The following is a 57671-nucleotide window of genomic DNA, read 5'->3' on the forward strand; positions in this document are numbered from 1 at the left end:
TCAAGGGCCTGACCGTGATCTCCAACAATGCCGGTGTCGATGGCTTCGGACTGGGCCAGCTGCTGGAAACCCGGCAGATCAAGAAAATGATTTCGTCCTACGTGGGCGAGAACAAGGAATTCGAACGGCAGTTTCTGGCTGGTGAGCTGGAGCTGGAGTTCAACCCGCAGGGCACACTGGCCGAGCGCCTGCGTGCCGGTGGTGCGGGTATTCCGGCATTCTTCACTGCCACCGGCTATGGCACGGTGGTTGCCGAGGGCAAGGAAACCCGCGAGTTCGACGGCAAGCACTACGTGATGGAGACGGCGCTGCGCGCCGATCTGGCACTGGTCAAGGCCTGGAAGGCCGACGAGGCCGGCAACCTGGTGTTCCGCAAGACCGCACGCAACTTCAACCCGGCCTGTGCGATGGCCGGCAAGGTCTGCATCGTGGAAGTGGAGGAGGTGGTGCCGGTCGGTGCCATCGACCCGGACCAGGTGCACCTGCCAGGCATCTATGTGCACCGCATCGTGCACAACGCGCATCCTGAGAAGCGAATCGAACAGCGCACCATCCGCGCGGAGGGCAACTGACATGGCGTGGACCCGTGACGAGATGGCGGCACGCGCCGCCCAGGAGCTGATCGATGGCGCCTACGTGAACCTGGGCATCGGCCTGCCGACGCTGGTTGCCAATCACATTCCCGAAGGCGTGGATGTGTGGCTGCAGTCGGAGAACGGCCTGCTCGGCATCGGCCCGTTCCCGACCGACGCTGAAGTCGACGCGGACCTGATCAATGCCGGCAAGCAGACGGTTACGGCGCGTGCCGGTGCCAGTTACTTCGGCAGCCACGACAGCTTCGCGATGATCCGCGGTGGCCATGTGAACCTGGCCATCCTTGGCGCCATGCAGGTCACCGACAAGGGTGACCTGGCCAACTGGATGGTGCCCGGCAAGATGGTCAAGGGCATGGGCGGGGCAATGGACCTGGTCGCCGGCGTGCAGCGCGTTGTGGTGCTGATGGAGCACACTGCCAAGAACGGCGAGCACAAGATCCTGGCCGAATGCACGCTGCCGTTGACCGGCGTGGGCGTGGTCGACCGCATCATCACCGATCTGGCGGTGTTCGACGTGACTGACAAGGGCCTGTTGCTGGTGGAGGCCGCGCCGGGTGTCAGCGATGAAGAGCTGAAGGAAAAGACCGGCGTCGCGTTCCGGCGGGGCTGAGGCTGCAAGGGCGGCCAAGCGTGCCGCCCTGCTTCTTGAGGTGCCGCCATGCTGTTCCCCCACGACCTGCCCGATGCCGATGTCCTGCACCTGCCGGGATGGCTGGCTGCGGCCGAGGCCGACCAGCTCCTGTATTCGCTGCAGGCCGAAGTGCCCTGGGAAACCCATCGCATCCGCATGTTCGGCAACTGGGTCGACTCGCCGCGGCTGAGCTGCTGGATCGGCGACCCGCAGGCCCGCTATCGCTATTCCGGTGCCGAGTTCGTGCCGCGCCCCTGGCCGCCGGTGTTGCAGGCCATGCGCGGGCGCCTGGAAGCCGAAGGCCACGGCCGCTTCAACAGCGTGCTGCTGAACCGCTACCGCGGTGGCGGTGACTACATGGGCTGGCACAGCGATGACGAGCCGGAGCTGGGTCCGGCCCCGGTGATCGCGTCGCTGAGCCTGGGCGCGGCGCGCCGATTCCTGCTGCGACGCCGCGACGACCCGGCACGCAAGGCTGAATTCGTGCTGGGCCACGGCGACCTGCTGCTGATGGCCGGACAGACCCAGCGCTTCTACCAGCACGCGCTGCCGAAGATGGCGCGGGTGCACGGCGAGCGGATCAACCTGACCTTCCGTTGGATTTCGCCGCGTTGACGAAGAAGGGGTCAGATCCCTTTCTGGCCGGAAAGGGACCTGACCCCGTAACCACATGCCCGGCGAATGCTGCGATCAGCGCGCAACGGTCGGCTGGTCGGCCTGCCCGCTCTGCAGCGTCCAGCCCACCACGTCCTGCGCCAGCTGCTGCAGGCCACGCTCGAACGCGGCGGTCACCGCCGGTACGTCGGTGCTGCCGACCGGCTGCGCCTGGCGGAAGGTGCGGTCAGCGACCACACGCTGGTCGGCGACATGGATCAGCTTGGCGTTGACCTCGATCACCACGGTGGGCGTGGCCTGGCCCTGGTAATCCGATTCGAAGCGGCGCACATCGGTGGACAGCTTGTAGTCGGCGCGGATGCCGGCGGTGCTGCGGGCCACGCCGCGGATGCGGCCGGAATCCTCGAAGCCACGCAGCAGGGTGTCCTCGATCATGTCGGTGGCCGGCTGCGCCCAGCTGGCACCCTTGTAAATCTCAAGCTGCGACGGTGTCGGCCGCACATTGATGCGCGGGCTGTCGACCATGCGCGCGGCGCTGGGCTTGGCCAGTACCAGCTGCCAGCTGGCCTGCGGCCACGCCGGGTCCGCTTTGACCTGCACGGACGGCGAGTACAGCGTCACCGCGGTTTTCTCGCTGCTGCCGAGGATGGAGCAGCCCCCCAGCAGGGTGACCATCGAAGCGGCCAGCAGCAGGCGCGGAAGAGTGGTCGGGCTCATTTGGGTTCGAACTCCTTCGGTGCGTCGCGGCCCAGCAGGTAGCGCGCGGGGTTGTTCTCGAGGCGGTCGCTGACCCGGCGCAGGTCGCGGATCAGGCCGCGCAGTTCGGTCAGCGTCGGGCCCAGCTGGCCGAGGCCATCGTTGGCGAAGCTGTTGATCGCGGCGCGGTTCTCGCCAAGGATCGAATCGGCGTTGCCGGCGGCCGAGTCGAGCTTGGCCAGGGTCGCGTCGAGCTTGTCGATGATGCCGGGCAGCTGCTGCACCAGGTTCCTGTCCAGGCGCTCGATGGTGCCGTTGGTGGTCTTCAGCGTGGTGTCCAGGCTGCGGGCGGCATCGCGCGCGCTGAGCAGCAGCGCCTGCGTGCCCTGGTCACGGTCGGCCAGGCCGCCGCTGATCGTCTCCAGGTTGGCCAGCGTCGCGTTGATCGAGGCCACGTTGCGGTCGCTGAGGATCTGGTCCATGCGCTCGACGATGCGGTTGGCGACGTCGGTGATGTTCTGCAGCGCAGAGGGCGTGGTCGGGATGATCGGTGCCGGGTCCTTGTTGACCGTGGTCAGCGCCGGCGACTGCGGCGTGCCGCCGCTGAGCTGGATGATCGACGGGCCGGTCAGGCTGGTGATCGCCAGCTTGGCGCGGGTATCGGTCTTGACCGGCGTGTTGGAGTTCAGGCGGATGCGCGCGACTACCTGGCGCGGGTCGTCCGGCACCAGGTTCAGTTCGGTGATCGAGCCCACCGCGATGCCGTTGTACTGCACCGGGCTGCCCACCGACAGGCCGGTCACCGCTTCGCGGAACACCACGCGGTACTCCTGCCAGGTACGGTCGGAGGAGTATTTGGCGGCCCACAGGCCAAAGGCCAGCAGGGCCAAGCCGGTGATCAGGGTGAACGCGCCGATCAGCACGTAGTTGGCTTTGGTTTCCATGGCTCAGGCACTCTCGATCTGTTCGCCACGCGCGGCGCGCGCGCGGGGTCCGTGGAAGTATTCCTGGATCCACGGATGATCCAGTTTCTCGATGTCAGGCAAGGGTGCGTTGGCCACCACCCTGCGGTCGGCGATCACCGCGACCCGGTCGCAGATCGCGTACAGCGTGTCCAGGTCGTGGGTGATCAGGAACACGGTCAGCCCCAGCGCTTCCTGCAGGGTCTTGATCAGGCGGTCGAAGGCGGCCGCGCCGATCGGGTCGAGGCCGGCGGTGGGTTCGTCCAGGAACAGCAGTGGCGGATCCAGCGCCAGCGCACGGGCCAGGCCGGCGCGCTTGCGCATGCCGCCGGACAGCTGCGAGGGCAGCTTGTTGATCGCATCGGCGGGCAGGCCGGCCAGCTTCACTTTCAGCAGCGCCAGTTCGTAGTGCCAGCGCTCGGGCAGCTCGCGGTGGTGTTCCTTCAGCGGCACCTGCACGTTCTCGCCCACGGTCAGCGAGGAGAACAGGGCGCCGTCCTGGAACAACACGCCGGTGTTGCGCTCGATGTGCAGCCGGCTCTCTGCATCGTCGGCACGCGCGTCGCGGCCGAGTACTTCGATCTGCCCGGCATCGGGCACGCGCAGGCCGAGGATCGAGCGCATCAGCACCGATTTGCCGGTACCGGAGCCGCCGACCACGCCCAGGATTTCGCCGCGGCGCACATCCAGGTCCAGGTCTTCGTGCACGGTCTGGCTGCCGAAGCGGTTGACCAGGCCACGCACGCGGATGGCCAGTTCGTGGCCCTGGTCGTCGCGCATGTCGATGGAGTCGGGGAGGGCGGATGTGCTCATGTCACCAGTCCATGTGCATGAACCACAACGCCGCGAAGGCGTCGATGATGATCACCAGCGAGATCGTCTGCACCACGCTGGAGGTGGTGCGCTCGCCGACCGACTGCGCGGTACCCTCGACTTTCAGTCCTTCCAGGCAGCCGATCAGGCCGATCACCAGCGCGAACACGGGTGCCTTGGACAGGCCGACCAGCAGGTGCCGCACTTCCATCGTCTCGTGCATGCGCGCGATGTACATCTGCGGCGGGATGTCGAGGTCGAACGCGCCGACGGTGATGCCGCCGGCCAGGCCCGCGATCATCGCGATGAAGGTCAGCAAGGGCAGGGTGACCAGCAGCGCCAGCAGTCGCGGCAGCACCAGCAGGTCGACCGGGTCCAGGCCCAGCGTGCGCATTGCATCGATCTCCTCGCGTGCCTTCATCGCACCAATCTGCGCGGTGAACGCACTGGCGGTGCGGCCGGCCAGCACGATCGCGGTCAGCAGTACCGCGAACTCGCGCAGGAAGGCGATGTTGACCAGCTCGACCACGTAGATCTCGGCGCCGAAGTCGCGCAGGATGGTCGAGCCGAGGAATGCGATCACCGCACCCACCAGGTAGGACAGCAGCGCCACCAGCGGTACCGCATCCAGCCCCACCTGCTCCATCTGGTGCACGGTGGCGGTCAGCCGGAAGCGGCGGGGTTCCTTGACCAGCCGGGCCGCCTTGACCAGGTTCTCGCCGAGGAAACTGCACAGCGCCTTGATGTTGTGGCCAGTGGCGTGGACGCTGACACCCAGCCGTTCCAACGCGGCCAGCACGCCGAAATCGCGCTTGGGCTTGGGGCGGTCGTCGGCCACTTCCTCGATGGTGCACACCAGCGCCTGGTGGTCCGCGCGGAACTGCAGTGCGTCTTCGTGCAGATCGGCACGGTGGGCCACGCGCAGCACCTGCAGCACGCCGGCCGAATCCAGCTGCTCGATGCCGGTGGCATCGATGCCGGTCAGCTTGTCGGGAACGCCGTGCAGGACCTCGGCCGCGGCCAGCGCGGTCTTCAAGGTCCAGGTGCCGGACAGGTGGATCAGGCCCGGGTCATGGGCATCCTGTTCGAGCTGGGGGGCGAGGTTCGGGGTGACGTGGGCCATTCGGGTCGCAGCATAACCGTTCTGTGGGCTTCGCGTCGAACTCGGATGAATTTCTCCGGTGGGCCCCAGCGTAGGTAATACTACGGCGCATGTCCGCAGACGCTCACACGATCCCCACGCCCCAGGCCACCTACGCACAGCGCGTGGCCTTTGTTTCCGAGATCGCCGGACGCCTGCACAGCTATGGCACCACGGCCCAGCGCCTGGAAACGGCGGTGGTGGCACTGGCCCGCCAGCTCGATCTGGATTGTGAACCGTGGTCGAATCCCACCGGTATCATCCTCAGCTTCAGCGATCCGGCGCAGGCGATCGGCTCCAGCGACATCACCCGCGTGATCCGCCTGGCGCCCGGTGAGAACGACCTGCACAAGCTCAGCGTCGCCGACCATATCGCCGAAGAAGTGTCCAACGGGCGGATGAGCATCGCCCAGGGCCATACCGCGCTGCGCCAGCTGGACAAGGATCCGGGCCGGCGCGGCAAGCTGCGCACCATCCTGTCATTCACCCTCGGCGCGGCCGGCGTGGCCGGCATGTGGAAGCTGCCGTGGCTGGACATCGCCACCGCCGGTGTCATCGGCCTGATGATCGGCCTGCTCGGCATGGTCACCGACCGCCGCCCGGCCACCCGCGAAGCGGCCGAGGCGCTGGCGGCGCTGCTGGCCGGCATGGTCGCCACCCTGGTGGCGTCCTTCATTGGCGCGCTCAACCTCAATACGGTGATCATCGCCTCGCTGGTGGTGCTGCTGCCCGGCATGTCGCTGACCAATGCGGTCAATGAGCTGGCCAGCCAGCACTGGGTGTCGGGCACCGCGCGCTTTGCCGGCGCGCTGACCACCATCATGAAGCTCAGCGTCGGCGCGATGATCGCGGTGACCCTGGCCGACGTGCTCGGGCTGGATCCGGTGATCCGCGCCGCGCGGCCGCAGGGGCCGTGGGTGGAGTGGGGTTCGCTGCTGACCGCGGCCTTTGCGTTCGCGATGCTGTTCAAGGCCAACCGGCGCGATTACCCGTGGGTGATCGCCGCCTCGGTGGCCGGTTATGCGATCTCCAAGTTCGGCGGCCATGCCTGGGGGGCGCCGGCCGGCATCTTCCTGTCGGCGATGCTGCTGACCGCGGGCGGCAATCTGTTCGGTCGCCTGGTCGGGCGTCCGGGCGCGATCATCCGCCTGCCCGGCATCATCATGATGGTGCCCGGCAGCACCAGCCTGCGCGGCGTGCTGACCCTGGTCCAGCAACAGGATGTCGGCGCCGGCCAGAGCGTGTTCCTCACCGTGCTCAACGTGGTGATGGCGCTGGTCGCCGGCCTGCTGTTCGGCAACCTGCTGATGCCCGCTCGCAAGACCCTGTGATGATGTCGGTGGGTGTGGACCCCGGTCCACACACCGGAGAATGAAAAACGCCGGCGTCCGCCGGCGTTTTTCATTCCAACCTGATCCCGGCCTCAGGCCTTCTTGATCAGGAAATCTTCCGGCTTCTTGTTGCCCTTGGCGGTCAGTTCAGCCATCCAGCGCGGCTGCTTGCCACGGCCGGTCCAGGTTTCCTTCGGATTGGCCGGATTGCGGTACTTCGGTGCAACCTTGCCCAGCTTGCGGCCGGCGGTCTTCGACGGGGCCTTGGCGGCCGGGGCGGCCTTGCGGGCACGCGTGGCCGGGGCGCTGCCGAACAGTTCTTCGATGGTGTAACCCTCGGTCTTGGCCAGCTTGGTCAGCTGGGCCCGGACCTTGGTGATCGGCCGGCGCTTGGCGACGATGGTCTGCTGCTTCTTGGCGGTACGGATCAGGGCGCCCAGCTCGCGTGCTGACAGGCCGGTCAGGTCAATGCTCATTTACGGTTACTCCGGAAACTAATGTGTGGACGGGACAAGCCAGTCCATGGCGTCGGCGGACAGAATAGAGATGAATTAATCACAGCACAAATGCAGGCGGGTCATGGCGTGGCGGCATGCAGACGCCGTCGCGGTGATTTTGACCGGATTATGTCCGCTGCAATATCGGGGAAGGGCGCGGGCAAAAAAAAAGACCGGGGCAGGCCCCGGTCTTTTCCTGATCAGCCCTGCAGACGCTGCAGCAGGGAGGCCTTGTCCAGGTTCTCCGCGTCGCTGGCGCGGCGCGAGCGGTACTCGTAGGTGCCAGCGGCCAGGCCGCGTTCGCTGACCACCACGCGATGCGGAATACCGATCAGCTCCATGTCGGCGAACATCGCGCCCGGGCGCAGGCCGCGGTCGTCGAGTGCAGCGTCCAGGCCCGCGTCGCGCAGCTCCTGCAGCAGGTTGGCAGCGGCGTCGGCCACGGCCGCATCGCCCTTCGGGTTGATCACGCACACCACCACCTGCCACGGCGCCATCGCGTCCGGCCAGATGATGCCGGCATCGTCATGGTTCTGTTCGATCGCGGCAGCCACCACGCGCGAGATGCCGATGCCGTAGCACCCCATCGCCATCACCGCGGCCTTGCCGTTCTCGTCCAGCACGGTGGCATCCAGCGCTTCGGCGTACTTGCGGCCGAGCTGGAACACATGGCCGACTTCGATGCCACGTGCGATCTTCAGTTCACCGCCGTCCACGGCACGGTCGCCGGCCCGCACGTTGCGGATGTCGGCCACTTCCGGTTCCGGCAGGTCGCGGCCCCAGTTGACGCCGGCCAGGTGGAAACCGGCTTCGTTGGCGCCGACGACGAAGTCGGCCATCGCCGCCACTTCGCGATCGGCGACCACGCGGATGGCCTTGGCCGGGGCGACCGGGCCAAGGAAGCCCGGCACGCTGCCCAGGTGCTCGGCGATTTCCGCCTCGCTGGCGAAGCGCTGCTCGTCCAGGCCGGCGACCTTGGCCAGCTTGATCTCGTTGACCTCATGGTCGCCACGCACCAGCGCCAGCACGAACTGCTGTGCCTTGCCTTCGCCGGCGATCAGCGCCACCGACTTCACCGTGCGCTGCAGGTCGATGCCGAGCAGCGCCGCGACGTCCTCGCAGGTCTTCTGGGTGGGGGTATCCACCTTGCGCATCGTTTCGGTGGCGGCCGCACGCGGCGCCGGGTCGGCGGCAATCGCCGCTTCCATGTTGGCTGCGTAGTCCGAGCCGGTGGAGAACACCAGCGCGTCCTCGCCGGAATCGGCGATGACGTGGAATTCCTGCGACGCATCACCGCCGATGGCACCGGAGTCCGCCTGCACCATGCGGAAATCCAGGCCGAGGCGGGTGAAGATGCGGCTGTAGGCCGACTTCATGTTCTCGTATTCGCGCACCAGGCACTCATCGTGCAGGTGGAACGAATAGGCGTCCTTCATCAGGAACTCGCGCGAGCGCATCACGCCGAAGCGCGGGCGGATCTCGTCGCGGAACTTGGTCTGCACCTGGTAGAAGTTCACCGGCAGCTGCTTGTAGCTGGACAGCTCGCTGCGCGCGAAGTCGCAGGCGGCTTCTTCGGCGGTCGGGCTGTAGCAGAACACCTGGTCCTTGCGGTCCTTGATCTTCAGCAGCTGCGGGCCGAACTTCTGCCAGCGGCCGGTCTGCTCCCACAGTTCCTTCGGCTGGATGGTCGGGATCTGGAATTCCACGGCACCGGCCCGGTCCATTTCCTCGCGCACGATGCGCTCGACCTTGCGCAGCACGCGCAGGCCCAGCGGCGACCAGGTGTACAGGCCCGATGCCAGCTTGCGGATCATGCCCGCGCGCAGCATCAGCCGATGGCTGGTCAGCTCGGCGTCGCTGGGGGTTTCCTTGGTGGTGTGCAGGTGGAACTGGGAGAGGCGCATCGTCGGCTTCGGATAACGGCAGAGACCTCTATTCTGCCAGCCCGGCCGGGGGGAGGGGTATCGGCAGGGCTGCGCCCTGCACCTGCGGGTAGTGCCGGCCGCTGGCCGGCAACAGCAACAGCAAAAACGGGTTTCCTGGGAGATGGCGGGGTGGGTCCGGCGGCAGGGGACGCCGTAAACCCATCCCTGGGGGCTTGGTCGCGGCTTGCTCGTGTGCGCTGTCCTGCGCACACGGCAAGACCGGTGTTGAGCGTCCTGCCCAACCCGCCCGAGGCATGCCTCGGGCCCATGGCGCTCACACCCCTGCCGCCGGACCCACCCCGCCTTCGACAGTTTCCTGCGAGCTGTCGGAATGGCTCCTGGGGTCAGATCCGTTTTCCGCAGGAAAACGGATCTGACCCCGAATTCAATTCGAGATCTGACAGATTTCATCCACGCATGGCGTGGATCTACCACCGACACCGCCCCGCCCAACCCACAGATAGCCCAGAGCCGGCTGTTGCCCTTGCTGTTGCCTCTGCAGGTGCAGGGCGCAGCCCTGCCGATACCCTTAACCGGCCGGTGGGCAGTACGCCTTGATGGCGGCCTCCGCCAATCCCCTCTGCGCGGTGTGCTGCTCCGGCGTCAACGGGGTATCGGCCTTGCCATCACCATCGGTGTCCTGCATCACCTGGCCACCACCGTCCAGCAGGGCCAGGTTGGCCCGGGCCGTGCTGCACTGCCCGGGGACCGGCGCGGCCGGGGTCTCGGTGCTGGCTGCGGCCTGCGGGGTGCGGGCCTGCTCGCGGGTCTCGAACTTCTTGCCCGCCGGCGGGGTCTCCGAATACTGGGTTACGCCATGGGCGTCCTTCCATTTGTAGACGGGGCCGGCCACGGCGTTGGCACTGGCCAACAGCAGCAGGCATCCAAGGCAGGACAGGGCACGCATGGCAGACTCCACGGAATGGGCGCAGAACGCCGATTGCAGCATTGGCGCCGACCGCTGGCAAGTCGATTAAACTGGATTCCATGGACCCGATCACACCGCCGCCGCGCTCGCGCACGATTTACCTGCTGCCCAACCTGTTCACCACCGCCGGCCTGTTCGCCGGTTTCTACGCGATCATCGCCGCGGCCAACGGGGATTTCGTCAATGCCAGCATCGCCGTGTTCGTGGCGGCGGTGATGGATGGCCTGGACGGGCGCGTGGCGCGCCTGACCGGTACCAGCAGCGAATTCGGCGTGCAGTACGACTCGCTGGCCGACCTGGTCAGCTTCGGCATGGCCCCGGCGCTGGTGATGTACCATTGGTCGCTGTCGTGGCTGAAGTTCGACGATCCGCTGCTCGGCCGCGTCGGCTGGGCCGTGGCCTTCCTGTATGCGGCCTGCGCGGCGCTGCGCCTGGCCCGCTTCAATACCCAGGTGGCGGTGGTCGACAAGCGCTGGTTCGTCGGCCTGGCCAGCCCGGCCGCAGCGGGCCTGATGATGTCCTTCGTCTGGGCGTTCGCCGATGGCAACCTGGGCTGGGACGGCAACCAGCTGCGGTACGTGGCGCTGGCGGTGACGATCATCGCTGCGCTGCTGATGGTCAGCCGCATCCGCTTCTGGAGCTTCAAGGGTGGCGCTGCCAAGGGCACCCGTTCGGACCGCGTGCCGTTCCTGGTGCTGGCACTGGTGCCGGTGGCGATCGCCATTGCGGTCATCGACCTGCCGCGCGTGCTGTTCGCGGTCGGCATCCTGTACGCCCTGTCCGGCCCGGTGATGTGGGCCCTGCAGCGCCTGCGCAAGAAGCCCGAGGCCGCGTGAGCGAGGACCTGCCCGTGCTGTGGTCACCGGCCCAGCAGGCCTGGCTGCAGGCCATGGGCTACACCGTCTATCACGATGGCCAGCTGGCTGCCGAGCTGGATGCCGCGCTGCAGTTGAGCGTGGCCGAAGCCGAGGCCAGCGTCGCCCCGCCGGAACCGGTGCGGGCCCCCGTGCCGTCGCGCGAACAGCATGCCGGGGTGGCGCCCGCAGCCCGCCCGGAACGCCCGGCACCGCCGCGCCGCGAAACGCCGGTCAGTGCCCCGGATACCGTGCCGGCGGCTGAGCGCCCGATGCCCAGCGGCAACGCGCGCCAGCCGGTGGTCCGCCTGCCGGATCGCCTGCAGATCGCGCTGCTGCGTGCGTCCGGCTGCAACCCGAACGACCCGGCTACGCAGCGGTTGATGGACAGCTGGCCGCTGGATCAGCTGCGCCACGACCCGGCCGCCAAGCGTGCGCTGTGGCCGCAGCTGCGTGCCCTGCGCAAGCGGGGCACGCCATGAGCGCGGTCACCCGGCCCGGCCCGGTCAGCCTGCGTGCGCTGCGCGAGAGCGACCTCAATGCGGTGATGGCGATCGAACTGCGCGGCTATCCTTTTCCCTGGACCCGCGGCATCTTCATCGACTGCCTGCGTGCCGGCTATCCCGGCCTGGCGATGGAGCGCGATGGCCTGCTGGTCGGCTATGGCGTGCTCAGCATCGCCGCCGATGAAGCGCACGTGCTGAACATCTGCATCGATCCGCTGGCACAGTCGCGCGGGCTGGGCCGCCAGCTGCTGCGCGCGCTGGTGCAGCTGGCCGCCGACCGTGGCGCACAGCGCGTCTTCCTGGAAGTGCGTCCGTCCAATACGCCGGCGCTGGCGCTGTATCACAGCGAAGGATTCAACGAGATCGGCCGCCGCCCGCGCTACTACCCGGCTGCACAGGGCCGCGAGGATGCGGTCGTGATGGCGATCGAGCTGGTCGACGGCGATCTGCAGGAAATGCCGCCGCTGTAACGCAGACGGGTTGCCGGCCAGCGGCCGGCACTACCGATGCGTCGCTCACGCCAGCCGCAACGCCAGCACGCCGCCCACGATGAGCGACGCTGCCAGCCAGCGCGTGCGCGGCACCCGCTCGCGCAGCAGGAACACCGAGATCAGCAGCGCGAACAGGATCGAGGATTCGCGCAGCGCCGAGATCATTGCCACCGGCGCCTGGGTCATGGCCCACAACGCCATCGCATAGGAGGCGGTGGTGCCGACGCCACCGGCCAGTCCCAGCGGCCAATGCTGCCGCGCATAGTCCAGTACCGCGCCGCCGCGCGTATACAACGCCCACAGCGGCAGCGGGATGCCCGACAGCAGGAACAACCACAACGTGTAGCTGAGCGCGCTGCCGGACTGGCGCGCACCCTGCGCATCGACCAGCGTGTAGGTGGCGATCATCGCTGCGGTCAGCAGCGGCAGGCGCAGTTGGCCGCCACGCGCATCCAGTGCCATGCACAGGATGCCGGTGCTCACCAGCACCACGCCCAGCCACGCTGCGGCGGGCAATGGCTCACCGAGCAGGGTGCCGGCCAGTGCGACCAGGATCGGCGCGCTGCCACGCATCAGCGGGTAGGCCAGGCTCATGTCGACCTGCTGGTAACAACGCGCGACCAGCCCGTAGTAGGTCACCTGCAGCAGCACCGACGCAGCCAGCCAGGGCCAGCTGTGCGCGGCCGGGAAGGGCAGGAAGGGCAGGGCGGCGGCCGACAGCAACGCGGCACTGCCGGTCACCAGCACGGTACCGAGGAACTTGTCCGGGCCGCGCTTGACGATCGCATTCCAGCTGGCATGCAGCGCCGCGGCAGCGAGGACGAGCAGGAAGATGGAAAGCGGCATCCGCCGATGATGCCATGCGGGGCAAATGGAAACGCCGGGCATCGCCCGGCGTTTCCGATTCCGCTTCGGTGGGTGCCAACCTCTCCCGCCGTGGCAGGTGCCAACCTCCCCTGCCGTGGCAGGGGCCAACCTTGGTTGGCACGCACCAGAGCGCGGCGTTACAGCTTCGCGCGCTGCTCGCGCAGGCCGGCCAGCTGGGTGTTCCAGTCGACCAGGCGCACGCGCTCCTGATCGACCACCGCCGGTGGCACCTTGTCGGTGAACCTGGCCAGCTTGGTTTCGCTCTTTTCCTGCTCGCCTTCCACGCGCTTGATCTCCTTGTCCAGGCGCGCGCGCTCGGCATCGAGATCGACCAGGCCTTCCAGCGGCACCAGCAGCTTCAGCTCGCCCACGATCGCGGCGGCCGCCGGCGGTGCGCTTTCGCCCTCGGCCAGCCACTGGATGCTGTCCAGCTTCAGCAGGAACGACAGCGAGGCGCTGAAGCGTTCGATGCGCACGCGGTCCTGCTCCAGGCCGGCCTGCAGGCGCAGCGGCACCTGCCTGGACGGCGCGACGTTCAATTCGCTGCGCACGCGACGCACCGCACTGATCACCGCCTTCAGCCATTCCACGTCGGCCTCGGCCTGGGCGAAATCACCGGCGAATTCGGCGGCGGTCGGGTACGGGCGCAGCGACAGCGTGGTTTCGGCCAGGCCCAGGCGCGGGGCCAGCTGCTGCCACAGCTGTTCGGTGATGAACGGGGTGAGCGGGTGCAGCAGGCGCAGCAGCGCTTCCAGCACGTACAGCAGGGTGTGGCGGGTGCTTTCGGCATCAGCCGCGTCGGCACCGTTCAGTGCCGGCTTGCTCAGCTCCAGGAACCAGTCGCAGAACGCGTTCCAGGCGAACTCGTACAGGCACTGCGCCAGCAGGTCGAAGCGGTACGCGGCGAAATGGCCCTGCGCTTCGGCGGTGGTGGCGGCCAGGCGCGAAAGGATCCAGCGCTCGGCATCGGTGCGCGGGGTCGGCACGCCGGTGAACGCCGCACCTTCGGTGTTCATCAGCGCGAAGCGGCTGGCGTTCCACAGCTTGTTGCAGAAGTTCTTGTAGCCCTCGGCGCGGTTCATGTCGAACTTGATGTCGCGGCCGTGGGTGGCCAGCGCGGCGATGGTGAAGCGCAGCGCATCGGCACCGTGGGCAGCAATGCCGTCCGGGAATTCCTTGCGGGTGGCCTTCTCGATCTTCTCCACCATCTTCGGCTGCATCAGGCCGCCGGTGCGCTTGGCGACCAGGTCGTCGATGGTGATGCCGTCGATGATGTCCAGCGGGTCGAGCACGTTGCCCTTGCTCTTGGACATCTTCTGGCCCTGGCCGTCGCGGATCAGGCCGGTGAAGTACACGTCCTTGAACGGGATCTTCCCGACCAGGTTGTCGGTGGCCATGATCATGCGCGCCACCCAGAAGAAGATGATGTCGAAGCCGGTGATCAGCACCGACGACGGCAGGTAACGGTCGAAGCCGCGCTCGGCCATGGCCTGTTCGTTCGGCCAGCCCAGGGTGGAGAACGGCCACAGCTGCGAGGAGAACCAGGTCTCCAGCACGTCGCTTTCCTGGTTCAGCACCACCTCGCTGCCCAGGTTGTGCTTGGCCCGCACTTCCTCTTCGCTGCGACCGACGTAGCAGCTGCCGGTGGCGGCATCGAACCACGCCGGGATGCGGTGGCCCCACCACAGCTGGCGGCTGATGCACCAGTCCTGGATGTTGTTCATCCAGTGGCGGTAGGTGTTGATCCAGTTCGGCGGCACGAAGGCAATGCTTCCGTCCTCGACCAGTTCCAGGCCACGCTTGGCCAGGTCGTCCATCTTCACGAACCACTGGTCGGTCAGGTACGGCTCGATCACCTGGCCGGTTCGGTCGCCACGCGGCACCTGCAGCTTGTGCGCCTTGGTCTCGACCAGGATGCCCAGATCTTCCAGCTCGGCCAGCACGGCCTTGCGTGCTTCATAGCGGTCCAGGCCCCGGAAGCGTTCCGGCGCGTTCTCGTTCAGCGCCGCCACCGGGGTGAACAGGTTGATCATCGGCAGGCTGTGGCGCACGCCCACTTCATAGTCGTTGAAGTCGTGCGCCGGGGTGACCTTGACCACGCCGGTGCCGAACGCGCGGTCCACGTAGTCGTCGGCGATCACCGGCACGCGCCGGCCGGTCAACGGCAGCACCACGTTCCTGCCGATCAGGTGCGCGTAACGCTCGTCTTCCGGGTGCACCATCACCGCGGTATCGCCCAGCAGGGTTTCCGGGCGGGTGGTGGCAACGACCAGGTAGTCGCGGGTTTCGCGCAGGGTTTCCACGCCGTCGGCATCGCGCTCGACGTGTTCGTAGCTCAGGCCGTCATCCAGCGTGTAGGCGATCGACCACAGGAAGCCGTCCTCCTCGGCGCTCTCCACTTCCAGGTCGGAAATGGCGGTCTTCAGCACCGGGTCCCAGTTGACCAGGCGCTGGCCGCGGTAGATCAGGCCCTGCTCGTACCAGCGCACGAAGGCCTCGTTGACCGCCGCCGATGGCTGCGGGTCCATGGTGAAAGTGCTGCGCGACCAGTCGGCGGAGGTGCCGAGGCGGCGCATCTGGCGTTCGATGGTGTCGCCGGACTGCTGCTTCCACTCCCAGACCTTGCCGATGAAGCCTTCGCGGCCCAGCGAATCGCGGGTCTCGCCCTTGCCTTCCAGCGCCAGGTTGCGGCTGACCACCATTTCGGTGGCGATGCCGGCATGGTCGGTACCGACCTGCCACAGCGTGTCGTAGCCGCGCATGCGGTGGTAGCGCACCAGCGCATCCATCAGGGTCTGCTGGAAGGCATGGCCCATGTGCAGGGTGCCGGTCACGTTCGGCGGTGGCAGCAGGATGGTGTACGGCTCGCCCGTGCCGGACGGCTTGAAGTGGCCGGCCTTCTCCCAGGCCTCGTAGAGGTCGGTCTCGAAGGACGTCGGGTCGTAGCTGGAGGCGAGTTGGGTCATGCGGGGGAACCGGTAATCAAGGCGGAAGGGAGATCAGCGCGACCCGAGGGCGCGGCGGATCTTCTGGTCGGTGTGGTACTGGCTGACCGCGTAGGCGGCCCAGATGGCGGCGGGCAGCCAGCCGATCAGGGTGATCTGCAGGATCAGGCAGACGATCCCGGCCAGCGGCCGGCCGATGGTGAAGAAGGACAGCCAGGGAAGAATCAGGGCGATCAGCAGGCGCATCAAGGGGTCCTCGCCGGGCTCACATGTCGTGCTTGTTGAGGTCGTAACCGGCGGCCTTGTACTGGCGCCAGCGCTCGCGCAGCGGTTCGCGCGCTTCCGGATCGGCCGGGACCACTTCCAGCACACGCTCGCACTGGCCCAGCCAGGGCTCATCGCGCAGGTTGATCACCAGCGGGCGTGCCGGCGCGTCGGTGCCGGGTACGGCGATCAGCACCAGGGCCTCTTCCTCGTCCATGTCTTCGCCGGCAATCTGGTGCGGGATGTAGGCATCGTTGTCGAACGCCCACAGCAGCTCGTCCAGTTCCTCGGCCTGGGCCTGGTCACGGGCCAGCACCAGGGTGAACAGCCCGGCGTCGTTGGCCTTGCGCGCCAGTTCGCAGACCAGGCGCAACGGCTCGGTCAGGAAGCGGGGCTTGGCGATCAGGTAGAAGTCGGCGCGGGGCATGGCAGGGTCCGGGTCAGGCAAGGGCCCGGCAGTGCCGGGCGAGGCCCCGGCCGGCGTCTGCCGGCCAGGGTCGGGTACGGCATCAGGCGCGGGCGACCTGGTCCAGCAGCCACTGGCTCAGCAGGCCGACCGGGCGGCCGGTGGCCATGCCACGCTTGCCTTCATCGCTGGCGACGCCGGCGATGTCCAGGTGGGCCCAGCGCTGGCCTTCGGTGAAGCGCGACAGGAAGCAGCCGGCGGTGATCGCGCCGGCCCAGCGGCCGCCGATGTTGTAGACGTCGGCGAAGGTCGAATCCAGCATCGGCTGGTACTCGTCCCACAGCGGCAGGCGCCAGGCGCGGTCGAACACGTGCTCGCCGGCGGCCAGCAGCTCGTTGGCCAGGTCGTCGTGCTTGCTCATCAGGCCGGCGGTCTGGTGGCCCAGGGCGACCATGCAGGCACCGGTCAGGGTGGCGACGTCGACCAGCGCGGCCGGCTCGAAGCGCTGTGCGTAGGTCAGCGCGTCGCACAGGATCAGGCGGCCTTCGGCGTCGGTGTTGCCGACTTCGATGGTCTTGCCCGACATCGAGGTGATCACGTCGGAAGGACGGTAGGCGTTGCCGTCGATGGCGTTTTCCACCGCCGGCACCACCACCACCAGGTTCAGCGGCAGCTTGGCCTTGACCGCCGCGACGAAGGTGCCGATGACGTTGGCGCCGCCGCACATGTCGTACTTCATCTCTTCGATGCCGCCCTGGGTCTTCAGGTTGACGCCACCGGTATCGAAGGTGATGCCCTTGCCGACCAGCACGTAGGGCTTGGCGTCGCCGCCATTGTTCCACTTCAGCACGACCAGGCGCGGGCGGTTGGCCGAACCGCGGGCCACGGCCAGCAGCGAGCCCATGCCCAGCGCTTCCATCTGGTGCTCGTCGAGGATCTCGGCTTCGGCACCCTCGTGCTCGCCGGCGAACTTCACGCCCACGTCGGCCAGATAGGCCGGGGTGCAATAGTTCGGCGGCAGGTTGCCCAGCTCGCGGGCGAACTCGACACCGGCGGCGATGGCCTGGCCCTGGGCCAGGGCCTGGGCGTCGTCACCGGCCACGGCCAGCTGGGCCAGGCCGGCATCGTCGGCCTTCTTCTTGCCCAGGGTGGCGGTGTAGCGGTAGGCGGCGTGATCGGCGGCGATCACTGCCTGGCGGATCGCCCAGGCCGCGTCGCGGTCCTTGATGGCCACTTCGGACAGGGTGAACAGCGCGCTGCGGGCGGCGCCGGCCTTCAGCGCGCGCACCGCGTCGCCCACGGCCTTCAGGTACTGCGGCACGCCGAAGCGGGCGGCGTCGCCGAGGCCGACCACCAGCACGCGCGGCGCGGTCACGCCCGGCAGGTCGTGCAGCAGGGTGGTCGCGCCGGTCTTGCCGGACAGGTCGCCACGCTGGGCCAGGGCGGCCAGGCGGCCACCGCTGGCGGCGTCCAGGGCCTGCGCGGCCGGGGTCAGGGTATGGTCGGCATACGCGCCGACCACCAGGCAATCAACGGTGGCGGCGGCCGGAGCAACGTGGTTCAGGGTGAATTCGAGGGCCATTGAGCAGATTCCATTGGCGAGTCCGTACAATCGCAGGCCGTTTACGCCCAGACAGTAGACTGGGCGGCACCGCGAACGAACCCCAGAGTTTAAACCACCGCCCCATGCTGAAGCTCGACCGATACCTGCTGGGCGATTTCGTCCAGAGTTTCCTGGCTACCCTGATCGTCCTGCTGGTGGTCAGCGTGGGCGGCGTGCTGGTGGACATCCTCGGCAACATCGCCGACGGACGCCTGCCGGCCAAGCTGCTGTTCTCCCAGCTGGGCCTGCAGTTCATCGCCTACCTGCCGCTGATCCTGCCGCTGGCGCTGATGCTGGGCCTGCTGCTGGCCGTGGCCCGGCTCTACCGCGACTCGGAGATGGCGGTCATCACCGCCATTGGCGTGGGGCCCAAGCGGCTGCTGCGGCCACTGCTGATGCTGGTGGTGCCGGTGGTGCTGCTGGTCGGCGCCTGCTCGCTGTGGCTGGGCCCGTGGGCCGGCCGGATGGCCGAGCAGATGATCATCGAGGCCAACCGCAGCGTGCTGATGGCCGGCCTGGAGCCGGGCCGCTTCACCCCGCTGCCCAATGGCGGCGTGGTGTACCTGTCCTCGATCTCACCCGATGGCACCCAGCTGGGCAAGGTGTTCCTGCAGCGCCAGAAGGATGACCGCCTGGAAGTGGTGTCCGCCAATGGTGGCCGCATGTTCTTCGAGGGCACCCGCCAGCGCTTCCTGGAGCTGGATGATGGCCACCAGGTGGAAGGCCCGGTGGCCGGCGCGCTGGATTACCGGCTGGCGACCTTTGCCCGCAACGACGTGGCCCTGCCCGACGGTGCACAGACCCGCACCGAGGACGACCCGGAACTGATGCCGACCCTGCAGCTGATCGGCGATGAGCGCCCCCAGGCGCAGGCGCAGCTGCACCGCCGCCTGGCACCGCCGCTGATCGCGCTGGCCTTCGCCCTGCTGACCGTGCCGCTGGGCCGCAGCTCGCCGCGCCAGCAGCGCTACGGCCGCATGATGCTGGCCCTGATGGCCTACATGGTGGGCACCAACCTGATGTTCATCGGCAGTGGCTGGATCGCCAACGGCAAGATTCCGGCCGCGCTCGGCCTGTGGTGGTTGACCGTGCCGCTGCTGGCGCTGGCGATCTGGATGTATGCACGTGATGGCCGCCTGGGCCGCTCGAAGGGAGCCCGCGCATGAGGCTGCGCCCGATGCGTTTCGATCTGTACCTGGGCCAGTCGGTGTTCACCACGGTGCTGCTGACCTGGGCGGTGCTGGTCGGCCTGGACGTGGTGATGGCGTTCTCCGGCGAGTTCAAGGACATCGGCAAGAACGGCTACACCCTGGGCCATGCCGCCGCCTGGGTGCTGTACACGGTGCCGCGCCGCGCCTACACGATGTTCCCGACCGCCGCGGTGATCGGCGCGCTGATGGGTCTGGGCCAGCTGGCCGCGACCTCGGAGCTGACCGCCCTGCGTGCGCTGGGCCTGTCGCGCAAGCGCCTGAGCGTGTCGGTGGCGATCGCGCTGTCGCTGCTGACCGCAGTGATGGTGCTCAGCGCCGAGACGCTGGGCCCGTGGGGACAGGACCGTGCCGATGCATTGAAGGCCAGTGCCAAGTGGGGGCGGGACATCTCCACCACCCGCTACTCCGGCCTATGGGCACGCGAAGGCGACACCTTCCTCAACGCCCAGAGCGGCGAGGAACAGCTGGTGGGCGACAAGGGCACGCGGCTGATCCTGCGTGACGTGCGGCTGTACCGGATCGCCGAAGACGGCAATATCGCCTCGTTGACCCATGCCGCCACCGCCGAGCACGACAAGGACGGTTGGGTGCTGACCGGGGTGCGTCGCGACACCTTCGGCGAGCGCTCGGCCACCCGCCAGGAAGTGGCGCGTGAGCCGTGGAACTCGAAGCTGGATCCGGCGGCGCTGGCCACCGGCATCGCCAAGCCGCGAAACCTCAGCGTGGCCGAGCTGAGCACCAGCATTGCCTACCGCCAGCGCAACGGGCTGGATGCGCGTGATTTCGAGGATGTGTACTGGAGCCGCTGGTTCTACCCGGTGAACGTGCTGGCGCTGTGCCTGGCCGCGGTGCCGTTCGCGTTCGGGTCGCTGCGTAGCGGCGGCATGGGCAAGCGCCTGTTCCTGGGCATCCTGTTTGCACTGGGCTTCTGGCTGCTGCAGCTGTTCTTCGGCCGCATGGCCGGTGCGCTGAAGTTCGATTACCGCATTGCCTATGCGCTGCCGCCGATCGTCATGCTGGCCGTGTCCGGACTGTTGTTCCGGCGCAAGTCGGGCTGATTCTGGTAGCGCGGGGCCATGCCCGGCGCTACCGGGGCAATCCACCGCTTCGGCATCCGTGCCACGACCACCAGCATCCCGGCCCAGCGTGCTGGATTCTGTAGAGCCGAGCCCATGCTCGGCTGCTTTTTGCGCACCGCCTGCCAGCCGAGCATGGGCTCGGCTCTACAGATCGTGCATCACCGCTTGGGCATGCGCACCAGGCGGGTGCCGCTGGCGCGGTCGTGCCAGGTCAGGCGTTGGCGGTCGACCCAGGCCCACCAGAATCCCAGGCCGCCCAGCAGCAGCGACAGCGTCCCCACCGCGAAGCGCAGCCACAGCTGGCCGCGCCGCAACGGCGTGCCATCGCGCGACTGCAGTTTCAGCCGCCACGGCCGCATGCCCAGCGTCTGCCCGCCGCGGCGCCAGCTGGCCGTGGCATACCACCCCGTGATCGCCCAGCACACCGCCCACAGCAGCCACTGCCAAGCGCTGAACGGTGCGATGTTCTCGCGCTGCGCGTGGCCGCTGAAGGTGTAGGCGAGGGTGAACAGCGTGCCGGCCAGCATCCACAGCGCCAGCACCGGCAGCGCGTCGTAGACCATCGCCAGCATGCGCCAGGACAGCAGCGCGCGCGGACGGGGCGTTTCGGTAGCGGCCGCAGGGGCCGTGTCGGTGGCAGGGCGGGACATGCGCCGAGCATACGCAAAGCTGGCCGTGCCCGCAGTGGCCCTCGTATCCTGCACGCATGGCCCTTGTTTCCACCCCCGCCGAACGCCGCCAGCTGGTCCAGCAACTGCCCGAGCTTCGCGCCGACGACAGCGTGCGCATCCAGCGCTTCCTCGATGCGATCTGGGCCGAGAACGGCCTGGCCCGCGCCACCCTCGACAGCTACCGGCGTGACCTGGAAGGGCTGGCGCGCTGGATGGATGGGCGCGACGGCGGCCTGGCCGGCATCGAACGGCCCGGGCTGTTCGACTACCTGGCCTGGCGCACCCGGCATGGCTGGTCGCCGCGCAGCAATGCGCGACTGCTGTCGGCGCTGCGGGCGTTCTTCGCCGATGGCGTGCGCCGTGGCGAACGCAGCGAAGACCCCAGTGCGCTGCTCGACCCGCCGAAGCTGCCACGGCTGTTGCCCAAGGCGCTGGCCGAAAGCCAGATCGATGCGCTGCTGGCGGCACCGGACATCGACAGCCCGCTGGGCCTGCGCGACCGCGCCATGCTGGAACTGATGTATGCCGCCGGCCTGCGCGTGAGCGAGCTGGTGCTGCTGCCGGCCACGGCGGTCAACCTGCGCCAGGGCGTGTTGCGGGTCACCGGCAAGGGCAGCAAGGAGCGGCTGGTGCCGCTGGGCGAGGAATCGCAGCACTGGCTGGAGCGTTACCTGCAGCAGTCGCGCCCGCTGCTGGTCGGCAAGGGCAAGGTGCATGCCCTGGCGGATGGTCAGACCCCGTTGTTCATCGAGCCGACGCTGCATGCGCTGACCCGGCAGGCGTTCTGGCACCTGGTCAAGCGCCATGCGCAGGTGGCCGGCATCGACCCGGCGCGGATCAGCCCGCATGGCCTGCGCCACAGCTTCGCCACCCATCTGCTCAACCGCGGTGCCGACCTGCGCGCGCTGCAGATGCTGCTCGGCCACAGTTCCTTGTCGACCACCCAGATCTACACCCTGGTAGCGCGCGAGCATCTGCAGAAGCTGCATGCCCGCCACCATCCGCGCGGCTGAGGGCCGGGCTGAATCGCTGCCCGGGGCCGTGCCGGGCGTCGCGGCCCGGTACCGGCGGCTGTGTCAGAATCCGGAGTCTTCTTCTGTTGCGGATCGCTCCATGCTCCGATTTGCCATCGCCGCCGTGTTCGGTGCGCTCAGCCTGACCGCCTGCGCCCAGCCGGCTCCGCCGGCCGCCAAGGCGCCTGCTGCCGCTGCGGCAAAGGCCAGCCCGGCCGCCAACGCGCCGGCTGACCAGGCGGTACGTGCCGCGTTGACCGCGCTCAATCCGGGTTTCCAGGTCGATTACATCGGTGCCGCGCCGTTCCCCGGCTTCCGCGAGGTCGTCGTTTCCGGCCAGCTGCTGTACGTGTCCGATGACGGCCGCTACCTGTTCCAGTCGCAGCCTTACGACACCCGCGCCAAGGGCCCGGCCAACAGCGAGGGCCTGCTTGGTTACCGCCGCGGCCTGCTGGCCAAGGCCAACCACGGCGATCGCATCGTGTTTGCCGCGCCGAACGCCAAGTACACCATCAGCGTGTTCACCGACATCGAGTGTGGTTACTGCCGCAAGCTGCACCAGGACATCGCCGAACTCAACCGCAACGGCATCACCGTCGAGTACCTGGCGTTTCCGCGCATGGGCCTGGGCAGCAAGGACTACACCGACATGATCTCGGTCTGGTGTGCAGCGGATCGTCGCCTGGCCCTGACCAACGCCAAGCGCGGTGGCAGCGTGCCGGCCAGGAACTGCACCAACCCGGTGGCGATGCAGTACGCGCTGGGCCAGCAGCTGGGCGTGAATGGAACGCCGGCGATCTTCGCGCCGGATGGCACCCAGCTGGGCGGCTACCTGCCGCCGGCGCAGCTGCGTGCCGCGCTGGAGAAGCTGTCGGCCAAGCGCTGATCGTCGCTGGTCTTTTTCTGTAGAGCCGAGCCCATGCTCGGCTGCGGAAACAGCAGCCGAGCATGGGCTCGGCTCTACAGGCAGGAAGCCGGGGATGCGTGTCGCATCCCCGGCCTTTTGCTTACTTCAGGCCATCACTGACCGCCTTGGTCAGCGTGCCCTGCGCATCGTCACCGCTGAACTCCCAGACGAACGCGCCGCCCAGGCCCTGGGTCTTCACGTAACCCATCTTGCGGGTGATGTTGGCCGGGGTGTCGAAGCTCCACAGCGTGCTGCCGTTGTAGATCCAGGTGGCACCGGCGGTGTTGTCGGTGTAGCCCGGCCACGCCAGGTTCTTCAGCACCTTCCAGTCCTCGATGCCGGCTTCATACGTACCCGGGGCGGCGCCGGTAGCGGTCTGGTACAGGCCGTTGTTGGCGTTGGCCACACCCGTCCAGCCACGCCCGTAGTAGCCAATGCCCAGGTTGAGCTTGGCGGCGGGCACGCCACGGCTGATGAAGGCCTCGATGGCGTCGTTGCTGTTGTACAGCTTCTGGTCGCCGGTGGACGGATCATTCGGCGAATCGAACAGCGCCGACTGGTGATTGGTCTTCGCATCCCACGCGCCGTGGAAGTCGTAGGTCATCACGTTGATGTAGTCCAGGTACGGGTGGTATGCGGCCGGATCGGTGACACGGATCTTGTCGATGCCGGCACCCACCGCCACCGTCAGCAACAGGCCCGGCCGCACCGCATCGAGCTGGCGGCGGAACTCGGCCATCAGCGCGGTGAAGTTGGCGTTGTCTTCCGGCTTGCCGCATTCGATGCCACAGGCCACCGGGTATTCCCAGTCGATGTCGATGCCGTCGAACACGCCCAGCGCGGCACCGGCACCGCCGGCACCGTCGGTCACCGGCAGGTTGCCCTTGATGTAGGCGTCGATGCACGAGGCGACGAAGGCCTGGCGGTTTTCCGGGCGCGCTGCGCTGGAGAAGCCGCGCGACCAGGTCCAGCCACCCAGCGAGATCAGCACCTTCATGCCCGGGTATTTGGCCTTGAGCTGCTTGAGCTGGTTCCAGTTGCCGCGCAGCGGCTGGTCCCAGGTATCGGCACTGCCGCTGACGCTCTCGGCGGCACTGAAGGCCTTGGTGTAGTCGGCGAAGGCATCGCCACCGGCACCGCTGTTCGGATCCGACGGCTGGGTGATGCCGACTTCGCATCGGTTGTTGCGCACGTTGCCGAACGCGTAGTTGATGTGGGTCAGGCGTGCGGCCGAGCCGCTGCTGTCGATGTTCTTGACCCGGTAGTTGCGGCCGTAGATGCCCCACTGGGTGAAGTAACCGATGACCCGCTTGCCGGTAGTGCCGCCGTCACCGGCCAGCGTGGTGGCGCTGATTTCGGTGCCCTGCGCCGACGCGTTGCCGGCGTTGTCGCGCGCCCGCACGCGGTAACGGTAGGTGGTCGATGCGGTCAGCCCGCCATCCACATAGCTGGCGCTGGACGGCGAACCGACCAGGCTGCCGTTGCGGTACACGTCATAGCCAGCCAGGCCACTGCCACCGGTGTTGTCGGTGGACGGGCTCCAGCTGAGCGCGATGCTGTTGGCGGTACGGGTGCCGACCGCCAGCCCGCCCGGCACGCTCGGTGCGGTGGTGTCGCCACCGGCGGCGTTGACGGTGATGGTGATGGTCGGGGTGCTGGTGGTGGCGTTGTTGTTGTCGGTCGCGACCGCACGCAGGGTGTGGCTGCCGGCGCTGGCATTGGCCCAGCTGGCCGCATACGGCGCACCGGTGGCCACGCCCAGCGAGCTGCCGTCGCGGAAGAACTCGACCTTGGCGACGCTGCCGTCCGGGTCACTGGCGGTAGCGGTCACGTTGACCGTGCTGCCGGCGCTGAAGGTGGCGCCGTTGGCCGGCGAGGTCAGGCTGACCACCGGCGGCTGGTTGCTGCCGCTGCCATCGCAGGCACCAAGGTTGGTGTAGTAGGGCGCACCGGCCGGATGGTCCGGCGGCGCGTTCCAGATGTCCTGGTTCGCCCGATAGAGGACGCCTCCTTTCTGCAGGGTATCGCCGGCCCGGTAGATCCTGGCCTGGTCCCACTGGGCCACGCCGGCACAGCTGGCAGCCTGCGCCAGGCCGGGCAGGGCGGCGGTACCGGCGGCCAGGGCAAGCAGCCAGGCCAGGTGGCGGGGACGACAGCTTCGGGTCGAACGTTCGGCACTGCGCACAATCGGGTCGTACATGGGTAAGTCTCCGATCAAAGGGCGCGCGGGCCCCGATGGCGCCGCGCGTGACGCAGGTCCGGGCGTCGCCCGGGAAGGCGACGGAGGGGGCGGACGGGGTACCTGGGGGGCCGGGGAGAGAGTCCGGCGCCAGGTGGGGACAACGTTGTCATCAATCGCGTGGTCAATCCGTGAGCAAGCGCATGGTTCCGGGATTCGGGCGGAGAGCGGCGCTGCGCGCGGTCGGCGGCCATCGGCGGAGCCCCCTCGTGGCTGGGGGCTTTCCGCGAAAAGCAGATTTCTGGGGTTGGCCGGGTGGGTGGGCTGCGCAGGGGACGCCGTGAATACGTCCCTGTAGGCTCGGGCGCGCCATCCATGGCGCTTACGCCCCTGCGCAACCCACCCGCCCGGCCACGGACAGGTTCCTGCGCGGCCAGCCACGAAAGACAGAACAAAAAATCAAAAGCAAAAGCCGGTCGCTTCGCTCTTCAATGCCTGACTTCTGAGATTTCCCTGGTTGCCGGCCAGCGGCCGGCACTACCGCAGAGCATGCACGCATGGCGTGGATTTACCGCAGATCGCGGAAATCTGTCGAAGGCGGGGTGGGTCCGGTGGCGGGGGTGTCCGCGGCATGGATGCCGCGGCCAAGCCCCCAGGGACGGGTTTACGGCGTCCCCCGCCACCGGACCCACCCCGCCACCCCACGGGAACCCCGCTTTTGCTTTGGCCGTTGCTGTTGCCGTTGCCCTGGCCTCGGCGGGTGCCGGGCGCCGCCCGGCCAGAGCCCTTCCCCCGCTTCCGGTACAATGTCGGGCCCGTTTCCCAACTACGGTTCCCCGGACATGATGGTCCTCGAGGGCGCGCCCGCCCTGTCGCCGTTCCGCCGCGAACGTCTTGAATCCCGCCTGCAGTCCATCGCTCCCTCCCTGCGCATCAGCGGTGCCTGGCACGTCTATTTCGTGCAGCCCGAAGGCAGCGCCGCCCCCGACCTGACCACCCTGTGCCGCATCCTCGAAGCGGCGCCGCAGGCCGAAGCCGTGGCCGACGGCGCGGTCAGCCGCATCGTGGTGCCGCGCCTGGGCACGCTGTCGCCGTGGTCGAGCAAGGCCACCGAACTGGTCCGCGGTGCCGGCCAGCCGGTCAGCCGGGTCGAACGTGGCCTGCGCATCGACGTGCAGGGCTGGCCGGCCGATGCCGCCGCCCAGCAGGCGTTGGTCAAGGCGCTGCACGACCCGATGACGCAGTCGGTGCTGGAGACCGTGGAACAGGGCCAGGCGCTGTTCTCGGCACCGGCCCGGGGTGAACTGGAGCGCGTGCCGGTGGACCAGCTGGAGGCCGCCAACCAGCGCCTCGGCCTGGCCATGGCCCAGGACGAGATCGACTACCTGCGCGAGCGTTTCACTGCGCTGGGCCGGTCGCCGTCGGACGTGGAACTGATGATGTTCGCGCAGGCCAATTCCGAGCACTGCCGCCACAAGATCTTCAACGCCAGCTGGACCATCGACGGCCAGGAGCAGGACCGCTCGCTGTTCCGGATGATCAAGAACACCCACCAGCAGACTCCGCAGCACACGCTCAGCGCGTACAGCGACAATGCCGCGGTGATCGAAGGCCATCCGGCCTCGCGCTATCGCCCCGATCCGGCCAGTGGCGAATACCGCCGCGAGCCGCAGGTGCCCAGCGCGTTCCAGATCAAGGTGGAAACGCACAACCATCCGACCGCGATCGCGCCGTTCCCGGGTGCCTCGACCGGTGCCGGTGGCGAGATCCGCGATGAGGGCGCGACCGGCCGTGGCGGCAAGCCGAAGGCGGGCCTGACCGGCTTCTCGGTCTCGCACCTGCGCATCCCCGAGCTGCCGCAGCCGTGGGAAGCGCCGCGCGCGCTGAACCCGCGCATGGCGCCGGCGCTGGAAATCATGACCGACGGCCCGCTCGGCGGCGCCGCGTTCAACAACGAATTCGGCCGACCGAACCTGCTCGGCTACTTCCGCAGCTTCGAGCTGCCCGAAGGCGCCGATCTGGTGCGTGCATACGACAAGCCGATCATGCTGGCCGGCGGCCTCGGCGCGATCGACCGCGTGCAGGTCGACAAGATCCCGCTGCAGGCCGGTGATGCGGTCATCGTGCTGGGTGGCCCGGCAATGCTGATCGGCCTGGGCGGCGGCGCGGCCAGTTCGGTGGCCTCCGGCGAGAGCGCCGAGGACCTGGACTTTGCCAGCGTGCAGCGCGACAACCCGGAAATGGAGCGCCGCTGCCAGGAGGTCATCGACCGCTGCGTGGCGATGGGCGCCAACAACCCGATCAAGTTCTTCCACGACGTCGGTGCCGGTGGCCTGTCCAATGCCATCCCCGAACTGCTGCACGACTCCAAGGTCGGCGGTGTCATCGACCTGGGCAAGGTGCCCACCGATGATCCGTCGCTGTCGCCGATGCAGCTGTGGTGCAACGAGTCGCAGGAGCGCTACGTGCTGGGCGTGGCCCAGGAGCGCCTGGCCGAGTTCGCCGCGCTGTGCGCCCGCGAGCGCTGCCCGTTCGCTGCCGTTGGCGTGGCCACCGCCGAGGAGCACCTGGTGGTGGCCTACGGTGCCGTGCCGGGCCACACCCCGGCCGATGCGCCGATCGACCTGCCGATGGACGTGCTGTTCGGCAAGCCGCCGAAGATGCACCGCGACACCGCGCACCCGCCGGCACCGCGCTGGCCGGCGCTGAAGACCGGCGGCCTGGACCTGCAGGAAGCCGGCCTGCGCGTACTCGCGCACCCGACCGTCGCCTCGAAGAACTTCCTGGTCACCATCGGTGACCGCAGCGTCGGTGGCCTGACCGCGCGTGAGCAGATGGTCGGCCCGTGGCAGCTGCCGGTGGCCGACGTGGCGATCACCCTGGCCGACTTCGATGGCGTGGCTGGCGAAGCGATGTCGATCGGCGAGCGTACTCCGCTGGCCCTGCTCGATGCGGCGGCTTCGGCACGCATGGCGGTGGGCGAAGCGCTGACCAACCTGTGCGCGGCCCCGGTCGATGCGCTGGATGAAATCAAGCTGTCGGCGAACTGGATGGCCGCGGCCGGCCACCCGGGCGAAGACGCGCTGCTGTACGACGCGGTGAAGGCGGTGGGCATGGAACTGTGCCCGCAGCTGGACATCAGCATCCCGGTGGGCAAGGACTCGCTGTCGATGCAGGCGCAGTGGCACGACCAGGGCGAAGCACACAAGAGCGTGTCGCCGGTGTCGCTGGTGATCTCGGCGTTCGCGCCGGTCGCCGACGTGCGCCAGCAGCTGACCCCGCTGCTCGACCGCGACGTGGACAGCGAGCTGTGGCTGATCGGCCTGGGTGCCGGCAAGCAGCGCCTGGGCGGTTCGATCCTGGCCCAGGTGCACGCCGACCATGGCGACCTGCCGGCCTTCGCCGGTGCCGCTCCGGACCTGGACGATCCGCAGCGCCTGCGTGGCTTCTTCGAGCTGATCCGCGATGCGCGCCAGTCCGGCCTGCTGCTGGCCTACCACGACCGCAGCGACGGTGGTGCCTTCGCCGCGCTGTGCGAAATGGCCTTCACTTCGCGCCTTGGCCTGGACATCACGCTCGATGCCTGGGGCGATGATCCGTTCCGCAGCCTGTTCAACGAAGAACTGGGTGCGGTGGTGCAGATCGCGCGCGAAGACCGCGCTGCGTTCGCCGACCTGGTCGAACGCCACGCACTGACCGAATGCGCACAGCGCATCGCCAAGCCGACCACCGCGCCGGTGGTGCGCGTGTCGCTGGGTGGCGAGAACCTGGCCGAATGGCGTTGGGACGCACTGTTCGACGCCTGGTGGTCGGTCACCCACGCGATGCAGAAGCGCCGCGACAACCCGGCCAACGCCGATGCCGAGCGCGAGGTCGCCCGTGCCTTCAACGCACCGGGCCTGAAGCCCAAGCTCAGTTTCGACCTGAACGAGGATGTGGCGGCACCGTTCATCAGCACCGGTGCGCGTCCGCGCGTGGCGGTGCTGCGCGAGCAGGGCGTCAATGGCCAGATCGAAATGGCCAACGCCTTCGAACGTGCCGGCTTCCGCGCCTTCGACGTGCACATGAGCGACCTTATCGAAGGCCGCGTGGCGCTGCAGGATTTCACCGGCCTGGTCGCCTGCGGCGGCTTCAGCTACGGCGATGTGCTCGGTGCCGGCCGTGGCTGGGCCACCTCGATCCTGGAGCGCAGTGCGCTGCGTGATGCCTTCGCCGCGTTCTTCGCGCGCGAAGACAGCTTCGCGCTGGGCGTGTGCAACGGCTGCCAGATGATGAGCCAGCTCAAGAACATCATCCCGGGTGCCGGACACTGGCCGCAGTTCCGCCGCAATGCCAGCGAGCAGTTCGAAGCCCGCACCGCGCTGCTGGAAGTGGTGGAATCGCCGTCGATCCTGCTGCGTGGCATGGCCGGCTCGCGCCTGCCGGTAGCGGTGGCGCACGGCGAAGGCCAGGCCGTGTTCGACAACGCCGTCGACCAGGCTGCCGCCCGCGTCTCGCTGCGCTACATCGATGGCCATGGCAACGTCGCCAGCCAGTACCCGCTGAACCCGAACGGTTCGCCGGACGGCATCACCGGCCTGACCAGCACCGACGGCCGCGTCACCATCATGATGCCGCACCCGGAGCGCACCCCGCGCGCGCTCAACCTGAGCTGGGCACCGGCTGAATGGCAGAGTGATTCGCCGTGGATGCGCATGTTCCGCAACGCGCGGGTGTGGTGCGGCTGATCGCATCGTTCCGCGCAGGCCGCAATGCCACCGCGTATGGAAAAACCCGCCGCTTTGTCGGCGGGTTTTTCTTTGTGTGCGTGAAATTGCTGATCTGGCCGCTAGTTACATCCGTTTTCATGCGCCAGCAGTTCGTCACGTATGTCTAACAAAATGCCTTTATAAACACGTGAAATAGTGAACTGCTTCACGGCAATAGGATTTGTCGTGTCAAAGTCTTGACGATCTGCAAAGTTGCCGTTAACACTTGAACCCCGTTTCAGAATCATTCATTTCGCAGTAACCGGTTGGCGCACGCGCTCGGTTTTCTGTCGCTGCGCGCCGTTCGGCAATACCCCGCAGTAAATCACGCGAATAAACGCCCCCAGGGGACGTTGGGCCGGAAAGCCCAGCGGTGGCGTTGCTTTGCCCAAAACCAGTCCAATCAGGAGCCGTACCGATGAATCGGATTTATCGCAAGGTCTGGAACAAAGCACTGGGTCAGTTGGTGGTGGCCTCGGAACTGGCCTCCTCCGACAGCAGCAGTGGCGGGGTCGTCGACCAGCGCCGCGATGCGACACAGGCCACGCCCGCACTGCTGGCGGTGGCACTGGGCCTGGTATTGGGGTTGGGCATGAGCGGCAGCGCGACGGCACAGTCGGTGCAGATCGGCGGCAGCGCCACCTGCGTTGCATTCAGCGGCAAGCTGCTGGAAAAGTGCCTGATCGAAGGCTCGGCCACGGCCAAGGGCAGCAATGCGGTGGCGATCGGCAGCAACAGCAATGCCAGCGCCGCCAACAGCGTGGCGCTGGGCGCTGGCTCCAAGGCCACGCGGGCCAATACCGTGTCCATCGGCGACGCCGGCAAGGAGCGGCAGATCACCAACGTGGCTGCTGGTACGCAGGGCACCGATGCGGTGAACAAGGCGCAGCTGGACGCGCAGGCGCGCGCCACGCAGGCCGCGCTGGCTGATGTCGCCGCCGATGGAAACCGCTATTTCAAGGCCGACGGCGCAGGCGATGACAGCGACGCGGCGAAGATCGAGGGGCAGGGCGCAGTCGCGGCCGGCGCCGGTGCACAGGCGCTGGCCAACGCCACCACCGCCATCGGGACCCAGGCCATTGCCGCCGGTCTCGGCGCCAGTGCCTTCGGCCAGGGCGCCCTGGCCATCGGCGATGCCAGCGTGGTGGTCGGGCAGAGCGCGGCCGCGTTCGGGCTTGGCGATACGGCCGTCGGCGCCAGCGCGTACGCAGCCAGCGAGAACGGTGCGGCCACCGCACTCGGTGCGTTGTCCGAAGCCACTGCCGATGGCGCGACGGCCGTCGGCGGTGGTGCCGTGGCGATGGGTCCTGGCAGCACCGCACTGGGCCGCGGCGCTACCGCCGCCAACGAAGCGTCGATCGCGGTGGGCGCGTTCAGCACTGCCGTGGGTGAGTACAGCACCGCGCTGGGTTCGAACGCCGCTGCGGTTGCCACCGGCAGCGTGGCGCTGGGCGCCGGCTCGCTGGCCGACCGCGTCGATACCGTCTCTGTCGGCGCCGCCGACTACGGCCTGACCCGGCAGATCACCAGCGTCGCTGCGGGTACTGAAGATACCGACGCGGTCAACGTCGGCCAGTTGAAGGGCGTCGCCGCCGTGGCCGATGCCACCGCCAAGCGTTTCCAGGCCACGGGCAGCAGCAACAGTGATGCGGGTGCATTGGCCGAGGGCGACGAGGCGCTGGCGGCTGGCGAGGCCGCCAATGCGATCGGCAAGGGTGCGACGGCCGTGGGCGCCGGTGCGACCGCCGTCGCGCAGAACGCCACCGCCGTTGGCAACAACGCGCTGGCCTCGGGCCAGAACAGTGCCGCGTTCGGCAACAACGCGCAGGCCAACGGCCCAGGCAGTGTCGCCGTGGGGGGGGCTGCGGTGGATGCCGATGGCAATCCGCTGATCACCAGTGGCGGCGTGCCGGTGGAAACCGGCGCCACCAGTGCCGGTGTCGGTGGTACTGCGGTGGGTGCGAGTGCCGAGGCCGGTGGTTTCGCCGCGTCGGCCTATGGCGTTGGCGCATATGCCGCCGGCGCGCAGTCGTCCGCGTTCGGTGCGGTTGCCAATGCCATCGGTGATTACTCCACCGCGCTGGGTACGCAGAGCAACGCCACCGGCACCAGCAGCGTGGCCATCGGCGGCCCGGCCGATCTGATTCCAGGCCTGGGCTTCTTCGTGCAGACCCAGGCCAGCGGCGAAGCGTCGACCGCCGTCGGCGCCGGCGCCATCGCCAGCGGTGATCGTGCGGTGGCCAACGGCAGCCTGACCGAAGCGTCCGGCGCCGAAGCGACTGCGGTCGGCTACTTCGCCTACGCACCGGGCGAGAACGCCAGCGCGCTCGGCGCGCAGACCTGGGCCAGCGGCGCGCAGAGCACCGCCGTGGGCTACTACGCCACCGCACGCGGTGCCAACAGCGTTGCGCTCGGCGCCAACTCCGAAGCGGTGCGTGCCAACAGCGTGGCCGTGGGCAGTGCCGGCAACGAACGGCAGATCACCAGCGTCGCCGCGGGCAGTGAAGCCACCGATGCAGTGAACAAGGCGCAGCTCGACGCGGTGGCCAGCACCGCCGACAGCACAGCGCGCTTCTTCCAGGCCCAGCCGGAAGCAGGCAGCGATGCGGGTGCATTGGCCGAGGGCGAAGGTGCGGTTGCGGCGGGTTCGTCGAGCAATGCGATCGGCGCCGGCGCGGTTGCACAGGGCGCAGCAGCCTCGGCCATCGGTGACGACGCCGTGGCGGTGGGTCGCAACAGCAACGCCACCGGCAATGGCGGTGTTGCCATCGGTGGCCTCGGCCAGGCCTACGACGAGTACAACCAGCCGATCATCGGTGCCGACGGTACGGCACAGCAGGTCGGCACCACTGCCGTCGCCGACGCCACAGCGGTCGGCAGTGGTGCGCAGGCGACCGGTGCTGCCAGCAGTGCGTTCGGCAACGCCGCCAGGGCCAGCGGAGACAACAGCTTCGCGGCCGGCGGCAAGTCGCGTGCGACCGGCAGCTACGCGGTTGCGGTTGGCGACAGCGCCTTCGCCAGCAGTGACGACAGCACCGCCGTCGGTGGCTACAGCTGGGCTACCACAAGCGGGGCGAGTGCGTTCGGTTCCGGCGCCTGGGCAACGGCCACCAATGCCTCGGCATTTGGCAACGCGGCCTGGGCCAGTGGCAGTGGTGCGACCTCCATCGGTTACAACAGCTGGGCCAACGGCACCAGCTCCACCGCCATCGGTCGCGGCGCATTCGGTTATGGCGACAACAGCGTGGCGCTGGGCTTCCAGGCGCTGGGCAACAGCCTCAACAGCATCGCCATCGGCACCAACACGGTGGCCGGTGGTGAAAGCGCGATCGCGCTCGGTGCCGGCAGCAACGCCAGCGCCAGCAACGCCGTCGCACTGGGCGCCGGCTCGGTCGCCAACCGCGCCCGCAGCGTTTCGGTCGGCAGCACCGGTAACGAACGCCAGGTGACCAACGTCGCCGCCGGTACCCAGGCCACCGACGCGGTGAACAAGGCGCAGCTGGATGCCGTGGCGGGCGCGGCAGCCACCACCAGCCGCTTCTTCCAGGCCAGCGGCAACGGCGGTGATGTGGCCGGTGCACTGGTGGACGGTGACAACGCGCTGGCCGCCGGTGATGCGGCCAACGCCATCGGCAACGGGGCCACCGCACTCGGCAGTGGCGCCAACGCGCTGGCCAGCAATGCGCAGGCACTGGGCGTCAACGCCCTGGCCAGCGCCGCCAACGCCAGCGCGGTCGGTGCAAATGCACAGGCGACCGCTGAATACGCAACCGCGCAGGGTGCGGAAAGCGAGGCCAGTGGCGAGCAGAGTGCGGCGTTCGGTGCGGCCAGCATCGCCAGCGGTGCTGGCAGCACCGCGACCGGCGTGCTGTCCGAAGCCTCCGGCGAGGAGGCGGTGGCAGTGGGGTACTTCAGCAATGCCAGTGGCAGCGGCGCCACCGCGGTCGGCAGCGAGAGTGTCGCAAGTGGCACCGCGTCGGCAGCGTTCGGCATCGGTGCCGAGGCGACCGGCGGCTACAGCACCGCCATCGGTGGCTATGCACAGGCCTCGGCCTTCAATGCCACGGCCTTCGGCAACTTCGCCAATGCCTCCGGCTCCAACAGCGTGGCGCTGGGCGGTGATTCGGAAGCCTCCGGTGCCTACAGCACCGCCACTGGCCAGGGCAGCCTGGCCACCGGCACCAACAGCGTCGCCGTCGGCGGATCGCTGTTCGGCGTGCTGGCCACCGAAGCATCGGGCAACTACTCCACCGCCGTCGGTGGCGGCGCCTGGTCCGGTGGCATCAACAGCACCGCGCTGGGCAACGCCGCCGAATCGCGCGCTGCCAACAGCGTGGCGCTGGGTGCCGATTCGATCGCCGACCGCGACAACACCGTGTCGGTCGGCGGCGGTGGCAACACCCGCCAGATCACCAACGTGGCTGATGGCACGCAGGGCAATGATGCGGTCAACAAGAACCAGCTCGACGCCGTAGCCGCCGCAGCGGAAAAGACCAGCAGGCAGTTCCAGGCCAGCGGCAACGCCGATGGCGAAACAGGGGCACTGGTCGAGGGCGACAACGCGCTGGCGGCCGGCGATGCGGCCAACGCCATCGGCAATGGTGCCACCGCGCTGGGCAGCGGTGCCAACGCGCTGGCGGCCAACGCCACGGCCGTGGGCATCGATGCATTGGCCACCGGCAACAATGCGGCGGCGCTGGGCAGCACAGCGCAGGCCAGCGGTGAAGACAGCCTTGCGCTCGGCACCGGTGCCAGCGCCAGCGAGCTCGGCGCCAGCGCGGTCGGTGCGCGTGCACAGGCCAGCGGTGCGTACAGCACGGCAACCGGCACCGAATCCAACGCCAGCGGCACGCAGGCCCTGGCCAGCGGCTTCCGTAGTGCCGCCTCTGCCGATGGCACCACTGCCGTCGGTGGTTATGCCGAGGCCAGTGGACGCCTCGGCACCGCGTTGGGCTACGGCTCGGCGGCCAGTGGTGCCAACACGACCGCCGTCGGCTTCGGTGCTGCTGCAGCCGGTACCGGTGCCGTGGCGGTGGGTCAGTCCAGCGAGGCCAGCGGCGAGGAGAGCGTGGCCATCGGTGGCAGCACCTTCTTCGGCCTGATCCCGTCGCGTGCCAGTGGCACCGGTGCGGCGGCGTTCGGTGCCGGCGCATGGGCGACCGAAGACTACGCCACGGCAATCGGCTGGAACTCGTGGGCCGCCGGCAGCAATGCCACGGCCCTGGGCGCCAACGCCACCGCCAACGGCAGCAACAGTGTCGCCCTCGGTGCCGGCTCCAAGGCCGACCGTGACAACACCGTGGCCGTCGGCAAGGCCGGTGGCGAACGCCAGGTGACCCATGTGGCAGCCGGTACCGAAGCCACCGACGCGGTGAACAAGGGCCAGCTGGATGCCGTTGCCAGCGTCGCCGACAGGACCAGCCGCCAGTTCCAGGCCAGCGGCAACGCCGATGGCGAGGCCGGTGCCCTGGTGGACGGTGACAACGCCTTGGCCGCCGGCAACGCGTCCAACGCCATCGGCAACGGTGCCACCGCGCTGGGCAGTGGCGCCAACGCGATGGCCGCCAACGCCACGGCGGTAGGCGCCGACGCCCTGGCGACCGGCAGCAACGCGGCGGCACTGGGTACCAACGCACAGGCCAGTGGTGTCGACAGCGTGGCCGTGGGCAGCGCTGCCAGCGCCAGTGAACTCGGCGCCAGCGCTACCGGCGCCGGCGCCCAGGCCAAGGGCGCCTACAGCACCGCCAGCGGCGCGCAGGCCACGGCCAGCGGCACGCAGTCGCAGGCCAGCGGTTTCCGCGCCACTGCCTCGGCCGATGGCGCCTCGGCGCTGGGCAGCTACGCCGAAGCCAGTGGTCGACTGGGTACTGCGGTGGGTTACGGCAGCAAGGCCACCGGTGCGAACGCTACCGCGGTGGGTGTCAGTGCCAACGCTTCGGCGGCCGGCAGCATCGCACTGGGCGCAGGCTCGGTGGCTGATCGTGCCAACACCGTGTCGGTCGGTAGTGCCAGCAGTGATCGTCAGATCACCCGTGTCGCCGCCGGTACCGAGCGCACCGATGCAGTCAATCGTGGCCAGCTCGATGCGGTCGCGGCGACCGCCGATGGCACCGCACGCTACGTCAAGGCCAGCGGCGCGGGTACCGCCAGTGCCAGCGGCAGCGATGCCGCAGCGATCGGTTCGGCCGCCAGTGCCAGCGGCGCACGCAGCAATGCGCTGGGTGCAAATGCGATGGCCATCGGCAACGGTGCGCTTGCACTGGGCAACAGTGCCGGCGCGTCCGGTGCGAACTCGGTGGCACTGGGTGCGGGCTCGCGTGCGCTCGATGCCAACGTGGTGTCGGTCGGTGGTGGCAACGGCACCGATGGCCCGGCCGCGCGCCGCATCGTCAATGTGGCCGACGGCCGCATCGCCGCCGGCAGCAGCGACGCGGTCACCGGCTCGCAGCTCAACGTCACCAACCAGCGCGTGGGCGCCGTGGAAACCCGTGTCGGTGATTTCGACTCGCGCATCGCCACGGTCGAGACCACGGCGGCCAGCGCCGTCGGCTATGACGACGCCAGCCGTGACCGCCTGACCCTGTCCGGCTTCCAGGGCACCACCATCGACAACGTCGGCGCGGGCAACATCGCCGCCGGCAGCCGCCAGGCGATCAATGGCGGGCAGCTGTTCCAGTCGCTCAGTGATGCCGCCAGCTTCCTCGGCGGTGGTGCCAGCGTCGGCATGCAGGGTGTGTTCGTGGCGCCGAACTACGTGATCCAGGGCGCCACCTACAGCAATGTCGGCGATGCGCTGGGCGCGCTGGACCGCAAGGTCAGTGAGATTGACCGTCGTACTGCCGGTGGCACGCGTGCAGGCGCGTCCAGCCTGCGCGCAATGAGTGCTTCGCTGGATGAAAGCCCGCAGGCCAGCGTGGCCGACGCACCGGCAACGGCCGATGCCGCGCCGGCCAGTACCGCACGCGTGCAGGGCACGCCGACGGTGGCCGCGGCGGGGGCGGGCATTCCGGTCGGTACCCCGGCCACCGGCTTCAACGCCGTGGCCATGGGCGATGGCGCGGTAGCCAGCGGCGCTTCGTCCACGGCCATCGGCCAGGGCGCCAGTGCCACGGCGGCAAATGCCGTGGCGCTGGGCCAGGGCTCGGTTGCCGATCGTGCCAACACGGTCTCGGTGGGCAGCGAAGGCAACGAACGCCAGGTCACCAACGTCGCCGCGGGCACCACCGCCACCGACGCCGTCAACAAGGGCCAGCTGGATCGTGGCATGGCGACGGCGAACAGCTACACCGACAGTCGCGTCCAGGCCGTTGCCGACAGCTTCGATGTGTTCAAGGGCGAGATCGACGGACGCCTGCGCCACATGGACCGCCGCATCGACCGCCAGGGCGCGATGAGCGCAGCGATGCTCAACATGGCTACCAGTGCCGCCGGTATCCGCACCCAGAACCGTGTCGGCGTCGGCATCGGTTTCCAGGGTGGCGAGTCGGCGTTGTCGCTGGGTTACCAGCGTGCGATCAGCGATCGCGCCACGGTCACCTTCGGCGGCGCCTTCAGCAGTGACGACAGTTCGGTCGGCGTCGGTGCCGGCTTCGGCTGGTAAGCCACTCCATCGCGCCGGCGGCCACCCACGCCGGCGCCGTACCTGCAGTGAGGGCCTGGGGGGAGGTCACGGCAATCCCGGCTGGGCCGGCCGGGAGTCGTCAAGGAATGATGGCCGCAGTGTTGGTTCGATCCATGACCCAGAAGAGGAATTCGACGTGATCAAGAAGCAGAACCTTCGCATCAATGTGCTTGCCGCCGCCGTGCTGTCGATGACGGCGGTCGGTGCCGTCCACGCCGCCGGGTTGCCGACCCGTGAACCGGTGCGCCAGGCCAGCACCGCCCAGCCGCGTACCGAGCGCATCATCGTCAAGTACCGGGCCGGCGCTGCTGCCGCGACCGACCGCTCGGCGAAGCTGTCCACCGTGCAGTCCGCACTGACCCGTGCCAGTCTCTCCGGCGGCACGTCACGCGCCAGCACGCTCGGCCCGCAGGTGGTCCGCAAGCTGTCTACCGGTGCGGACCTCATCCGTGTGCAGGGCCGCCTGGCACCGGCCGAACTGCAGCGCGTGCTGAAGGAACTGAAGGCCGATCCGTCGGTGCAGTACGCCGAAGCCGACGTGAAGCTGCGCCGCAGCGAACTGCGTGCCGGCAACGTGCAGCCGGCGCTGGTGCCGAACGATCCCTTCTACCAGCAGAACCAGTGGCATCTGCACAATGCGGTCGGCGGCATCAACGCACCGGCGGCGTGGGATGTCTCGCAGGGCGAGGGCATCGTGGTGGCAGTGATCGACACCGGCGTCCTGCCGCAGCATCCGGACCTGGTCGGAAACCTGCTGGAAGGCTACGACTTCATCAGCGATGCGGAGACCTCGCGGCGCCCGACCAACGATCGCGTGCCGGGTGCGCAGGACTACGGTGATTGGGTCGAGAACGACAACGAGTGCTATGACGGCTCGCTGGCCGACGACAGTTCCTGGCACGGCACCCACGTCGCCGGCACCGTGGCCGAGCAGACCAACAACGGCGTCGGCATGGCCGGTGTCGCCTACAAGGCCAAGGTGCTGCCGGTCCGCGTGCTGGGCAAGTGCGGCGGCTACCTGTCCGACATCGCTGATGCGGTGACCTGGGCCTCCGGCGGTACCGTGACCGGCATCCCGGCCAACACCAATCCGGCCGAGATCATCAACATGAGCCTGGGGGGCGGTGGTTCCTGCGCCAGCACCTACCAGGACGCGATCAACGGCGCGATCTCGCGCGGTACCACGGTGGTGGTGGCTGCCGGCAATGAAGCCGACAACGCGTCCAAGTACCAGCCGGCCAGCTGCGAAGGCGTGGTGACCGTGGGTGCCACCCGCATCACCGGTGGCATCACCTACTACTCCAACTATGGAGCCCGCGTGGACCTGTCCGGTCCGGGCGGTGGCGGCAGTGTCGACGGCAACCCGGGCGGCTACATCTGGCAGACCGGCTCCAATGCGGCCACCACGCCGGAATCGGGCACGCCGGGCTACATGGGCATGGGCGGTACCTCGATGGCCTCGCCGCATGTGGCCGCCGTTGCGGCACTGGTGCAGAGCGCACTGATCGCCAAGGGCAAGGATCCGTTGACCCCGGCCGCGATGCGTACCCTGCTGAAGGAAACGGCGCGTCCGTTCCCGGTCGCCATCCCGGCGGCGACCCCGATCGGTACCGGCATCCTCGATGCCAAGGCCGCGCTGGCCAAGGCACTGGAAGAACCGTGCACCGAAAACTGCGGGCCGGTGGCCACGCCGCTGACCAACAAGGCCGCAGTCGGCGGCCTGAACGGTGCTGCCGGCAGCAGCAAGCTGTACAGCTTCGAAGCCGTCGCCGGAAAGCAGCTCAGCGTGATCACCTACGGTGGCACCGGCAACGTCTCGGTCTACATTGCCCAGGGGCGTGAGCCAAGCGCCAGCGACAACGACGGCAAGTCGACCCGTCCCGGCACGTCCGAAACGGTGCGGGTGAACAAGCCGGTGGCGGGCACCTATTACATCAAGGTGGTGGGCGAAGCGGCATACAACGGCGTGAGCATTCTCGCCACGCAGTAATCACCTCGTGTCGTAGTTGAACGGCCGACGCCCGTCACCCTGTGTGACGGGCTTCGTCTTTTTACGAAAGGTGGCCGCAGGGCGGCGGAAATCACGGCTTAACTGCTAAAGTCGGGCCGATTGACAGGAGAGTCACGTGAACGCGCTCGCTGCAACCGTTACCGACGACGCCGAAGGCCGCATCCTGGATGCGTTGCTGGCGCGCGGCCGGCTCAAGGAAGGAGACCTGGCACGCGCGCGGCCATTGCATGCCGAGGCCGGCGGCAGTCTGCTGGGCCTGCTGGTGCGCCTGGGCCTGGTGTCTGAACGCGACCAGGCACAGGCCAGCGCTGAGGTGCTGGGCCTGCCGCTGCTGGAGGGCAAGCAGGTGCCGGAGGCCCCGCCGCAGGCGCTGGCCGAGGGACTTCCGCTGTCGCTGCGCTTCCTGAAGCAGTTCCATGTGTGCCCGCTGGAGTTGGATGAACACGGGGTGCGGCTGTGGCTGGCCGATGCCCACGACGCCTATCCACAGCAGGCCGTGCAGTTGGCCCTTGGGGTTCCGGTGACACCGGTGCTGGGCATGCGCGCGGAGATCGATGACCTGGTCGAGCGCTGGTTCGGCCAGGGCCGCAGCGCGATGGGCGCGATCGTGGAAACCGCGGATGGCGAGGGCGGTGCGGTCGACGACATCGAGCACCTGCGCGACCTTGCGTCGGAAGCACCGGTGATCCGCCTGGTCAACCTGGTGATCCAGCGTGCGGTGGAGCTGCGCGCTTCGGATATCCATGTCGAACCGTTCGAGAGCCGATTGAAGGTCCGCTACCGCGTCGATGGCGTGCTGGTGGAGGGCGAAAGCCCGCCGGCCAACCTCACCGCTGCGGTGATCAGCCGCATCAAGATCATGGCCCGGCTCAACATCGCCGAGCGCCGCCTGCCGCAGGACGGCCGCATCATGCTGCGCGTGCAGGGCAAGGAGCTGGACCTGCGCGTGAGCACGGTACCGACCGCGCATGGCGAAAGCGTGGTGATGCGCCTGCTGGACCGCGAAACGGTGGTGTTCGATTCCCACCGGCTCGGCTTCACCGATGCCTTCCTGCCGCAGTTCCGCAAGGTGCTGGAACAGCCGCATGGCATCCTGCTGGTCACCGGCCCGACCGGCTCGGGCAAGACCACCACGCTGTACACCGCGCTGAGCCAGCTCAACACCGCCGACGTCAAGATCATCACGGTCGAAGACCCGGTGGAATACCAGATCGAAGGCATCAACCAGATCCAGGCCAAGCCGCAGATCGGCCTCGACTTCGCCAATGCCCTGCGCAGCATCGTGCGCCAGGATCCGGACATCATCATGATCGGTGAAATGCGCGACCTGGAAACCGCGCGCATCGCCATCCAGTCGGCGCTGACCGGCCACCTGGTGCTGTCCACCCTGCATACCAACAACGCCGCCGGTGGCATCACCCGCCTGCTCGACATGGGCGTGGAGGACTACCTGCTCACGTCCACCATCAACGGCATCCTGGCCCAGCGCCTGGTACGCCGGCTGGAGCCGACCCACGCCGAGCGCTACGAAGCCTCGCCGGAAGAGATCGAGCGGTTCGAACTGCGCCGCCTGCAGCCGGAAGGGCCGATCCACCTGTACCGCCCGAAGCCGTCTGCGCTGGCACCGACCGGCTACCTGGGGCGTACCACCATCATGGAATTCCTGGTGATGAACGATGCGCTGCGCCGTGCGGTGATGCGCCGCGATGGCATGGGCGAGATCGAGCGCATCGCCCGCGAGGCCGGCATGCGCACCATGTACGAGGATGGCCTGTCCAAGGCGTTGAGCGGGCAGACCACCATCGAGGAAGTGCTGCGCGTGACCGAGGAAAGCTGATGCGTGCAGGACGCCGGGGCTGACATGCCGAACTATCGCTACAAGGCGCTCAATCCGCATGGCGAGGTCTTCGATGGGCAGATGGAAGCGGCCAGTGAGGCCGAGCTGATCGCGCGCCTGCAGGACCAGGGCCACCTGCCGATGGAGACGCAGCTGGCCGACGCCGGCGCGATCGGCGGCAGCAGCTGGCGCAACCTGCTGCAGCAGCGCCCGCTGCAGGGGGCGGCGCTGCTGCAGTTCACCCAGCAGTTGGCGACCCTGCTCGGTGCTGGCCAGCCGCTGGACCGCGCGCTGTCCATCCTGCTGGGGTTGCCCGAGGACGAACGATCGCGCCGCGCGATCACCGACATCCGCGACGTGGTGCGCGGTGGCGCACCGCTGTCCACCGCGCTGGAGCGCCAGCATGGGCTGTTCTCGCGCCTGTACGTGAACATGGTGCGCGCCGGCGAAGCCGGTGGCAGCCTGCATGAAACCCTGCAACGCCTGGCCGACTACCTCGAGCGCAGCCGCGCGCTGCAGGGCAAGGTCATCAACGCGCTGGTCTACCCGGCGATCCTGCTGGTGGTGGTCGGTGGCGCGCTGTTGTTCCTGCTCGGCTACGTGGTGCCGCAGTTCGCGCAGATGTACGAAAGCCTGGACGTGGCGCTGCCGTGGTTCACCAACGCGGTACTGCAGCTGGGCCTGTTCGTGCGTGACTGGTGGGTGCTGCTGCTGGTGGTGCCCGGCGTGCTGGTGCTGTTCTTCGAGCGCAAGGCGCGGCAACCGGCGTTCCGGTTGGCGCTGGATGGCTGGCTGCTGCAGCGGCGTGGCATCGGTCGCCTCATCGGCGAGCTGGAAACCGCCCGGCTGGCGCGCACGCTGGGCACACTGCTGCGCAACGGCGTCCCCTTGCTGGGGGCACTGGGCATCGCGCGCAACGTGCTGGGCAACCGCGCCCTGGCCGCTGACGTCGAAACGGCCGCCGATGAAGTGAAGAACGGCGCCGGCCTGTCGCTGGCCCTGTCGCGCGGCAAGCGGTTCCCGCGCCTGGCGCTGCAGATGATCCAGGTCGGCGAGGAATCCGGCGCACTCGATACCATGCTGCTCAAGGCCGCCGACACCTTCGAACAGGACAGCGCCCGGCGCATCGACCGCATGCTGGCGGCGATGGTGCCGGCGATCACCCTGGTGCTGGCCTCGGTGGTCGGCGCGGTGATCGTGGCCGTGCTGGTGCCGTTGTATGACCTGACCAATGCCATCGGTTGACGATGGCACTCCCTGCAACCCCGACACTCCGCAACTGAAAGGACCGTCCATGATTGCCCGTCGCCGACCGATCCGCCTTTCCTTCACCGCCGCGCGCAACCAGTCGGGCATGAGCCTGCTGGAAATCATCATCGTCATCGTGCTGATCGGCGCGGTGCTGACCCTGGTCGCCAGCCGCGTGCTGGGCGGCGCCGACCGTGGCAAGGCCAACATCGCCAAGGCGCAGGTGCAGACCGTCGCCTCCAAGATCGACAACTACCAGATCGACACCGGCAAGCTGCCGGCCACGCTCAACGACCTGGTGACGGCGCCGGCCGGTGTCGGTGGCTGGCTCGGCCCGTACGCCAAGCCCGCCGACCTGAATGACCCGTGGGGCCACGCACTGGAGTACCGGGCGCCGGGCGAAGGCCAGCCGTATGAGCTGGTCAGCCTGGGCAAGGATGGCAAGGCTGGCGGCAGCAGCGTCGACGCTGACATCCGCTACCAGCCGTAACCGCGCATGACGCACTTCCTGCCGCGCCGGTTGCCACGCCCGCGCCTGCACGGCAGGCGCGCGGCTGGACTGTCGTTGCTGGAAATGCTGCTGGTGATCGCATTGATCGCGGCGATCGGCCTGATCACCGCCGCCGGCCTGTCGCGCGGGTTCGCCGGCATGCAGCTGCGCAGCGCCGGCAAGGACATCGCCAGCCAGCTGCGCATGGTGCGCGCGCAGGCGATCGCCCGCGGCGAACCGCAGCGCTTCGTGATCGAACCGGCACGGCGCCGCTGGGAGGGGGCCAACCAGCGCCACGGTGAGCTGCCGGCACAGCTGCAGGTGCAGTTCGAAGGTGCCGCACAGCTGGCCACCGCGCCGGGGCAGGGCGTGATCGAGTTCCATCCCGATGGTGGCTCCAGCGGCGGCCGCATCCGGTTGCAGCGCGACGGTGCCGAATGGCGCGTCGACGTCGGCTGGCTGACCGGCGAGGTCCGCTCCGGCCCCTGGCGGGCGCAATGAAGCGGCGCGCGCGTGGCTTCACCCTGCTGGAAGTGATCATCGCTTTCGCCCTGCTGGGCCTGGCGTTGACCCTGCTGCTGGGCAGCCTGTCCGGTGGCGCGAAGCAGGTACGTGACGCCGAGCTGCGCACGCGTGCGGTGCTGCATGCACAGTCGTTGCTGGCCCAGGCCGGTGTCGACGCGCCGCTGCAGGTGGGCAGCCAGCAGGGTGACTGGGAACAGGGGCGCTATCACTGGGAGCTGCAGGTCCAGCCGTGGGTCGAACCACGCGCCGGCAACGTCGTGCAGGCCACGTCAGCGGGCACCCCATGGCTGGCCGAGCTGCAGCTGCGGGTGCGCTGGGGCGACAGCGAGCGCGAACAACTGCACTGGCGCAGCCTGCGCCTGTTGCCGCCCGACCTGGAGAACGCGCGATGAAGCGGCGCGCCGCGGGCTTCACCCTGGTCGAAGTGATGCTGGCCACCGTGCTGCTGGCCGGCGGCCTGGCACTGGCCTTTGCCAGCGTGCGCTCGGCGATGGCGGTCAGCCAGCGCGGCGAGCAGATCGCCGCTGAAAGCGAACGCATGCGCGCGGTCGAGTCGTTGCTGCGCAGGCAGCTGGCGGGTGCACTGCGCACCCCGCTGGAGGCCCCGGACCCCACCCGCGAACCCATCTTCTTCCAGGGCGAGGAGCAACGCATGCTGTTCGCCGCCGACCTGCCCGGTTACCTCGGCCGTGGCGGCCCCTACCTGCACGCGCTGCAGGTGGACGGACGCGGTGGCCAACAGCGCCTGCTGCTGGACCTCGTGCTGCTGCAGGAAGGCGAGCGCATCGCCGAGAATCCGCCGCGCCCGCCGGAGGTGCTGGTGGACAACCTGAAGTCGGCGCAGCTGCGCTATCGCGGCATCGATGCCAGCACCGGGCAGGTGACCGACTGGCTGCCGCGCTGGGATGACACCCGCCGCCTGCCGATGCTGGTGGAAATCCAGATCGTGCCATCCCGGGGCGCGCCGTGGCCGCCACTGGTGGTGGCGCTGCGTGCCGGTGGCAGTGGAGGCACGCGATGAGCCGTCAGCGCGGGGCGGCATTGGTGCTGGTGCTGTGGCTGATCGCATTGATGACGGCGCTGGTCGGTGCGTTCGCGCTGAGCGCACGGGTCGAGCACCTGCAGCAGCGCGTGCTGGATGACGATGCACGCGGGCAGGAACGTGCGCGCGCCGGCCTCGAATATGCCCTCCTGCGCCTGTCAGCCGATCCGCAACGGGCGCCCTGGCGTGCCGATGGCCGTACCTACCGCTGGCAGTTCGACGACGCCAGCATCGAGATCAAGGTGCTGGACGAGAACGGCAAGATCAACCTGAACCTGGCCGACGCCGCACTGCTGACCGCCTTCCTCAAGGCGCTGGGCGAAGACGATGCACAGGCCCGGCAGTTGGCCGGCGCCATCATCGACTGGCGCGACGAGGACAGCCTGCTGCAACCGGGCGGTGGCGCCGAAGCGCCGGACTACGCCGCAGCCGGATTGCCCTACGGCCCACGCAACAAGCGCTTCGAGACCCTGGGCGAGCTGCAGCGGGTCTTGGGCATGCGCGGACCCCTGTACCGGGCGATGCTGCCGCACCTGACCCTCTACAGCCGCCAGGCACGGCCGGATCCGCAGTTCGCCAGCGCGCCGGTGCTGACCGCGCTGGGCCTGGATGCGGACAGTGTGATGGCGCAGCGCGCACAGCAGGAGCGTGATGCAGATTCCGCTGGCGGCACGACAACGCTTGCCAGCAGCAGCGGCACCTATAGTATCGAGTCCGGTGCCATCGACGGCAGTGGACGCAGGTCGGTGTTGCAGGCAGTGGTACGCAGTGGCTCGGGCGGGGTTCCCGGGCGGACTTACACAGTGCTTCGCTGGGAGCAGGGAATGACAGCAAGATGACGGCGTGGCAGGACAGTCTGCGGCAGGTGCAGGGCCGGATCGGCCCGGGCGCCGGCCGTTTCCTGCGCTGGTGGCGGCAGTCGCTGCTGGCCTGGGTGCCGGTGCGCTGGCAATGGGCATTGGGCTGGGGCCAGGCACGCCTGCTGCTGCAGCACGAGGGCGACCAGCTGCAGGTCTGGCGTGAAGCCGGCGAACGCCGCGAAGCGGTGGCGCGCCTGCCGTGGCCGCTGTCGCCGGTGGAGCTGGACCGCGTGCTGGAGCCTCGCCTGCGTACTCTGCCGCGGGTGTGGCTGCTGCCGGCGACGGACGTCCTGCGGCGTAGCCTGCGCCTGCCTGCCGCAGCGGCCGACCGCCTGCGCGCCGTGGTCGGTTTCGAGATCGACCGGCAGACCCCGTTCGAATCATCCCAGGTCAGTTATGACGTGCGTGAGCTCGGCGCGGGCGGCGAGGGCCAGCTGCAGGTCGAACTGGTGGCGTGGCCATTGCGGCAGCTGGACGCATGGCGCACCAGTGTGGGCCCATGGGCCGATGCGCTGGCGGGCGTCGATGCCATCGATGCGCAGGGCAACGTGCTGCAGGTGAACCTGCTGCCGCCCGCACAGCGCCAACTGCGGCCAGACCCGATGCGACGCTGGAACCTGCTGCTGGCAGTGGCTGCCGTCGTGATGCTGGTACTGGCCGCGGTGCAGCTGCTCGACAACCGCCAGGCCGCCGCCGATGAGCTGCGTGCACAGGTCGAGCGCAGCGCGCGCAGTGCGCGAGGTGTGGCCAGCGAACGCGCGCAGCTGCAGGCGCTGATCGATGGCGCCGCATTCCTGGAGAAGCAGCGCAGCCAGCGCGCCGGCACCGTTGAAATCTGGAACGAACTGACCCGGCGCCTGCCGGAAGGTACCTACCTGGAGAAGCTGGCGATCGAGAACAACAACCTGCAGCTGATCGGCCTGAGCCGCGAGGCGTCGCAGCTGGTGCAGCTGCTGCAGGACGCACCGCAGTGGCGCAAGGTCAACCTGACCGGGGTGCTGCAGGCCGATGGCGCGGCCAGTGGCCGCGACCGCTTCACCATGACCGCCGAACTGCAGCCGTTGCCGGCCGCCGCACCAACCCCGGAGGCGGCCGATGCCGATGCCAAGCGCACGCCGTGACCGCTGGCTGGCGCTGGCACTGCTGCTGGCAGTGCTGGGCCTGGCCTATCTGCTGCTGGTGCACCCCTGGTTCACCCAGCCGCTGCGCGCGATCGATGCCGATGTCGCCGCCCTGCGCGAACGCGAGTCGCGCGTGCAGGCGCAGCTGCAGCAGCAGCCGCAGATCGAACAGCGCCTTCGCACTACCCGCGAGGCACTGCAGCAGCGGCCAGGCTTCCTGCGCGAAGCCACTGCCGAAGCTGCCGCCGCTGCATTGGGCGCCCGGCTGCAGGATGCGGTGGCGATGGCCAGCCCGGGCAACCGCAGCTGCACCATCAGCAACCGCACGCCGCTGACCGACAACCGGCGCGACGCCGAGTTCGTGCGCGTCGCCATGCAGGTGCGCCTGCGCTGCGGGGTGGCCGAACTGGCCACCGTGCTGCACAGCCTGGAAACCGGCAGCCCACGCCTGTTCGTCGACAACCTAAACCTGATCGCGCAGCGCTTCCAGCAATCACCGAACGAATCGGGGCTGGGCCTGGACGTGTCCTTCGAGCTGGCCGGCTATCTGCTGCCGGGCGCTGCCGCCGATGGCACGGTTCCGGCGCCCGCTGCGACACCGGCACCGTCCGCGTCGCCGGCCGAGGCCGTACCTGCGCCGCAGCCGGCGCCCCCGTCCGAAGGGCAGGAGGTGGCCGATGAAGCTTGAGCAGATCAGCCTGCGTACCGGCTTCCTGCTGGCGCTGGCCGGTTGGGCGGCCGCCGTCTGGCTGGCGACCGGCTTCGGGCTGGGCAGCCAGCTGCCGGGTGCCGGCGGTGATGCCGACGCCGCGCCATCGCTGCCATCGCTGCCGCCGCTGGCGGCCGAGCGCATGGCCAGCGCCGACAGCTACAGCGCGATCGGTGAGCGCCCGTTGTTCGCCGAAGACCGCAGGCCGCGGCCTTATCTGCTGGGTGGCAGCGAACCGGCGGCCAGCGCCGCGTTGCGCCTCACCGGTGTGCTGCTGACCGGCGATTTCGGCATGGCCACGTTCACCACCGAACAGAACCGCTCGCTGCGCCTGCGCCTCAACGGCGAAGCCGTGGATGGCTGGCAGCTGGTGGCGCTGCAGCCGCGCCAGGCGACGGTGATCGGCCCCGGTGGCAACCAGGTCCTGGAACTGGCGGTGTTCAACGGCCAGGGCGGTGAGCCGCCGACGGTGCTGCGCGGTGCCAACGGCGCACCGCCTGCAGGTGCGATCGTGGTGCCGCCCTCGGCGGGCGCTCCGCCGGCGCCGCCACCGCCCGCGGCAATCCCATCGCCGTCGCCCGCTGGCAATGCACCAGCGCCTGCGGCGGCCGCTGCAACAACCCCACCGGCCAACAACAACGGTCCCAGTGAAGCGCAGATGCAGGCCATCCGCGAGCGCATCCAGGCCCGCCGCCGCCAGCTGCAGCAACAGCAGCAACAACCGTCGCCGCCCCCGGGCGATGGCACCAACCGATAGAGTGAATGCATGAACCTGCGTTTTCTTCCCTGGTCCTTTGCCCTCGCGCTGCTGGTCGGCTGCAGTACGGTGTCCGCGCCGCACGTGCAGCGCAACGGCAATCTGTCGCCCAGCGCCGACGCCGGCCAGGCAGCCGATGTCGCTGCCGATGCCGCCCGTGAAAGCCAGGGGGCACCGCAGGCGGTGATCCGCCGCGGCACCGGCACCATGATCAACCGCGAGGCCGCGCGTGCGCCGGCACCGGCGCTGCACGGTGCCAGTACCGGCGAGGCGACCTTCAACTTCGAAGGCGAATCGCTGCATGCGGTGGTCAAGGCCATCCTTGGTGACATGCTTGGCCAGAACTACGTGATCGCGCCAGGCGTGCAGGGCACGGTCACCCTGGCCACGCCCAAGCCGGTATCGCCGGCGCAGGCACTGAACCTGCTGGAGATGGTGCTGGGCTGGAACAACGCGCGGATGGTCTACAGCGGTGGGCGCTACAACATCGTCGCCGCCGACCAGGCGCTGGCCGGCACGGTCGCGCCAAGCACGGCACCCGCGGCCAGCGCGCGCGGCTTCGAAGTCCGTGTGGTCCCGCTGCAGTTCATCTCCGCCACCGAAATGAAGAAGGTGCTGGAGCCGTACGCGCGCCCCAACGCCATCGTCAACGTGGACAGTGGCCGCAACGTGATCACCCTGGGGGGTACCCGCGCGGAACTGGAAAACTACCTGCGCACCGTCGAGATCTTCGACGTCGACTGGTTGTCGGGCATGTCGGTGGGCGTGTTCCCGATCCAGTCGGGCAAGGCCGAGCAGGTCGCGGCCGACCTGGAAAAGGTGTTCGGCGAAGAGAGCAAGACGCCCAGCGCCGGCATGTTCCGTTTCCTGCCGCTGGAGAATGCCAACGCCGTGCTGGTGATCACGCCGCAGGTGCGCTACCTGGACCAGATCCAGCAGTGGCTGGATCGCATCGACACCGCTGGTGGCAGCGCCCGCCTGTTCTCCTACGAGCTGCGCTACATCAAGGCGCGCGACCTGGCCGAGCGCCTCAGCGAGGCCTTCGCCAGCAGTGGCAACCGCGGCGGCTCCAGCCCGGCCTCGCTGGCACCGGGCGCCATTCCGTCGCAGCTGGGCGGCGACGGCGACCGTGGCATGGACAACAGCAGCAGCAACCTGGGTTCGACGCTGGGCGGAACCAGTGGTAGTGGCAGTGGCAGCAGCAATGGCAGCCTGAACCTGCCGCAGCGCCAGCCCGGCAACGTCAGTGTCAGCCTGGAAGTGGAGGGCGACCGCGTCGGCGTGTCGGCGGTGGAGGAAACCAACACCCTGCTGGTGCGCTCGACGCCGCAGGCGTGGCGCTCGATCCGCGAGGTGATCGAGAAACTGGACGTGATGCCGCTGCAGGTGCACATCGAAGCCCAGGTGGCCGAGGTCTCGCTGGATGGCGACCTGAAGTACGGCGTGAACTGGTTCTTTGACAATGCCGTGGCCGGGCGTGCCCTGACGGGCGCATTGGGCGGCGTGACCCTGCCGGCGGCAGCGGGTGGCTCGTGGAGCAGCTTCGCCGGTGCCGCAACGGGCGGCGAAGGCCTGGGCTGGGCATTCACCGGCCACAATGGCGCGGCGGTGGTAAGTGCGCTGGACAAGGTCACGGATGTACGCCTGCTGCAGACGCCTTCGGTGTTCGTGCGCAACAACGCCGAGGCCACGCTCAACGTGGGCGACAAGGTGCCGATCAACACCACCACGGTGAACACCGGCGTGGGCACCAGCACCTACAGCTCGGTGCAGTACATCGACACCGGCGTGATCCTGAAGGTGCGCCCGCGCGTGACCCGCGATGGCACGGTGTTCCTGGATATCGTGCAGGAAGTGAGCAGCGCCTCGAACGTGCCCGACAACTGCAATCCGACCGAGCGCAACTGCAACCCGCGAATTTCCACAAAGAAGCTGTCGACCGAAGCGGCGGTGCAGAGCGGCGACACCATCATGCTGGCTGGCCTGATCACGGATTCGGGCACCGATGGCAGCAGCGGCATTCCCGGCCTGAGCCGTATTCCGGTAGTTGGCGCGCTGTTCGGGCAGAAGAGCCGCTCCAGCCGCCGTTCCGAGGTGATCGTGCTGCTGACCCCGAGCATCGTGCGCAACAGCCTGGAATCGCGCAACCTGACCGACGAGTACAGCAAGCGCTTCCGCGCGATGGAGCCGCTGAACCAGCCGCGCGCGAAGAAGTAAGGGGTTACGGCCGGGCGGCGCCCGGCACCCGCCAAGGCCGGAGCAACGGCAACGGCCAAAGCGAAAGCAACAGCAACAGCAACAGCAACAGCAACAGCGGGTTTACTGAGGGAGGGTGGGTCGGCGTGGGGTGGCAGGACACGCCGTAAACCCGTCCCTGGGGCTCGATGGCGCCATCCATGGCGCCAACGGTCCTGCCACCCCACGCCGACCCACCTCTGACAGACTCCCGCGGCTGTTGGTAGGTGTCGACCTTGGTCGACACGATCCACGCCATGCGTGGATGACTGTCTGTCAGATTTCGAAATCAGAAAATGGGGTCAGATCCGTTTTCCTCTGGAAAACGGATCTGACCCCAGGCTTTGCCGACAGATCGCAGAAATCTGTCGAAGGCGGGGTGGGTCTGGTTGCGGGGGCGTGAGCCGCATGGATGCGGCGACCGAGCTTACATGGACGTACTTGCAACGTCCCCCGCAACCGGACCCACCCCGCCATCCCACGGATAGCCGGCTTCTGCTGTTGCTTCGGCTTCGGCTCCAGCCTCCGCGGGTGCCGGGTGCAACCCGGCCGATACCCTCCCGGTGCTACGCTGTGGCCACCGACAACCACGGAGGCGGGATGGGGGCGATCGTGTTGTTGCCGCTGTGCGTGGACGATGCCGCACTCGACCGCTGCCTGGCCGCGCTGGATGCCGGCACGGCGCCAGGGACCGCGGTCTGGTTGGCCGATGACGCACAGACCGGGCCACGCGCGCAGGCGGTGGTGGAACACTGGCTGGCGCATACGCCGCTGCAGGCCGAGTACACCCGGCGCGCGCGGCCACTGGGCGAAGTCGCCCATCTGGACGAGATGCTGCGCGCCTGCGATGGCCTGGACGTGGCCGTGCTGGCGCCGGACAGCGTGCCATCACCCGGCTGGTTGCAGCAGTTGCAGGATGCCTTCGCCCGCGATGCCGCGATCGCCACCGCAACCCCCTGGTGCAATGCCGGCGAGACCGCCGCGTGGCCACGGCTGGGCGAGATCAATCCCGAGCCGCAGGACCCGGTCCTGCTGGCGCACACCTGCGCGACGCTGCCGACGCTGCACCCGGAGCTGCCATCGGCGGTCACCCACGCGGTGCTGGTGCGCGGCAACGCGCGCCGTCGCGCCGGCGGCCTGGACGTGGACAGCTACGCTGGCTGGAACGCGGCACTGGTCGACCTCAGCCTGCGCATGGCCGGCCTTGGCTGGCGCAACGTGTTGTGCGAGACCGCCTTCGTCAGCCGGGCAGGGGAGGCGGTCAGCCGCGATGGCGATCTGGAGGCCCTGGCCGCGCGCTGGCCGGCCTGGGTACCGCGGCTGGCCGATTTCCTGATGCACGACCCGCTGCACGGGCTGCGCGCCGACCTGCAGCAGCGCATGCGGCAGGCGATAATGCCGAAGGAACAGGGCGACCTGTTCGTCCCGTCAGTGCCGGAGCCACCCGTTTGAATGTTGCCATCGCCGCCATCGTCGTCACTTACCAGAGTGGCAGCACCATCGATGCCTGCCTCTCGCGCCTGCGCCAGGCGCAGGATGTGGCCGAGATCCGGGTGATCGACAATGGTTCGCTGGATGGCACCCTGGACATCGTGCAGCGGCATGCCAGCCACGATCCACGCGTGCGCTTCGTCGGCAACCCGGACAATCCCGGCTTCGCCGCCGCCAACAACCAGGGCGTGGCCGACTCGCACAGCCCGTGGCTGGCCTTCATCAACCCGGACCTGATGGTCGAGCCGGACACGCTGGCCGAACTGCGCTCCCGCGCCGAAGCGCTGGGCGACTGCCTGCTGGGCGTTGAACAGGTGGACGAGCATGGCCATGCCGACGAGGCGGTGCGCCGCCGCGACCCGGATTTCCTGAGGATGCTGCGTTCGCCCGGCAAGGGCTCGAAGCTGGCGGTTCCGCGTGAGCCGCACCAGGCACTGCAGCGGGTGCCGGCACTGTCCGGCGCACTGCTGATGATGCCGCGCGCGCTGTTCGACCGTATCGGTGGCTGGGACGCAGGCTATCGCCTGCACGCCGAGGACCTGGACCTGTGCCGGCGCGCGCGCGAAGCCGGCGCGGTGGTAGCGATCGCCAACGACCTGCAGGTTACCCATGTGCGCGGTGTCTCCAGCCGCTCGCGGCCGTTCTTCGTGGAATGGCACAAGCACAGGGGGCTGTGGCGCTACTTCCAGAAGTTCGAGGCCAGGCAGCGTTCGCTGCCGGTGCGCGCGGCGGTATGGGCTGCGATCTGGGCGCATGCGCTGATGCTGGTGCCGCGCCTGCTGCGCAGGTCGTTGTAGAGCCGAGCCCACGCTCGGCTGCATGGAAAGGGTCATCCACGCATGGTGTGGCTCCACTCGCCGCGCCCACGGTTCACTCCGCCGGGCGCATAATCCGCCCCATGCCTATCATCCAGTCCCTGCTCGACACCGACCTGTACAAGTTCACCATGATGCAGGCGGTGCTCCACCAGCACCCCGGCGCCCAGGTGCAGTACCGGTTCAAGTGCCGCACCCCCGGCATCGACCTGGCAAGCTACATCGCCCAGATCGATGAGGAAATCGACCACCTGTGCAGCCTGCGTTTCAGCGACGCGGAACTGGACTACATGCGTGGCCTGCGCTTCGTGAAGCCGGACTTCGCCGATTTCCTCGGCCTGTTCCATCTGGACCGCAAGTACATCCAGCTGCGTGCGTCGACGGCCGTGCCCGGCGAGATCGAGCTGGACATCACCGGCCCGTGGCTGCACACCATCCTGTTCGAAGTGCCGCTGCTGGCGATCATCAACGAAGTCTGGTTCCGCAACACCACCACGGCCGACTTCGCCGAAGGCGAGCGCCGCCTGCAGGCCAAGGCCGCGCTGCTGCGCGATACCCCCGGTTTCGAGCACTGCCGCATCGCCGACTACGGCAGCCGCCGCCGCTACTCGCGTGACTGGCATGCCCGCCTGCTGCCGCTGCTGCGCGACGCACTTGGCCCGCAGCTGGTCGGTACCAGCAACGTCCACTTCGCGCGCCTGTATGGCATGACCCCGCACGGCACCATGGCCCACGAGTACCTGCAGGCGTTCCAGGCGCTCGGCCCTCGCCTGCGTGATTCGCAGGTGGCGGCACTGGAATCGTGGGCGCGCGAGTACCGCGGCGATCTTGGCATCGCGCTGTCCGACGTGGTCGGCCTGGACGCGTTCCTGCGCGACTTCGACATGTATTTCTGCAAGCTGTTCGACGGTGTGCGCCATGACTCCGGCGATCCGTTCGACTGGGGCGACCGCATGCTGGCGCATTTCCAGCAGCGCCGGGTCGATCCGCGCAGCAAGGTGCTGGTGTTCAGCGATGGGCTCGACATCGCCAAGGTGATGCGGCTGTACGACTACTTCCGCGGTCGCTGCCAGGTCGCGTTCGGCGTTGGCACCCACCTGACCAATGACCTCGGCCCGACGCCGCTCAACATCGTCATCAAGATGGTCCGCTGCAACGGCCAGCCGGTGGCCAAGCTCAGCGATTCGCCGGGCAAGAGCATGTGCGACGACCCGGGTTACCTGGCCTACCTGCGCCAGGTGTTCGAATTGCCGCAGCCGGAGTAATACCGGCCTGCAGGGCTTACAGGTAGTCGACGACCACCAGGTAGGCGCCCTGCAGCGGCTGCTGCTTCGAAGCCTGCACGCTGTATCGCTCGGAGAAGGCGATATCGCCGGCGCGCATCGCGCTGGCCGACACCGACAGCTTCTGGCCCTGGCGCTTGCCGTCACGCAGCGTCGCCGCCTGGCCATCGGCCAGTGCCGTCACGGCCACCGTCGAGCCCTTGGCCGACGGTGGGCAGGCCGCCAGGCTCAGCTCACCCTGGGACAGGTTCGTCGTGCAGCCCGGCTCGGCGATACGGCCGCTGAAACGGATGCTGCCGCTGCTGGCCTGGGCCAGCGCACTGACGGACATCAGGGCCACGCACAGCAGAATGGAGTTCCTCATGACACGTTCTCTGGTTCGGTGTGTCCTAGTTAGCGACAGGATCGATCAACCTTTAATAGGACGATTCCGAATCTGCTAGGGCCATCACCAAGAAAGAGTGATGCGCATCAAAGAAGCCAAATTCCCCCTGAAAAATGCCTGTTTCCGCGCGTGCCGAACGCGTCGCGCAATGCGACATCCCCAGTCGTTTGTAGCGTGACCGGGCCCCGCGTCAAATCCCCCGCACCCCGAGGCTGTGATTTCGCCTAGCACGTCACATTTAATGCGTCAATGAATTGGCGTTCAGAAAAATAATGAGACTTTCATCACATTTGTGCCTATACTTGCGTCACGGATTCAGGGAGAGGTATGTCCGAGTCCGGCCACAGGTGAGACGCAAGGATGGGTCTTGTTAGCCCGGCAGTGCTCCTTGCTTCCTCCTCTACTTCTCATCTCTTCAGTAGGGTTAGGTAAAAGCGAATGCACAAGATGAACCTCATTGCCGCTCTGATGCTGGCCGCCGCTCCGCTGGCCGCCAACGCCGCCGACGGCACCATCACCTTCAATGGCAAGGTGACCGACAAGACCTGCACCATCTCGACCCCGGGCGGCAAGGACTTCGCCGTGACCCTGCCGACCGTGTCCAAGAACACCCTGGCCACCGCCGGTGCCGTTGCGGGCCGTACCCCGTTCGCCATCAACCTGACCAAGTGCAGCGCCGGCAACGTCGCCACCTACTTCGAGCCGGGTTCGACCGTCGACTTCAACAGCGGCCGCCTGGTCAACCAGGCCTCGGCCAACGCTGCCACCAACGTGCAGCTGCAGCTGCTGGGCTCGAACAACCAGTTCCTGCCGATCAAGGCTGCTGGCGCTGGCCTGGCGCAGACCAACTCGCAGTGGGTCACCGTCGGCACCGACGGCTCGGCCGATCTGAACTACTACGCTGAGTACTACGCCACTGCCGCCGCCACCCCGGGCGACGTCACCAGCAGCGTCAAGTACACGATCATCTACAACTGATCGTCGTCGTACCCGCATTGGCCGGCGTACGCGCCGGCCAGTGCTTCGCGGCCCCTGGCCACACCCCTCGAGCGTAGTACTTCCGATGAAAGCAATCTTTCCCCGGGCGCTGCTGCTGGCAGCGTTCACGCTGCCCTTCTGCCAGAACGCTCTGGCCGGCGTGGTGGTCAACGGCACGCGAGTGATCTATCCGGCGCAGGCGCGCGAAGTGACCGTGCAGGTCGACAACGTGGGCGATTCGCCGGCGCTGGTCCAGGCCTGGATCGACAGCGGCGACGCCAACCAGACCGCCGACAACAGCGACGCCCCGTTTGTACTGACGCCGCCGATCGCGCGTGTCGAGCCGGGCCGCAGCCAGGCGCTGCGCGTGATCTTCTCCGGTGCGCAGCTGCCGACCGACCGTGAGTCGGTGTTCTGGCTCAACGTGCTGGATGTGCCGCCGTCGCCCGACAACGCCGACAGCGGCGACCAGAATTACCTGCAGGTCGCGTTCCGTTCGCGCCTGAAACTGTTCTACCGGCCGCAGGGCCTGAAGGGCGTCGCCAACGACGCGCCGGCAGCGTTGCGCTGGACCCGCACGGGCGATCGCCTGCGGGTGGAAAACCCCAGCCCCTTCCACGTCACGCTGGCCGAAGTGCATGCCGTGACCGGCAGCAGCGAGAAGACCGTCGAGGACAAGGGCGCCATGGTCGCGCCGAAGCAGAGCCTGGAGTTCACCGCACCGGCGGGCTCCGACCAGGTGCGCTTCATCACCATCAACGATTACGGCGGTCGGGTGGAGCACACGGTCCGCCTCGGCAGTACCGGGGGCTGAACGCGCCGCGCCGGCCATGGGCCTGCGCATCCCGCCACCGCCGCCGTGCGGCGAATTGAAGGAATGTCAGTGTGATCGGAAACAGATTGACATTGTCGATCCACCAGGCGATCTGCCTGCTGGTTGCTGGCGTGGCCTGCCCAGGATGGGCGCTGGCTGCGCCGGCCAATCTCGGCGAACAGGCGCTGATGGCGCAGAGCGGTGCGGCCAATGCGCGTGCACCCGAGTCGGCCCAGTTCAACTCCAGCTTCCTCTCCGGCCAGGCCAAGCAGGTCGACCTGGCCTCCTTCACCAATGGCAACCCGATGGTGGCTGGCACCTACCGTGTCGACGTCTACGTCAACGGTGGCTGGCAGGGCCGTCGCGATCTGCAGTTCAAGGCCGATGAGCAGGGCCGCGTCGACGCCTGCCTGCCGCTGCCGATGCTGGAAGAAATGGGTGTGGACAGCGAGGCCGTGCTGCTGCAGCAGGACCCGACGCTGCCGACCGACACGACCAGCTGCGTGCCGGTACAGCGGCGCATGGCCAATGCCTATGGCATCTATGACAGCGGCAACCTGCGCTACGACCTCAGCATCCCGCAGGTGTTCCTGCGCCGCGAGGCGCGCGGCTACGTCAATCCGTCGCTGTGGGACCGCGGCATCAACGCTGGCTTCGTCGGCTACAGCTTCAACGCCATCGACAGCGACAGCCGTGTTGAAGGGGGGCAGCGCAATCGCAGCGCCTACCTCGGCCTCAACGCCGGCCTGAACCTGGGAGGCTGGCAGTTCCGCCACGATTCCAACCTGACCTGGTCCGAAGGCAACGGCCGCCACTGGCAGAGCATTGCCACCTATGCGCAGCGCGGCATCCCGCAGGTGCGCGGCATGCTCACCATTGGTGAGGCCTACACCACGGGCGAGCTGTTCGATTCGATCGGCTACCGGGGTGCCAGCCTGGCCAGCGACGACCGCATGCTGCCCGATTCGCTGCGCGGTTACGCGCCGGTCGTGCGCGGTATTGCCGAAACCAACGCGCGCATCGAAGTGCGCCAGAACCAGCAGCTGATCTACTCCTCCACCGTATCGCCGGGCAGCTTCGTCATCGACGACCTGTACCCGACCGGCTACGGCGGCGACCTGGAAGTGAGCGTGATCGAGGCCGACGGCCGCCGCCGCGAATTCAAGGTGCCGTTCGGTTCTGTGCCGCAGATGCTGCGCGAAGGCGTGTCGCGCTACTCGCTGACCGCCGGCCAAGTGCGCAACAAGCTGCTGGCCGATGAGCCGTGGCTGGCGCAGGGTACCTACCAGCGTGGCATCGGCAACCAGTTGACCCTGTACGGCGGCAGCGCGCTGAGCGAAGGCTACCTGTCGCTGCTGTACGGTGTCGGCCTGTCCACGCGCGTCGGTGCCTTCGCTGCCGACGTCACCCATGCACGGACCTCGTTCGACCACTACGGCAGCCATGCCGGCGCCAGTGTGCGGCTGAGCTACAGCAACATGATCGGCGAGACCGGGACCAACCTGACCCTGGCCGCCTACCGCTACTCCACTGAAGGCTTCTACAGCCTGCAGGACGCGCTGTATGGCCG

The 57671-nt window shown here is 68.4% G+C and carries 46 protein-coding genes (2 of these 46 only partly in view); 31 read left to right on the forward strand and 15 right to left on the reverse strand.

Features of this window, described 5'->3' with window-relative positions; translation table 11 throughout:
• The 3 genes in view from ACT6SE_RS01615 to ACT6SE_RS01625 are tightly spaced (at most 48 nt apart) and all read left to right on the forward strand, a layout consistent with a single transcriptional unit that may run on beyond the window.
• Window positions 1–572, forward strand: partial view of a CoA transferase subunit A gene (locus tag ACT6SE_RS01615; RefSeq protein ID WP_014645861.1) — the 3' portion only. Its footprint begins 163 nt before the window's first position; only the last 572 of its 735 coding nucleotides appear in the window; the start codon falls outside the window, past its left edge; its stop codon occupies window positions 570–572.
• A 1-nt stretch (window position 573) separates the two neighbouring features.
• Window positions 574–1206 carry a CoA transferase subunit B gene (locus tag ACT6SE_RS01620; RefSeq protein ID WP_014645862.1) on the forward strand — a complete coding sequence of 211 codons (633 nt, stop codon included), beginning with the start codon at window positions 574–576 and terminating at the stop codon, window positions 1204–1206.
• A 48-nt stretch (window positions 1207–1254) separates the two neighbouring features.
• A complete protein-coding gene (locus ACT6SE_RS01625; RefSeq protein WP_014645863.1) occupies window positions 1255–1842 on the forward strand; it encodes an alpha-ketoglutarate-dependent dioxygenase AlkB family protein in 588 nt (195 codons plus the stop codon).
• 75 nt (window positions 1843–1917) lie between these two features.
• Here the strand turns inward: ACT6SE_RS01625 and ACT6SE_RS01630 are convergent, their stop codons facing one another.
• The 4 genes from ACT6SE_RS01630 to ACT6SE_RS01645 are packed head-to-tail and all read right to left on the reverse strand — an operon-like array spanning window position 1918 to window position 5436.
• A complete protein-coding gene (locus tag ACT6SE_RS01630) occupies window positions 1918–2559 on the reverse strand; it encodes an ABC-type transport auxiliary lipoprotein family protein (protein ID WP_014645864.1) in 642 nt (213 codons plus the stop codon).
• Window positions 2556–3482, reverse strand: coding sequence for an MlaD family protein (locus ACT6SE_RS01635; RefSeq protein ID WP_014645865.1), 927 nt, complete (start codon window positions 3480–3482; stop codon window positions 2556–2558). The genes ACT6SE_RS01630 and ACT6SE_RS01635 overlap by 4 nt, the downstream gene beginning before the upstream one ends.
• A 3-nt stretch (window positions 3483–3485) precedes the next feature.
• Window positions 3486–4313 carry an ABC transporter ATP-binding protein gene (locus tag ACT6SE_RS01640; RefSeq protein ID WP_046428302.1) on the reverse strand — a complete coding sequence of 276 codons (828 nt, stop codon included), beginning with the start codon at window positions 4311–4313 and terminating at the stop codon, window positions 3486–3488.
• Between the two features lies 1 nt (window position 4314).
• Window positions 4315–5436: an MlaE family ABC transporter permease gene (locus ACT6SE_RS01645; RefSeq protein ID WP_014645867.1), complete on the reverse strand. Its 1122-nt coding sequence runs from the start codon at window positions 5434–5436 to the stop codon at window positions 4315–4317.
• A gap of 89 nt (window positions 5437–5525) precedes the next feature.
• Here ACT6SE_RS01645 and ACT6SE_RS01650 point away from each other — a divergent pair, with 89 nt between their 5' ends.
• On the forward strand, window positions 5526–6785 hold the full coding sequence (locus ACT6SE_RS01650) for a threonine/serine ThrE exporter family protein (protein WP_046428410.1): 1260 nt from the start codon (window positions 5526–5528) through the stop codon (window positions 6783–6785).
• Between the two features lie 92 nt (window positions 6786–6877).
• Here the strand turns inward: ACT6SE_RS01650 and ACT6SE_RS01655 are convergent, their stop codons facing one another.
• The 3 genes from ACT6SE_RS01655 to ACT6SE_RS01665 form a co-directional block, all read right to left on the reverse strand.
• The gene (locus ACT6SE_RS01655; protein ID WP_010480700.1) at window positions 6878–7261 is read right to left on the reverse strand and encodes an H-NS histone family protein; all 384 of its coding nucleotides are present in this window, start codon (window positions 7259–7261) and stop codon (window positions 6878–6880) included.
• A gap of 221 nt (window positions 7262–7482) precedes the next feature.
• Complete coding sequence (locus tag ACT6SE_RS01660) at window positions 7483–9186, reverse strand: proline--tRNA ligase (RefSeq protein WP_046428415.1); 1704 nt, start codon at window positions 9184–9186, stop codon at window positions 7483–7485.
• 550 nt (window positions 9187–9736) lie between these two features.
• A complete protein-coding gene (locus ACT6SE_RS01665) occupies window positions 9737–10114 on the reverse strand; it encodes a DUF4124 domain-containing protein (protein WP_046428468.1) in 378 nt (125 codons plus the stop codon).
• 80 nt (window positions 10115–10194) lie between these two features.
• On the opposite strand from ACT6SE_RS01665, the gene pssA reads away from it, so the two are divergent.
• From pssA to rimI, 3 genes are read left to right on the forward strand one after another with little or no spacing between them, the layout of a single operon-like run.
• A complete protein-coding gene (gene pssA / locus ACT6SE_RS01670) occupies window positions 10195–10971 on the forward strand; it encodes a CDP-diacylglycerol--serine O-phosphatidyltransferase (RefSeq protein WP_032962272.1) in 777 nt (258 codons plus the stop codon).
• Window positions 10968–11471 (forward strand): hypothetical protein, encoded by a 504-nt coding sequence (locus ACT6SE_RS01675; RefSeq protein WP_032962270.1) that lies wholly within the window; start codon window positions 10968–10970, stop codon window positions 11469–11471. The genes pssA and ACT6SE_RS01675 overlap by 4 nt, the downstream gene beginning before the upstream one ends.
• Window positions 11468–11965 (forward strand): ribosomal protein S18-alanine N-acetyltransferase, encoded by a 498-nt coding sequence (gene rimI, locus ACT6SE_RS01680; protein WP_014645873.1) that lies wholly within the window; start codon window positions 11468–11470, stop codon window positions 11963–11965. The genes ACT6SE_RS01675 and rimI overlap by 4 nt, the downstream gene beginning before the upstream one ends.
• Before the next feature lie 45 nt (window positions 11966–12010).
• On the opposite strand, the gene ACT6SE_RS01685 is transcribed toward rimI, so the two are convergent.
• The 5 genes from ACT6SE_RS01685 to ACT6SE_RS01705 form a co-directional block, all read right to left on the reverse strand.
• Window positions 12011–12832, reverse strand: a complete 822-nt coding sequence (locus ACT6SE_RS01685; protein WP_046428418.1) for an EamA family transporter — start codon at window positions 12830–12832, stop codon at window positions 12011–12013.
• A gap of 158 nt (window positions 12833–12990) precedes the next feature.
• Complete coding sequence (locus ACT6SE_RS01690) at window positions 12991–15819, reverse strand: valine--tRNA ligase (RefSeq protein WP_046428421.1); 2829 nt, start codon at window positions 15817–15819, stop codon at window positions 12991–12993.
• A 33-nt stretch (window positions 15820–15852) separates the two neighbouring features.
• Window positions 15853–16044 carry a YqaE/Pmp3 family membrane protein gene (locus ACT6SE_RS01695; protein WP_014035920.1) on the reverse strand — a complete coding sequence of 64 codons (192 nt, stop codon included), beginning with the start codon at window positions 16042–16044 and terminating at the stop codon, window positions 15853–15855.
• A 19-nt stretch (window positions 16045–16063) separates the two neighbouring features.
• Window positions 16064–16489 carry a DNA polymerase III subunit chi gene (locus tag ACT6SE_RS01700; protein WP_014645876.1) on the reverse strand — a complete coding sequence of 142 codons (426 nt, stop codon included), beginning with the start codon at window positions 16487–16489 and terminating at the stop codon, window positions 16064–16066.
• An 82-nt stretch (window positions 16490–16571) separates the two neighbouring features.
• Window positions 16572–18050, reverse strand: coding sequence for a leucyl aminopeptidase (locus ACT6SE_RS01705; RefSeq protein WP_046428424.1), 1479 nt, complete (start codon window positions 18048–18050; stop codon window positions 16572–16574).
• A gap of 104 nt (window positions 18051–18154) precedes the next feature.
• Here ACT6SE_RS01705 and lptF point away from each other — a divergent pair, with 104 nt between their 5' ends.
• Window positions 18155–19237, forward strand: coding sequence for an LPS export ABC transporter permease LptF (gene lptF, locus ACT6SE_RS01710; RefSeq protein ID WP_032962260.1), 1083 nt, complete (start codon window positions 18155–18157; stop codon window positions 19235–19237).
• A complete protein-coding gene (gene lptG, locus ACT6SE_RS01715) occupies window positions 19234–20340 on the forward strand; it encodes an LPS export ABC transporter permease LptG (protein WP_032962258.1) in 1107 nt (368 codons plus the stop codon). Before lptF ends, lptG begins: the two co-directional genes overlap by 4 nt.
• A gap of 179 nt (window positions 20341–20519) precedes the next feature.
• Here the strand turns inward: lptG and ACT6SE_RS01720 are convergent, their stop codons facing one another.
• Window positions 20520–21011 (reverse strand): RDD family protein, encoded by a 492-nt coding sequence (locus tag ACT6SE_RS01720; protein ID WP_046428429.1) that lies wholly within the window; start codon window positions 21009–21011, stop codon window positions 20520–20522.
• Between the two features lie 56 nt (window positions 21012–21067).
• Between ACT6SE_RS01720 and xerD the strand changes: the two genes are divergently transcribed.
• Window positions 21068–22045, forward strand: coding sequence for a site-specific tyrosine recombinase XerD (gene xerD, locus ACT6SE_RS01725; protein ID WP_046428433.1), 978 nt, complete (start codon window positions 21068–21070; stop codon window positions 22043–22045).
• 100 nt (window positions 22046–22145) lie between these two features.
• Entirely contained in the window at window positions 22146–22931 is a 786-nt protein-coding gene (locus tag ACT6SE_RS01730; RefSeq protein WP_046428434.1) for a thioredoxin fold domain-containing protein, read from the forward strand.
• A gap of 121 nt (window positions 22932–23052) precedes the next feature.
• On the opposite strand, the gene ACT6SE_RS01735 is transcribed toward ACT6SE_RS01730, so the two are convergent.
• A complete protein-coding gene (locus ACT6SE_RS01735; RefSeq protein ID WP_014645883.1) occupies window positions 23053–25152 on the reverse strand; it encodes a glycosyl hydrolase family 18 protein in 2100 nt (699 codons plus the stop codon).
• A gap of 821 nt (window positions 25153–25973) precedes the next feature.
• On the opposite strand from ACT6SE_RS01735, the gene purL reads away from it, so the two are divergent.
• The 17 genes from purL (at window position 25974) to pncB (ending at window position 53906) form a co-directional block, all read left to right on the forward strand.
• On the forward strand, window positions 25974–29858 hold the full coding sequence (gene purL, locus ACT6SE_RS01740) for a phosphoribosylformylglycinamidine synthase (RefSeq protein WP_088375314.1): 3885 nt from the start codon (window positions 25974–25976) through the stop codon (window positions 29856–29858).
• A gap of 439 nt (window positions 29859–30297) precedes the next feature.
• On the forward strand, window positions 30298–37479 hold the full coding sequence (locus tag ACT6SE_RS01745; protein WP_046428729.1) for an ESPR-type extended signal peptide-containing protein: 7182 nt from the start codon (window positions 30298–30300) through the stop codon (window positions 37477–37479).
• Between the two features lie 157 nt (window positions 37480–37636).
• Entirely contained in the window at window positions 37637–39490 is a 1854-nt protein-coding gene (locus ACT6SE_RS01750) for a S8 family peptidase (protein ID WP_046428732.1), read from the forward strand.
• Between the two features lie 136 nt (window positions 39491–39626).
• On the forward strand, window positions 39627–41348 hold the full coding sequence (gene gspE / locus ACT6SE_RS01755; RefSeq protein ID WP_444811086.1) for a type II secretion system ATPase GspE: 1722 nt from the start codon (window positions 39627–39629) through the stop codon (window positions 41346–41348).
• Window positions 41349–41372: 24 nt separating this feature from the next.
• Complete coding sequence (gene xpsF / locus ACT6SE_RS01760) at window positions 41373–42593, forward strand: type II secretion system protein XpsF (RefSeq protein ID WP_032956504.1); 1221 nt, start codon at window positions 41373–41375, stop codon at window positions 42591–42593.
• A gap of 49 nt (window positions 42594–42642) precedes the next feature.
• Window positions 42643–43086, forward strand: a complete 444-nt coding sequence (gene gspG, locus ACT6SE_RS01765) for a type II secretion system major pseudopilin GspG (RefSeq protein WP_014645890.1) — start codon at window positions 42643–42645, stop codon at window positions 43084–43086.
• Window positions 43087–43092: 6 nt separating this feature from the next.
• On the forward strand, window positions 43093–43587 hold the full coding sequence (xpsH, locus tag ACT6SE_RS01770) for a type II secretion system protein XpsH (RefSeq protein WP_046428736.1): 495 nt from the start codon (window positions 43093–43095) through the stop codon (window positions 43585–43587).
• Window positions 43584–44003 carry a type II secretion system protein XpsI gene (gene xpsI / locus ACT6SE_RS01775; RefSeq protein WP_032956500.1) on the forward strand — a complete coding sequence of 140 codons (420 nt, stop codon included), beginning with the start codon at window positions 43584–43586 and terminating at the stop codon, window positions 44001–44003. Before xpsH ends, xpsI begins: the two co-directional genes overlap by 4 nt.
• Window positions 44000–44632 carry a type II secretion system protein J gene (locus ACT6SE_RS01780; RefSeq protein WP_046428740.1) on the forward strand — a complete coding sequence of 211 codons (633 nt, stop codon included), beginning with the start codon at window positions 44000–44002 and terminating at the stop codon, window positions 44630–44632. Before xpsI ends, ACT6SE_RS01780 begins: the two co-directional genes overlap by 4 nt.
• A complete protein-coding gene (locus tag ACT6SE_RS01785; protein ID WP_046428741.1) occupies window positions 44629–45492 on the forward strand; it encodes a general secretion pathway protein GspK in 864 nt (287 codons plus the stop codon). The genes ACT6SE_RS01780 and ACT6SE_RS01785 overlap by 4 nt, the downstream gene beginning before the upstream one ends.
• The gene (locus ACT6SE_RS01790; RefSeq protein ID WP_014645895.1) at window positions 45489–46634 is read left to right on the forward strand and encodes a PilN domain-containing protein; all 1146 of its coding nucleotides are present in this window, start codon (window positions 45489–45491) and stop codon (window positions 46632–46634) included. Before ACT6SE_RS01785 ends, ACT6SE_RS01790 begins: the two co-directional genes overlap by 4 nt.
• Window positions 46615–47322, forward strand: a complete 708-nt coding sequence (gene gspM / locus ACT6SE_RS01795) for a type II secretion system protein GspM (RefSeq protein WP_230548472.1) — start codon at window positions 46615–46617, stop codon at window positions 47320–47322. Before ACT6SE_RS01790 ends, gspM begins: the two co-directional genes overlap by 20 nt.
• A complete protein-coding gene (locus ACT6SE_RS01800) occupies window positions 47312–48100 on the forward strand; it encodes a hypothetical protein (protein WP_014645897.1) in 789 nt (262 codons plus the stop codon). Before gspM ends, ACT6SE_RS01800 begins: the two co-directional genes overlap by 11 nt.
• A gap of 9 nt (window positions 48101–48109) precedes the next feature.
• Window positions 48110–50317 (forward strand): type II secretion system secretin GspD, encoded by a 2208-nt coding sequence (gspD, locus tag ACT6SE_RS01805; protein ID WP_049404733.1) that lies wholly within the window; start codon window positions 48110–48112, stop codon window positions 50315–50317.
• Between the two features lie 618 nt (window positions 50318–50935).
• Entirely contained in the window at window positions 50936–51787 is an 852-nt protein-coding gene (locus ACT6SE_RS01810) for a glycosyltransferase family 2 protein (protein ID WP_046428748.1), read from the forward strand.
• Window positions 51784–52623, forward strand: coding sequence for a glycosyltransferase family 2 protein (locus ACT6SE_RS01815; protein ID WP_014645900.1), 840 nt, complete (start codon window positions 51784–51786; stop codon window positions 52621–52623). The genes ACT6SE_RS01810 and ACT6SE_RS01815 overlap by 4 nt, the downstream gene beginning before the upstream one ends.
• 101 nt (window positions 52624–52724) lie before the next feature.
• The gene (gene pncB, locus ACT6SE_RS01820; protein WP_014645901.1) at window positions 52725–53906 is read left to right on the forward strand and encodes a nicotinate phosphoribosyltransferase; all 1182 of its coding nucleotides are present in this window, start codon (window positions 52725–52727) and stop codon (window positions 53904–53906) included.
• Between the two features lie 16 nt (window positions 53907–53922).
• Here the strand turns inward: pncB and ACT6SE_RS01825 are convergent, their stop codons facing one another.
• Window positions 53923–54288, reverse strand: coding sequence for a hypothetical protein (locus tag ACT6SE_RS01825; RefSeq protein ID WP_014645902.1), 366 nt, complete (start codon window positions 54286–54288; stop codon window positions 53923–53925).
• A 459-nt stretch (window positions 54289–54747) separates the two neighbouring features.
• On the opposite strand from ACT6SE_RS01825, the gene ACT6SE_RS01830 reads away from it, so the two are divergent.
• The 3 genes from ACT6SE_RS01830 to ACT6SE_RS01840 all read left to right on the forward strand — a co-directional run.
• Window positions 54748–55287, forward strand: a complete 540-nt coding sequence (locus ACT6SE_RS01830; protein ID WP_014645903.1) for a fimbrial protein — start codon at window positions 54748–54750, stop codon at window positions 55285–55287.
• Between the two features lie 85 nt (window positions 55288–55372).
• Window positions 55373–56101, forward strand: a complete 729-nt coding sequence (locus ACT6SE_RS01835) for a fimbrial biogenesis chaperone (protein ID WP_014645904.1) — start codon at window positions 55373–55375, stop codon at window positions 56099–56101.
• Between the two features lie 92 nt (window positions 56102–56193).
• On the forward strand, window positions 56194–57671 hold the 5' portion of the coding sequence (locus ACT6SE_RS01840; protein WP_046428752.1) for a fimbria/pilus outer membrane usher protein. Its footprint extends 1087 nt past the window's final position; 1478 of the gene's 2565 nt are visible here — the first part of the coding sequence; the start codon lies at window positions 56194–56196; the stop codon falls past the right edge of the window.

It is taken from the genome of Stenotrophomonas sp. LC732 (assembly GCF_052446685.1).
Classification (GTDB): domain Bacteria; phylum Pseudomonadota; class Gammaproteobacteria; order Xanthomonadales; family Xanthomonadaceae; genus Stenotrophomonas; species Stenotrophomonas muris.

Bases quoted from the DNA above. Each gene is read 5' to 3' on its own strand.
- ACT6SE_RS01720 (WP_046428429.1), bottom strand. From the start codon at position 21,011: ATGTCCCGCCCTGCCACCGACACGGCCCCTGCGGCCGCTACCGAAACG.
- ACT6SE_RS01630 (WP_014645864.1), bottom strand. From the start codon at position 2,559: ATGAGCCCGACCACTCTTCCGCGCCTGCTGCTGGCCGCTTCGATGGTC.
- ACT6SE_RS01640 (WP_046428302.1), bottom strand. From the start codon at position 4,313: ATGAGCACATCCGCCCTCCCCGACTCCATCGACATGCGCGACGACCAG.
- xpsF (WP_032956504.1), top strand. From the start codon at position 41,373: ATGCCGAACTATCGCTACAAGGCGCTCAATCCGCATGGCGAGGTCTTC.
- ACT6SE_RS01645 (WP_014645867.1), bottom strand. From the start codon at position 5,436: ATGGCCCACGTCACCCCGAACCTCGCCCCCCAGCTCGAACAGGATGCC.
- ACT6SE_RS01810 (WP_046428748.1), top strand. From the start codon at position 50,936: ATGGGGGCGATCGTGTTGTTGCCGCTGTGCGTGGACGATGCCGCACTC.
- xerD (WP_046428433.1), top strand. From the start codon at position 21,068: ATGGCCCTTGTTTCCACCCCCGCCGAACGCCGCCAGCTGGTCCAGCAA.
- ACT6SE_RS01790 (WP_014645895.1), top strand. From the start codon at position 45,489: ATGACGGCGTGGCAGGACAGTCTGCGGCAGGTGCAGGGCCGGATCGGC.
- ACT6SE_RS01635 (WP_014645865.1), bottom strand. From the start codon at position 3,482: ATGGAAACCAAAGCCAACTACGTGCTGATCGGCGCGTTCACCCTGATC.
- ACT6SE_RS01695 (WP_014035920.1), bottom strand. From the start codon at position 16,044: ATGCGCCTGCTGATCGCCCTGATTCTTCCCTGGCTGTCCTTCTTCACC.
- ACT6SE_RS01690 (WP_046428421.1), bottom strand. From the start codon at position 15,819: ATGACCCAACTCGCCTCCAGCTACGACCCGACGTCCTTCGAGACCGAC.
- lptG (WP_032962258.1), top strand. From the start codon at position 19,234: ATGAGGCTGCGCCCGATGCGTTTCGATCTGTACCTGGGCCAGTCGGTG.
- ACT6SE_RS01650 (WP_046428410.1), top strand. From the start codon at position 5,526: ATGTCCGCAGACGCTCACACGATCCCCACGCCCCAGGCCACCTACGCA.
- ACT6SE_RS01620 (WP_014645862.1), top strand. From the start codon at position 574: ATGGCGTGGACCCGTGACGAGATGGCGGCACGCGCCGCCCAGGAGCTG.
- ACT6SE_RS01660 (WP_046428415.1), bottom strand. From the start codon at position 9,186: ATGCGCCTCTCCCAGTTCCACCTGCACACCACCAAGGAAACCCCCAGC.
- xpsI (WP_032956500.1), top strand. From the start codon at position 43,584: ATGAAGCGGCGCGCGCGTGGCTTCACCCTGCTGGAAGTGATCATCGCT.
- lptF (WP_032962260.1), top strand. From the start codon at position 18,155: ATGCTGAAGCTCGACCGATACCTGCTGGGCGATTTCGTCCAGAGTTTC.
- ACT6SE_RS01655 (WP_010480700.1), bottom strand. From the start codon at position 7,261: ATGAGCATTGACCTGACCGGCCTGTCAGCACGCGAGCTGGGCGCCCTG.
- purL (WP_088375314.1), top strand. From the start codon at position 25,974: ATGATGGTCCTCGAGGGCGCGCCCGCCCTGTCGCCGTTCCGCCGCGAA.
- ACT6SE_RS01745 (WP_046428729.1), top strand. From the start codon at position 30,298: ATGAATCGGATTTATCGCAAGGTCTGGAACAAAGCACTGGGTCAGTTG.
- gspD (WP_049404733.1), top strand. From the start codon at position 48,110: ATGAACCTGCGTTTTCTTCCCTGGTCCTTTGCCCTCGCGCTGCTGGTC.
- ACT6SE_RS01735 (WP_014645883.1), bottom strand. From the start codon at position 25,152: ATGTACGACCCGATTGTGCGCAGTGCCGAACGTTCGACCCGAAGCTGT.
- ACT6SE_RS01625 (WP_014645863.1), top strand. From the start codon at position 1,255: ATGCTGTTCCCCCACGACCTGCCCGATGCCGATGTCCTGCACCTGCCG.
- rimI (WP_014645873.1), top strand. From the start codon at position 11,468: ATGAGCGCGGTCACCCGGCCCGGCCCGGTCAGCCTGCGTGCGCTGCGC.
- ACT6SE_RS01700 (WP_014645876.1), bottom strand. From the start codon at position 16,489: ATGCCCCGCGCCGACTTCTACCTGATCGCCAAGCCCCGCTTCCTGACC.
- ACT6SE_RS01825 (WP_014645902.1), bottom strand. From the start codon at position 54,288: ATGAGGAACTCCATTCTGCTGTGCGTGGCCCTGATGTCCGTCAGTGCG.
- ACT6SE_RS01830 (WP_014645903.1), top strand. From the start codon at position 54,748: ATGCACAAGATGAACCTCATTGCCGCTCTGATGCTGGCCGCCGCTCCG.
- ACT6SE_RS01665 (WP_046428468.1), bottom strand. From the start codon at position 10,114: ATGCGTGCCCTGTCCTGCCTTGGATGCCTGCTGCTGTTGGCCAGTGCC.
- pncB (WP_014645901.1), top strand. From the start codon at position 52,725: ATGCCTATCATCCAGTCCCTGCTCGACACCGACCTGTACAAGTTCACC.
- gspG (WP_014645890.1), top strand. From the start codon at position 42,643: ATGATTGCCCGTCGCCGACCGATCCGCCTTTCCTTCACCGCCGCGCGC.
- ACT6SE_RS01800 (WP_014645897.1), top strand. From the start codon at position 47,312: ATGAAGCTTGAGCAGATCAGCCTGCGTACCGGCTTCCTGCTGGCGCTG.
- xpsH (WP_046428736.1), top strand. From the start codon at position 43,093: ATGACGCACTTCCTGCCGCGCCGGTTGCCACGCCCGCGCCTGCACGGC.
- gspM (WP_230548472.1), top strand. From the start codon at position 46,615: ATGCCAAGCGCACGCCGTGACCGCTGGCTGGCGCTGGCACTGCTGCTG.
- ACT6SE_RS01705 (WP_046428424.1), bottom strand. From the start codon at position 18,050: ATGGCCCTCGAATTCACCCTGAACCACGTTGCTCCGGCCGCCGCCACC.
- ACT6SE_RS01730 (WP_046428434.1), top strand. From the start codon at position 22,146: ATGCTCCGATTTGCCATCGCCGCCGTGTTCGGTGCGCTCAGCCTGACC.
- ACT6SE_RS01685 (WP_046428418.1), bottom strand. From the start codon at position 12,832: ATGCCGCTTTCCATCTTCCTGCTCGTCCTCGCTGCCGCGGCGCTGCAT.
- ACT6SE_RS01785 (WP_046428741.1), top strand. From the start codon at position 44,629: ATGAGCCGTCAGCGCGGGGCGGCATTGGTGCTGGTGCTGTGGCTGATC.
- ACT6SE_RS01835 (WP_014645904.1), top strand. From the start codon at position 55,373: ATGAAAGCAATCTTTCCCCGGGCGCTGCTGCTGGCAGCGTTCACGCTG.
- ACT6SE_RS01780 (WP_046428740.1), top strand. From the start codon at position 44,000: ATGAAGCGGCGCGCCGCGGGCTTCACCCTGGTCGAAGTGATGCTGGCC.
- pssA (WP_032962272.1), top strand. From the start codon at position 10,195: ATGGACCCGATCACACCGCCGCCGCGCTCGCGCACGATTTACCTGCTG.